General features: G+C 67.2%; 46 protein-coding genes and 8 pseudogenes (1 of these 54 cut by a window edge). 30 read left to right on the forward strand and 24 right to left on the reverse strand.

Translation table 11 applies throughout. From position 1 onward, the window contains the following. The 3 genes from ACZ66S_RS02060 to hrcA form a co-directional block, all read right to left on the reverse strand. A protein-coding gene (locus ACZ66S_RS02060) for a nitronate monooxygenase (protein WP_469898998.1) crosses the window boundary here: on the reverse strand, window positions 1-480 show its beginning. The gene continues 642 nt to the left of window position 1, outside the view; 480 of the gene's 1,122 nt are visible here — the first part of the coding sequence; the start codon lies at window positions 478-480; its stop codon lies beyond the left edge, outside the window. Between the two features lie 75 nt (window positions 481-555). Continuing rightward, window positions 556-1,695 (reverse strand): molecular chaperone DnaJ, encoded by a 1,140-nt coding sequence (gene dnaJ / locus ACZ66S_RS02065; protein ID WP_469898999.1) that lies wholly within the window; start codon window positions 1,693-1,695, stop codon window positions 556-558. Further along, entirely contained in the window at window positions 1,696-2,712 is a 1,017-nt protein-coding gene (hrcA, locus tag ACZ66S_RS02070) for a heat-inducible transcriptional repressor HrcA (protein ID WP_037716999.1), read from the reverse strand. It abuts the gene before it with no gap. A 149-nt stretch (window positions 2,713-2,861) separates the two neighbouring features. Between hrcA and ACZ66S_RS02075 the strand changes: the two genes are divergently transcribed. Beyond that, the gene (locus ACZ66S_RS02075; protein WP_469899000.1) at window positions 2,862-3,593 is read left to right on the forward strand and encodes an MBL fold metallo-hydrolase; all 732 of its coding nucleotides are present in this window, start codon (window positions 2,862-2,864) and stop codon (window positions 3,591-3,593) included. Between the two features lie 31 nt (window positions 3,594-3,624). Beyond that, on the forward strand, window positions 3,625-4,431 hold the full coding sequence (locus tag ACZ66S_RS02080) for a DUF3097 domain-containing protein (protein ID WP_469899001.1): 807 nt from the start codon (window positions 3,625-3,627) through the stop codon (window positions 4,429-4,431). A gap of 146 nt (window positions 4,432-4,577) precedes the next feature. On the opposite strand, the gene hemW is transcribed toward ACZ66S_RS02080, so the two are convergent. Continuing rightward, a complete protein-coding gene (hemW, locus tag ACZ66S_RS02085) occupies window positions 4,578-5,810 on the reverse strand; it encodes a radical SAM family heme chaperone HemW (protein ID WP_469899002.1) in 1,233 nt (410 codons plus the stop codon). A gap of 30 nt (window positions 5,811-5,840) precedes the next feature. After that, window positions 5,841-7,829 (reverse strand): SpoIIE family protein phosphatase, encoded by a 1,989-nt coding sequence (locus ACZ66S_RS02090; RefSeq protein ID WP_469899003.1) that lies wholly within the window; start codon window positions 7,827-7,829, stop codon window positions 5,841-5,843. A 102-nt stretch (window positions 7,830-7,931) separates the two neighbouring features. Here ACZ66S_RS02090 and ACZ66S_RS02095 point away from each other — a divergent pair, with 102 nt between their 5' ends. Together ACZ66S_RS02095 and ACZ66S_RS02100 are read left to right on the forward strand one after the other, a co-directional pair. Beyond that, window positions 7,932-12,062 (forward strand): HAMP domain-containing protein, encoded by a 4,131-nt coding sequence (locus tag ACZ66S_RS02095; RefSeq protein ID WP_469899004.1) that lies wholly within the window; start codon window positions 7,932-7,934, stop codon window positions 12,060-12,062. A gap of 13 nt (window positions 12,063-12,075) precedes the next feature. After that, on the forward strand, window positions 12,076-12,621 hold the full coding sequence (locus tag ACZ66S_RS02100; RefSeq protein ID WP_469899005.1) for a response regulator: 546 nt from the start codon (window positions 12,076-12,078) through the stop codon (window positions 12,619-12,621). Between the two features lie 80 nt (window positions 12,622-12,701). Here the strand turns inward: ACZ66S_RS02100 and ACZ66S_RS02105 are convergent, their stop codons facing one another. Together ACZ66S_RS02105 and lepA are read right to left on the reverse strand one after the other, a co-directional pair. Further along, complete coding sequence (locus tag ACZ66S_RS02105; protein WP_469899006.1) at window positions 12,702-14,576, reverse strand: AMP-dependent synthetase/ligase; 1,875 nt, start codon at window positions 14,574-14,576, stop codon at window positions 12,702-12,704. Window positions 14,577-14,811: 235 nt separating this feature from the next. After that, on the reverse strand, window positions 14,812-16,680 hold the full coding sequence (gene lepA / locus ACZ66S_RS02110) for a translation elongation factor 4 (protein WP_469899007.1): 1,869 nt from the start codon (window positions 16,678-16,680) through the stop codon (window positions 14,812-14,814). 252 nt (window positions 16,681-16,932) lie between these two features. Between lepA and rpsT the strand changes: the two genes are divergently transcribed. Further along, a complete protein-coding gene (rpsT, locus tag ACZ66S_RS02115; RefSeq protein WP_037716979.1) occupies window positions 16,933-17,193 on the forward strand; it encodes a 30S ribosomal protein S20 in 261 nt (86 codons plus the stop codon). 259 nt (window positions 17,194-17,452) lie between these two features. Here rpsT and ACZ66S_RS02120 read toward each other — a convergent pair whose 3' ends face one another. The 5 genes and pseudogenes from ACZ66S_RS02120 to ACZ66S_RS02140 form a co-directional block, all read right to left on the reverse strand. After that, window positions 17,453-17,851: a nuclear transport factor 2 family protein gene (locus tag ACZ66S_RS02120; RefSeq protein ID WP_469899008.1), complete on the reverse strand. Its 399-nt coding sequence runs from the start codon at window positions 17,849-17,851 to the stop codon at window positions 17,453-17,455. A gap of 92 nt (window positions 17,852-17,943) precedes the next feature. Beyond that, window positions 17,944-18,933 carry a DNA polymerase III subunit delta gene (gene holA, locus ACZ66S_RS02125; RefSeq protein WP_469899009.1) on the reverse strand — a complete coding sequence of 330 codons (990 nt, stop codon included), beginning with the start codon at window positions 18,931-18,933 and terminating at the stop codon, window positions 17,944-17,946. Between the two features lie 128 nt (window positions 18,934-19,061). Next, the gene (locus ACZ66S_RS02130) at window positions 19,062-19,307 is read right to left on the reverse strand and encodes a hypothetical protein (protein WP_469899010.1); all 246 of its coding nucleotides are present in this window, start codon (window positions 19,305-19,307) and stop codon (window positions 19,062-19,064) included. Between the two features lie 108 nt (window positions 19,308-19,415). After that, entirely contained in the window at window positions 19,416-20,270 is an 855-nt protein-coding gene (locus ACZ66S_RS02135; protein ID WP_469899011.1) for an arylamine N-acetyltransferase family protein, read from the reverse strand. Beyond that, window positions 20,251-21,057 (reverse strand): annotated as a pseudogene (locus tag ACZ66S_RS02140) (ComEC/Rec2 family competence protein); the annotation flags it as partial. The pseudogene ACZ66S_RS02140 and the gene ACZ66S_RS02135, both read right to left, overlap by 20 nt. A gap of 217 nt (window positions 21,058-21,274) precedes the next feature. Here ACZ66S_RS02140 and ACZ66S_RS02145 point away from each other — a divergent pair. The 5 genes from ACZ66S_RS02145 (at window position 21,275) to ACZ66S_RS02165 (ending at window position 25,748) form a co-directional block, all read left to right on the forward strand. After that, on the forward strand, window positions 21,275-21,430 hold the full coding sequence (locus ACZ66S_RS02145; RefSeq protein WP_469899012.1) for a hypothetical protein: 156 nt from the start codon (window positions 21,275-21,277) through the stop codon (window positions 21,428-21,430). Between the two features lie 185 nt (window positions 21,431-21,615). After that, a complete protein-coding gene (locus ACZ66S_RS02150) occupies window positions 21,616-22,347 on the forward strand; it encodes a sigma-70 family RNA polymerase sigma factor (protein WP_469899013.1) in 732 nt (243 codons plus the stop codon). 272 nt (window positions 22,348-22,619) lie between these two features. After that, window positions 22,620-22,973 (forward strand): hypothetical protein, encoded by a 354-nt coding sequence (locus ACZ66S_RS02155; RefSeq protein ID WP_469899014.1) that lies wholly within the window; start codon window positions 22,620-22,622, stop codon window positions 22,971-22,973. Window positions 22,974-23,197: 224 nt separating this feature from the next. Beyond that, entirely contained in the window at window positions 23,198-24,541 is a 1,344-nt protein-coding gene (locus ACZ66S_RS02160; RefSeq protein ID WP_469899015.1) for a hypothetical protein, read from the forward strand. Then, window positions 24,507-25,748: a hypothetical protein gene (locus tag ACZ66S_RS02165; protein WP_469899017.1), complete on the forward strand. Its 1,242-nt coding sequence runs from the start codon at window positions 24,507-24,509 to the stop codon at window positions 25,746-25,748. The genes ACZ66S_RS02160 and ACZ66S_RS02165 overlap by 35 nt, the downstream gene beginning before the upstream one ends. Window positions 25,749-25,772: 24 nt before the next feature. On the opposite strand, the gene ACZ66S_RS02170 is transcribed toward ACZ66S_RS02165, so the two are convergent. Continuing rightward, window positions 25,773-26,099, reverse strand: a complete 327-nt coding sequence (locus ACZ66S_RS02170) for a helix-turn-helix domain-containing protein (protein ID WP_469899018.1) — start codon at window positions 26,097-26,099, stop codon at window positions 25,773-25,775. Between the two features lie 32 nt (window positions 26,100-26,131). Between ACZ66S_RS02170 and ACZ66S_RS02175 the strand changes: the two genes are divergently transcribed. From ACZ66S_RS02175 to ACZ66S_RS02210, 8 genes and pseudogenes are all read left to right on the forward strand, one after another. Further along, window positions 26,132-27,262 carry a site-specific DNA-methyltransferase gene (locus ACZ66S_RS02175; protein ID WP_469899019.1) on the forward strand — a complete coding sequence of 377 codons (1,131 nt, stop codon included), beginning with the start codon at window positions 26,132-26,134 and terminating at the stop codon, window positions 27,260-27,262. 122 nt (window positions 27,263-27,384) lie between these two features. Beyond that, window positions 27,385-28,509 carry a hypothetical protein gene (locus ACZ66S_RS02180; RefSeq protein WP_469899021.1) on the forward strand — a complete coding sequence of 375 codons (1,125 nt, stop codon included), beginning with the start codon at window positions 27,385-27,387 and terminating at the stop codon, window positions 28,507-28,509. A 44-nt stretch (window positions 28,510-28,553) separates the two neighbouring features. Next, a complete protein-coding gene (locus ACZ66S_RS02185; RefSeq protein ID WP_469899022.1) occupies window positions 28,554-30,770 on the forward strand; it encodes an ATP-binding protein in 2,217 nt (738 codons plus the stop codon). Window positions 30,771-30,799: 29 nt separating this feature from the next. Continuing rightward, window positions 30,800-31,132 (forward strand): winged helix-turn-helix transcriptional regulator, encoded by a 333-nt coding sequence (locus ACZ66S_RS02190; RefSeq protein WP_469899023.1) that lies wholly within the window; start codon window positions 30,800-30,802, stop codon window positions 31,130-31,132. 175 nt (window positions 31,133-31,307) lie between these two features. Then, a pseudogene (locus ACZ66S_RS02195) lies at window positions 31,308-31,791 on the forward strand (transposase family protein); the annotation flags it as partial. Window positions 31,792-31,957: 166 nt separating this feature from the next. After that, window positions 31,958-32,325: pseudogene (locus ACZ66S_RS02200) on the forward strand (transposase); the annotation flags it as partial. Window positions 32,326-32,585: 260 nt separating this feature from the next. Then, entirely contained in the window at window positions 32,586-32,972 is a 387-nt protein-coding gene (locus ACZ66S_RS02205) for an effector-associated constant component EACC1 (protein WP_469899024.1), read from the forward strand. Window positions 32,973-33,005: 33 nt separating this feature from the next. Beyond that, complete coding sequence (locus ACZ66S_RS02210) at window positions 33,006-37,310, forward strand: caspase, EACC1-associated type (RefSeq protein WP_469899025.1); 4,305 nt, start codon at window positions 33,006-33,008, stop codon at window positions 37,308-37,310. 198 nt (window positions 37,311-37,508) lie between these two features. Here the strand turns inward: ACZ66S_RS02210 and ACZ66S_RS02215 are convergent. Next, window positions 37,509-37,769, reverse strand: a pseudogene (locus ACZ66S_RS02215) (transposase); the annotation flags it as partial. Window positions 37,770-37,994: 225 nt separating this feature from the next. Here ACZ66S_RS02215 and ACZ66S_RS02220 point away from each other — a divergent pair. Next, entirely contained in the window at window positions 37,995-38,828 is an 834-nt protein-coding gene (locus ACZ66S_RS02220) for a hypothetical protein (RefSeq protein WP_469899026.1), read from the forward strand. Window positions 38,829-39,262: 434 nt separating this feature from the next. Then, window positions 39,263-39,424 carry a hypothetical protein gene (locus ACZ66S_RS02225; RefSeq protein WP_469899027.1) on the forward strand — a complete coding sequence of 54 codons (162 nt, stop codon included), beginning with the start codon at window positions 39,263-39,265 and terminating at the stop codon, window positions 39,422-39,424. Between the two features lie 472 nt (window positions 39,425-39,896). On the opposite strand, the gene ACZ66S_RS02230 is transcribed toward ACZ66S_RS02225, so the two are convergent. From ACZ66S_RS02230 to ACZ66S_RS02245, 4 genes are all read right to left on the reverse strand, one after another. After that, window positions 39,897-40,394 carry a hypothetical protein gene (locus ACZ66S_RS02230; RefSeq protein ID WP_469899029.1) on the reverse strand — a complete coding sequence of 166 codons (498 nt, stop codon included), beginning with the start codon at window positions 40,392-40,394 and terminating at the stop codon, window positions 39,897-39,899. Between the two features lie 105 nt (window positions 40,395-40,499). Continuing rightward, the gene (locus ACZ66S_RS02235; RefSeq protein WP_398212913.1) at window positions 40,500-41,165 is read right to left on the reverse strand and encodes a hypothetical protein; all 666 of its coding nucleotides are present in this window, start codon (window positions 41,163-41,165) and stop codon (window positions 40,500-40,502) included. Next, window positions 41,155-41,364 (reverse strand): hypothetical protein, encoded by a 210-nt coding sequence (locus ACZ66S_RS02240; protein ID WP_391317838.1) that lies wholly within the window; start codon window positions 41,362-41,364, stop codon window positions 41,155-41,157. Before ACZ66S_RS02240 ends, ACZ66S_RS02235 begins: the two co-directional genes overlap by 11 nt. 155 nt (window positions 41,365-41,519) lie before the next feature. Next, window positions 41,520-42,053 (reverse strand): NUDIX domain-containing protein, encoded by a 534-nt coding sequence (locus ACZ66S_RS02245; RefSeq protein ID WP_469899030.1) that lies wholly within the window; start codon window positions 42,051-42,053, stop codon window positions 41,520-41,522. 78 nt (window positions 42,054-42,131) lie between these two features. On the opposite strand from ACZ66S_RS02245, the gene ACZ66S_RS02250 reads away from it, so the two are divergent. The 4 genes and pseudogenes from ACZ66S_RS02250 to ACZ66S_RS02265 all read left to right on the forward strand — a co-directional run. Beyond that, on the forward strand, window positions 42,132-42,491 hold the full coding sequence (locus ACZ66S_RS02250; protein WP_469899031.1) for a transposase: 360 nt from the start codon (window positions 42,132-42,134) through the stop codon (window positions 42,489-42,491). Next, complete coding sequence (locus ACZ66S_RS02255; protein ID WP_469899032.1) at window positions 42,427-42,945, forward strand: IS3 family transposase; 519 nt, start codon at window positions 42,427-42,429, stop codon at window positions 42,943-42,945. The genes ACZ66S_RS02250 and ACZ66S_RS02255 overlap by 65 nt, the downstream gene beginning before the upstream one ends. Further along, entirely contained in the window at window positions 42,915-43,298 is a 384-nt protein-coding gene (locus ACZ66S_RS02260; protein WP_469899661.1) for a transposase, read from the forward strand. Before ACZ66S_RS02255 ends, ACZ66S_RS02260 begins: the two co-directional genes overlap by 31 nt. A 292-nt stretch (window positions 43,299-43,590) precedes the next feature. Next, window positions 43,591-43,695: pseudogene (locus ACZ66S_RS02265) on the forward strand (IS5/IS1182 family transposase); the annotation flags it as partial. Between the two features lie 2 nt (window positions 43,696-43,697). Here ACZ66S_RS02265 and ACZ66S_RS02270 read toward each other — a convergent pair. Beyond that, window positions 43,698-43,814: pseudogene (locus ACZ66S_RS02270) on the reverse strand (IS5/IS1182 family transposase); the annotation flags it as partial. 102 nt (window positions 43,815-43,916) lie between these two features. Between ACZ66S_RS02270 and ACZ66S_RS02275 the strand changes: the two are divergent. Beyond that, window positions 43,917-44,147 (forward strand): hypothetical protein, encoded by a 231-nt coding sequence (locus ACZ66S_RS02275; protein ID WP_469899034.1) that lies wholly within the window; start codon window positions 43,917-43,919, stop codon window positions 44,145-44,147. A gap of 109 nt (window positions 44,148-44,256) precedes the next feature. On the opposite strand, the gene ACZ66S_RS02280 is transcribed toward ACZ66S_RS02275, so the two are convergent. The 3 genes from ACZ66S_RS02280 to ACZ66S_RS02290 all read right to left on the reverse strand — a co-directional run bounded on the left by ACZ66S_RS02280 (window position 44,257) and on the right by ACZ66S_RS02290 (window position 47,235). Further along, window positions 44,257-45,720, reverse strand: a complete 1,464-nt coding sequence (locus tag ACZ66S_RS02280) for a UvrD-helicase domain-containing protein (protein WP_469899035.1) — start codon at window positions 45,718-45,720, stop codon at window positions 44,257-44,259. Between the two features lie 212 nt (window positions 45,721-45,932). Then, entirely contained in the window at window positions 45,933-46,862 is a 930-nt protein-coding gene (locus ACZ66S_RS02285) for a DUF6083 domain-containing protein (RefSeq protein WP_469899037.1), read from the reverse strand. Window positions 46,863-46,971: 109 nt separating this feature from the next. After that, on the reverse strand, window positions 46,972-47,235 hold the full coding sequence (locus tag ACZ66S_RS02290) for a helix-turn-helix transcriptional regulator (protein WP_469899038.1): 264 nt from the start codon (window positions 47,233-47,235) through the stop codon (window positions 46,972-46,974). A 602-nt stretch (window positions 47,236-47,837) separates the two neighbouring features. Between ACZ66S_RS02290 and ACZ66S_RS02295 the strand changes: the two genes are divergently transcribed. Beyond that, window positions 47,838-48,401 (forward strand): hypothetical protein, encoded by a 564-nt coding sequence (locus ACZ66S_RS02295; protein ID WP_469899040.1) that lies wholly within the window; start codon window positions 47,838-47,840, stop codon window positions 48,399-48,401. Window positions 48,402-48,618: 217 nt separating this feature from the next. Here the strand turns inward: ACZ66S_RS02295 and ACZ66S_RS02300 are convergent, their stop codons facing one another. Further along, a complete protein-coding gene (locus ACZ66S_RS02300) occupies window positions 48,619-50,331 on the reverse strand; it encodes a caspase family protein (protein WP_469899041.1) in 1,713 nt (570 codons plus the stop codon). A 79-nt stretch (window positions 50,332-50,410) separates the two neighbouring features. Between ACZ66S_RS02300 and ACZ66S_RS02305 the strand changes: the two genes are divergently transcribed. Further along, window positions 50,411-50,833, forward strand: coding sequence for an effector-associated constant component EACC1 (locus ACZ66S_RS02305; RefSeq protein ID WP_469899042.1), 423 nt, complete (start codon window positions 50,411-50,413; stop codon window positions 50,831-50,833). Window positions 50,834-52,217: 1,384 nt separating this feature from the next. Here the strand turns inward: ACZ66S_RS02305 and ACZ66S_RS02310 are convergent. Further along, window positions 52,218-52,550, reverse strand: a pseudogene (locus tag ACZ66S_RS02310) (helix-turn-helix domain-containing protein); the annotation flags it as partial. A gap of 151 nt (window positions 52,551-52,701) precedes the next feature. Between ACZ66S_RS02310 and ACZ66S_RS02315 the strand changes: the two are divergent. From ACZ66S_RS02315 to ACZ66S_RS02325, 3 genes and pseudogenes are all read left to right on the forward strand, one after another. Beyond that, a pseudogene (locus tag ACZ66S_RS02315) lies at window positions 52,702-52,830 on the forward strand (IS5/IS1182 family transposase); the annotation flags it as partial. A 228-nt stretch (window positions 52,831-53,058) separates the two neighbouring features. After that, the gene (locus ACZ66S_RS02320; RefSeq protein WP_469899043.1) at window positions 53,059-53,949 is read left to right on the forward strand and encodes an antibiotic ABC transporter ATP-binding protein; all 891 of its coding nucleotides are present in this window, start codon (window positions 53,059-53,061) and stop codon (window positions 53,947-53,949) included. A gap of 2 nt (window positions 53,950-53,951) precedes the next feature. Next, window positions 53,952-57,428 (forward strand): caspase family protein (locus tag ACZ66S_RS02325; RefSeq protein ID WP_469899044.1); only part of this gene is annotated, 3,477 nt, incomplete at its 3' end.

The raw sequence follows: 57,428 nt of genomic DNA on the forward strand, positions 1-57,428 counted from the left end.
GCCGGCCCGGCGCAGTGCCTCCAGGGCGTCGCTGCTCGGGACGCCGAAGTGGAAGGAGACCACCGGCACGGGGTTGTCGAGGAGTACGGCGAGCTTGGCGTCGTACCCGTCGTCACGGCCGCTGTCGGGGTCGCCCAGCTCGGTGTCGTACCAGGTGGCCTCACCGGCGAGCTGGTGGGCGTAGACCTCCACCGCCGCGGCGTTGAGGGGCGCGGCGTTAGCCGCTCCGGTGGAGCCGGTGCTTGCACCGGGGTACTCGGGCTGGGGCAGGAAGAGGTTGACGCCGAAGGGCCGCTGGGTCAGCCCGCGCACCTGCTTGATCTCCTGGTACATCCCGTCGGCCGTCTTGTACCCGGCGGCGAGGAAGCCGAGCCCTCCCGCCTCGGACACGGCGGCGGCGAGCCGCGGCACGGAGACGCCGCCCGCCATGGGGGCCTGCACGATCGGATGAGGGAAGAGATCGGTCAGTGCGGAGGACATGACGGCATGTTGTCACGTCCTCCGGACAAGTCCGAATCCGACCTCGGGACGGCTCAGGTACGCCGGTCCCGACGCTCAGGTACGCCCGTTGAAAGCGTCCTTAAGCCGGGAGAACAACCCCTGCTGCCCAGGCTGGAACTGTCCCGTGGGACGCTCCTCGCCCCGCAGTTTCGCCAGCTCGCGCAGGAGGCGTTCCTGTTCCGGGTCCAGCTTGGTCGGGGTCTGGACCTCGACGTGGACGATGAGGTCGCCCCGGCCGCCGCCGCGCAGGTGCGTGACACCCCGGGCGTGCAGCGGGATCGACTGGCCGGACTGGGTGCCCGGGCGGATGTCGACCTCCTCCATGCCGTCGAGGGTCTCCAGCGGGACCTTGGTGCCGAGGGACGCCGCCGTCATCGGGATCGTCACCGTGCAGTGCAGGTCGTCGCCGCGCCGCTGGAACATCGGGTGCGGGAGTTCGTGGATCTCGACGTAGAGGTCACCGGCGGGACCGCCACCGGGACCGACCTCGCCCTCGCCCGCGAGCTGGATCCGCGTGCCGTTGTCCACACCGGCCGGGATCTTCACGGTCAGCGTGCGGCGCGAGCGGACCCGGCCGTCGCCGGCGCACTCCGGGCACGGGGTCGGGACGACGGTGCCGAAGCCCTGGCACTGCGGGCACGGGCGGGACGTCATGACCTGGCCCAGGAAGGACCGCGTCACCTGCGACACCTCACCGCGTCCGCGGCACATGTCGCACGTCTGGGCGGAGGTCCCGGGCGCCGCGCCCTCGCCGTTGCAGGTGGAGCAGACGATCGCCGTGTCGACCTGGATGTCCTTCGTGGTGCCGAAGGCCGCCTCGTCGAGCTCGATCTCCAGGCGGATCATCGCGTCCTGGCCGCGCCGGGTCCGCGAGCGCGGCCCCCGCTGCGAGGCCGTACCGAAGAACGCGTCCATGATGTCCGAGAAGTTCCCGAACCCGCCGGCCCCGAAGCCGCCCGCGCCACCGCCGCCGGCCTGCGAGAGCGGGTCGCCGCCGAGGTCGTAGACCTGCTTCTTCTGCGGGTCCGACAGCACCTCGTAAGCGGCGTTGATCTCCTTGAACCGCTCCTGGGTCTTCGGATCCGGGTTGACGTCCGGGTGCAGCTCGCGCGCGAGCCGACGGAACGCCTTCTTGATCTCATCCTGCGACGCGTCGCGGCGCACGCCGAGAACGGCGTAGTAGTCCGTGGCCACTTACGACTCCGCCAGGATCTGTCCGACGTACCGTGCCACTGCGCGTACCGCTCCCATCGTTCCCGGGTAATCCATGCGGGTCGGTCCGACCACGCCGAGCTTGGCGACTGCCTCGCCGCCCGAACCGTAGCCGACCGAGACCACGGAAGTGGAGTTGAGTCCCTCGTAGGCGTTCTCATGACCGATACGGACGGTCATGCCCGAATCCCCGGCCTCACCAAGGAGCTTGAGGAGGACGACCTGTTCCTCCAGGGCCTCCAGGACGGGCCGGATGGTGAGGGGAAAGTCATGTCCGAAGCGGGTGAGATTGGCGGTGCCGCCGATCATGAGCCGCTCCTCGTTCTCCTCGACGAGCGTCTCCAGGAGAGTGGAGAGCACTGTCGTGACCGTACCCCGGTCCTCGACGTCGAAGCCTTCGGGCAGGTCCTCGACGAGCCGCGGCACATCGGCGAACCGCCGCCCGGCGACCCGGCTGTTGAGCCGCGCCCGCAGATCGGCCAGCGAGGCCTCCCCGAAGGGGGCCGGGCAGTCGACCATGCGCTGCTCGACCCGGCCGGTGTCGGTGATCAGCACGAGCATCACGCGCGCGGGGGCCAGCGAGAGCAGCTCCACGTGCCGCACGGTCGAGCGGGTGAGGGAGGGGTACTGCACGACGGCGACCTGCCGGGTGAGCTGCGCGAGCAGCCGCACGGTCCGCGCCACGACGTCGTCGAGGTCCACGGCGCCGTCGAGGAAGTTCTGGATCGCGCGCCGCTCGGGCGCGGTCATCGGCTTGACGCCCGCCAGCTTGTCGACGAACAGCCGGTAGCCCTTGTCGGTCGGGATGCGCCCGGCGCTGGTGTGCGGCTGGGCGATGAAGCCCTCGTCCTCCAGGACCGCCATGTCGTTGCGGACGGTCGCCGGGGAGACGCCGAGGTTGTGCCGCTCGGTCAGGGCCTTCGACCCGACGGGCTCCTCGGTGCCGACGTAGTCCTGGACGATCGCGCGCAACACCTGAAGCCTGCGTTCACTCAGCATCGCGCACACCTCCAGAGGTCGTTCCCTTGGCACCTCGCCTGGCACTCTGTCCGTCCGAGTGCCAACGCTCCCGGGCCAGTGTACGGCGGTGGGGTGCTCCCAGGGCAAGGCTGGTCCTCGCACGACGGTCGTACGGCTAGCGTCGCGGTATGACGGTGACTTGGGAAGAGCTCGGGTGGGAGCGGGTCGCGACCGGGGTGGGGCGGTGCCGGCTGCCCACCTGGGACTGCACGGCGGGCCTGGTGATCGGCGAGGGCACGGCCCTCTTGGTCGACGCGGGCTCCGGCCTCGCGGAGGGCGCCCGGCTGCGCGCGCAGGCCGAGGAACTGGCCGGCCACCGTGTGACCCATCTCGCGCTCACCCACCCCCACTTCGACCATGTCTTCGGTGCGGCGGCGTTCCCGGGGGTGGAGGTGTTCGGCGCGGTGGGCGCGGAGACGGTGCTGGCGGGGCGGCTGGGCCGCGCGGAGCTGCGGGCGGACGCGGTGCGCAACGGACTGGACGCGGCGGTGGCCGACGAGGCGGTGGACGCCCTCGTCTCCCCCCGGCACCACGTCTCGGGCGAGTGGACGCTCGACCTCGGCGGCGGCCGCCAGGTCCTGCTGGCGAACGTCGGCCCGGGCCACACGGCCCACGACCTCGCCGTCCTCGTGCCCGGCGCCCCGGAGGTCGTCTTCTGCGGCGACCTGGTCGAGGAGTCCGGCGAACCGCAGGCGGGCCCCGACGCCATACCGCAGCACTGGCCGGCCGCGCTCGACCGGCTGCTGGAGCTGGGCGGCGAGGACGCGCTGTACGTGCCCGGTCACGGAGCGGTGGTGGACGCAGCCTTCGTACGGGCGCAGCGGGACGCGCTGGCGGAGCGTTTCGGCGTGTCGTGGTGATCCCCCGCGTGGTTCTCCTATCGTCATCCGAATGCGCCAGTACTCCGCCGACCTGACCCCTCCGTGGAAGAAGCCCAAGCCGGTGCCGGAGGTGCCCGCCGAGCCCGGCCTGGTGGTCGAGGAGCCCGGGACCGGCTTCTGCGGCGCGGTGATCCGCTGCGAGGCGGGCACGGTGACCCTGGAGGACCGCTTCGGCAAGCACCGGGCGTTCCCGCTGGAGCCCCGCGGTTTCCTCCTGGAGGGCCGGGTGGTGACCCTGGTCCGGCCTGCGGCCGCGTCTCCCGTACGGCCCTCCCGTACCGCGTCCGGCTCGGTGGCCGTCCCCGGCGCACGCGCACGCGTGGCCCGCGCCGGCCGCATCTACGTCGAGGGGCGGCACGACGCGGAACTGGTGGAGAAGGTCTGGGGCGACGACCTGCGCATCGAGGGCGTCGTCGTCGAGTACCTGGAGGGCGTGGACGACCTGCCGTCGATCGTGACCGAGTTCGCGCCGGGACCGGACGCCCGGCTCGGCGTCCTGGTCGACCACCTGCTGCCCGGCACGAAGGAGTGGCGCATCGCTCAGGAGATGACGAGCGAGCACGCGCTGGTCGTCGGCCACCCGTACATCGACATCTGGGAGGCGGTGAAGCCGTCCTCCCTGGGCATCGAGGCGTGGCCCCGGGTGCCGCACGGCCAGGACTGGAAGACCGGCGTGTGCAAGGCCCTGGGCTGGCCGTCGGAGAACACCGGCGCGGTGTGGCAGGCGATCCTGAAGCGGGTGGGGTCGTACAGGGACCTGGAGCCGGAACTGCTCGGCCGGGTGGAGGAACTGATCGACTTCGTCACGGCGCCTTAGCGGACGGGCGCCGGGCCCCTGAGGGCGACTGGCAGGGTATGCAAGCGACGGCCACCGCAACCCACCCAGGGGCGCGGGGAACTGCGCGACCAGCCAAGAGGCACCCGCAGCCGCCGGACAACACGGCCCCCACCCCAAGTGGGCGCTCAGTCCACCAGGTCCCGCACCACCGCGTCCGCCAGCAACCGCCCCCGAAGCGTCAACACGGCCCGCCCCTCCTCATAGGGCCGGGCCTCCAGCAGCCCCTCCCCCAGCGCCCGGCGAGAAGCGCTCAGCCCCTCCGCCCGCAGCAGCGACAACGGCACCCCCTCCCGCAGCCGCAGCTCCAGCAGGATCCGCTCCACCCGCCGGTCCTCGTCCGAGAGCAGCTCACGCCCGGCGCCCGGGGACCTCCCCGCGGCCAGCGCCGCCGCGTACGCCCCGGGATGCTTCACGTTCCACCACCGCACCCCGCCCACGTGCGAGTGCGCTCCCGGACCCGCTCCCCACCAGTCGGCGCCCCGCCAGTACAGCTCGTTGTGCAGACACCGGCCGGCCTCCGAGGTGGCCCAGTTGGAGACCTCGTACCAGTCGAACCCGGCCTCCGCGAACACCGAGTCCGCGATCAGATACCGGTCCGCGTGCACGTCGTCGTCGGTCATCGGGACCTCGCCCCGGCGGATGCGACGGGCGAGCTGCGTGCCCTCCTCGACGATCAGCGCGTACGCCGACACATGGTCCGGGCCGGCCCCGATCGCTGCCTCCAGGGACGCCCGCCAGTCGTCGTCGGACTCCCCGGGCGTGCCGTAGATCAGGTCCAGGTTGACGTGCGCGAACCCGGCCGCCCGGGCCTCCGCCACGCACGCCTCCGGCCGCCCCGGGGTGTGCGTGCGGTCCAGCACCTTCAGCACGTGCTGCCGCGCGCTCTGCATCCCGAAGGACACCCGGTTGAAGCCGCCCTCCCGCAGGGCGGACAGGTACGCCGGGTCGACGGACTCCGGGTTCGCCTCGGTGGTGACCTCCGCGTCCTGCGCCAGTCCGAACTCGTCACGGATCGCCGCGAGCATCCGGACGAGGTCACCGGCGGCCAGCAGGGTCGGGGTACCGCCCCCGACGAACACCGTGCGCACCGGGCGCGGGTCGTCGCCGAGCACCTTGCGGGCCAGGCGGATCTCGTCGACCAGCGTGTCCGCGTAGTTGTCGCGGGAGGCCAGCACCCCGCCCGAACCGCGCAGCTCGGTCGCCGTGTAGGTGTTGAAGTCGCAGTAGCCGCAGCGGGTCGCGCAGTACGGGACGTGCAGGTAGAAGCCGAGCGGGCGGTCGGCGGACCCGGCGAGCGCGGACGCGGGGAGCGAGCCGTCGTCGGGGACGGGTTCGCCGTCGGGGAGTGCGGAAGGCATGTCCTCCATTGTCCAGCACCCCGCGGACACCTACTCCGCCTGCAGCACCAGCAGCGCCAGGTCGTCCTCCGGCGGCCGCGCCCCGAACTCGTGCACCAGTCGTTTGATCCGCTCCGCGATCAGCTCGGCGTCCAGTCCCGCGCACCCGGCGAGCGCCTCGGCGAGCCCGTCCTCGTCGTCGAACTGCCGGGGCCCGCTGCGCCGCTCGGTCACCCCGTCGGTGACGCACAGCAGGCTGTCGCCGGGCCGCAGCTCGAAGGTCTCGCTGGTGTACGTCTCGTCCTCGACGACCCCGAGCAGGGTCTGCGGCCGCGCGGCCGTACGGACCTCGCCGCCCGCCCCGAGCAGCAGCGGCAGCGGATGTCCGGCGGAGGCGAGGGTGCAGCGCACTCCGCCGTCGAAGGGCGCCAGCTCGCCGTACAGGAGGGACAGGAAGCGGGTCTGCGGGCCGTCGCCGGGGTGCGTGGGGCGTCCGCCCGCGGCCGCCAGGGCGCGCGCGGCGGCGTCCGCGGCCTCCGTCGCGTCGTCGAGGAGCAGTTGGTTGAGGCGGTCCAGGACGTCGGCGACGCGGTAGCCCTCACGGGCCAGCAGCCGCAGCCAGGGCCGCGCCAGCCCGATGACCACGGCGGCCTCGGGCCCCTTGCCCTGGACGTCGCCGACGGCGAAGCACCAGCGGCCGTCACCGGCCGGGAACAGGTCGTAGAAGTCGCCGCTGGGTCCGCCCTTGTCGCACGGCTCGTACACCAGGGCGCTGCGCACCCCGGGGATCTCGGCGACCGCGCCGGGCAGCAGCCCGCGCTGGAGCACCGCGCTGATGGTGGCCTGGCGGGCGTACTGGCGGGCCGCGCCGACGGCGAGGGCGACCCGGCGGCTGAGGTCCTCGACGAGCCCGGTGATCTCGTCGGGGAAGGAGATCAGCCCGGCCCGGCCGATGACCAGGGTGCCCAGCGGGCGGCCGCCGGCGGTGAGGCGGTAGGCGAGCGCGGAGCCGTGCGTGCCGTGCGGGCCCAGCGCCTCGCCGGGCCAGGGGAACGGCACGGGCCCGGGGTGCTCCCGCCCCGGCGGGTCCGGCGGCTCCTTCTCCAGCGCCTGCCGCAGGTCCTCGATCCGGTTCTCGGAGCAGTGCCACACCCGGGCCAGCCGGGGTCCGGAGGCACCGGCCTCGCCCCGGCCCGGCCGGCTCCCGCTCTCACCCGGACGAGGGGATCCCCAGCGGCCGGCGACCTCGTCCTCCAGCCACACCGCGCACCAGTCGGCCAGGCGCGGCACGATGAGCTGTCCGGCGAGCGCGGCGACCAGGTTCTCGTCGAGCTGCCCGGCGAGCAGGTCGGAGGCCTCGGCGAGGAAGGACAGGGCACCGCGGTTGAGCCAGTCCCGGTCCGGCTCGCCCTGGGGAGGGGCCGGGGCGGGTGTCTGGGACGGGGGCGGCTCGGGGGCGAGTATCCCGGCGACCCGCAGCCCCCGCTCGCGTGCCTTCTCCCCCGCGTACGCCTGGATCCCGTCGAGGGTGTCCTTGCCGCCGGCCGGGAGCTGCGCCCACACCGTCTTGGCGCCGGTGCGGTAGGTGACGCCCCAGGTCTCGGCGAGGGCGGCGACCAGGCGCAGCCCGCGTCCGTACTCCGGTGTGCCGAACGCGGGTTCGGAGTCCCCGTCGCGGGGGGCGCGTGAGGGGTGGTGGTCGAGGACCTCGACGACGAGGGCGCCGGTGTGCGCCTCCAGGCGGCAGTCCAGCTCGATGTCGGTGCCCGCGTGCACGACGGCGTTGGTGACCAGCTCGCTGACCACGACCACGGCGTCGTCGGCCTGCCGGTCGGTGAGGAACTCGCTGCCGGGCACGGCGAGTTCGGCCCACTCGGCGACGGCTTCCCGCACCAGGGCCCGGGCAGAGCCCGGGGCGAGCGGACCGCCGGGGAGGGTGACGTGGGTGTGCGCCGGTGCGTGCGGGAGCGCACCACAAGCGCACGCGGGCGGATCGGACGCACGGGCAGCGGACTCCCGTTGCGCAGGAATGGCCCCCATGTCCGTCTCCCCGAGCAGTTCGGACGAATACACCTCAGTCGATGCGGACAGAGTGACAGACTGGCCACGCCCATAAGCGCCGAGTTACCGAAGTGGGCCGCCATGAGTGAGAACAGTGGTACGCCTGTGCTCGAAGAAGGACAGAACGCCGACCGGATTCGAGCATCGGATCTGCGTCCCCTGCTCGCCGCGATGACCGCTGCTCGGGACGGCGACTTCCGCCGGATGCCGGAGTCCGGGGACGGCATCGTGGCCGAACTCTCGGCGATCTTCAACCAACTGGTGGACCGCAACGTCCACTTCACCGGCGAGGTCAACCGGGTGAAGCGGGAGCTGGTGCGGCACGGGCGGCTCGACGAGCGGCTCTCCCCCAGCCCGGGCCAGGGCACGTGGACCTCCCGGGTCGACGACGTGAACCAGCTCCTCGACGCCCTGGTGGCCCCGGCCGCCAACGCGACCCGGGTCCTGGACGCGGTGGCCGGCGGCGATCTGACCCAGCGGGTCGACCTGCACGACGGCAACCGCCAACTGCGCGGTGATCTGCGGCGGCTGGGCCGGGCCGTGAACAAGATGGTCGACCAGCTCTCCCTGTTCACCGGCGAGGTCACCCGGGTGGCCCGCGAGGTGGGCACCGAGGGCCGGCTCGGCGGGCGGGCCAAGGTGACCGGTCTTTCGGGCAGTTGGCGTGACGTGACCGAGGCGGTCAACACCATGGCCTCCCGGCTCACCGCCCAGGTCCGGGACATCGCGCTGGTGACGACGGCGGTGGCCCGCGGCGACCTGACCCGCACGGTCACGGTCGAGGCGACCGGCGAGCTCCTCGAACTGAAGCTGACCGTGAACACGATGGTCGACCAGCTCTCCGCCTTCGCCGACGAGGTCACCCGCGTGGCCCGCGAGGTCGGCACCGAGGGGCAGTTGGGCGGCCGGGCCCAGGTGCGCGGGGTGTCGGGCGTCTGGAAGGACCTCACCGACAACGTCAACTTCATGGCGTCGAACCTGACGTCCCAGGTGCGCAACATCGCCCAGGTGACGACGGCCGTGGCCAACGGCGACCTGTCGCAGAAGATCACCGTGGACGCGCAGGGCGAGATCCTGGAGCTGAAGTCGACCATCAACACCATGGTCGACCAGCTCTCCGCCTTCGCCGACGAGGTCACCCGCGTGGCCCGCGAGGTCGGCACCGAGGGAAACCTCGGCGGCCGGGCCCAGGTGCGGGGCGTGTCCGGCGTCTGGAAGGACCTCACCGACAACGTCAACTTCATGGCGGACAACCTCACTTCGCAGGTCCGCAACATCGCCCTGGTCTCCACCGCGGTGGCCCAGGGCGACCTCGGGAAGAAGATCACGGTGGAGGCGAAGGGCGAGATCCTGGAGCTGAAGTCCACCATCAACACCATGGTCGACCAGCTCTCCGCCTTCGCCGACGAGGTCACCCGCGTCGCCCGCGAGGTCGGCACCGAAGGAAACCTCGGCGGGCAGGCGCAGGTGCGGGGCGTCTCCGGCGTCTGGAAGGACCTCACCGACAACGTCAACTTCATGGCCCTGAACCTGACCTCCCAGGTCCGCAACATCGCGCAGGTGACGACCGCTGTCGCCAACGGCGACCTGTCGAAGAAGATCACGGTCGACGCCCGCGGCGAGATCCTCGAACTGAAGGACACCGTCAACACGATGGTGGAGCAGCTACGCGCCTTCGCCGACGAGGTCACCCGGGTGGCCCGCGAGGTCGGCACCGACGGCCGGCTCGGTGGCCGGGCCCAGGTGCTGGGGGTCTCCGGCGTCTGGCGGGACCTGACCGACAACGTCAACTACATGGCCGACAACCTGACTTCACAGGTCCGCAACATCGCCCAGGTGACGACCGCCGTGGCCAACGGCGATCTCTCCAAGAAGATCGACGTCGACGCGCGCGGCGAGATCCTGGAGCTGAAGACTGCCATCAACACCATGGTCGACACCCTCTCCTCCTTCTCCTCCGAGGTCACCCGGGTCGCCCGCGAGGTGGGCAGCGAGGGCCAACTCGGCGGCCAGGCGCGGGTGGAAGGCGTGTACGGCACCTGGAAGCGCCTGACGACCAACGTGAACGAACTGGCGTCGAACCTGACCACCCAGGTCCGCGCGATCGCCGAGGTGGCCTCCGCGGTGGCCCAGGGCGACATGTCCCGCTCGATCACCGTGGAGACGCAAGGCGAGGTCGCCGAGCTCAAGGACAACATCAACCTGATGGTGGCCAACCTCCGCGAGACGACCCGGGCCAAGGACTGGCTGGAGTCGAACCTCGCCCGCCTGGCCGCCCTGATGCAGGGCCACCGGGACCTGATGGAGGTCGCCGACCTGATCCTGCGCGAGCTGACCCCGCTGGTGAACGCGCAGTACGGGGCGTTCTTCCTGGCCGACCCGGACGAGGACGGCGCCTCGCTGCACACGACCGTCCCGGCGAAGGGACTGGCGTTCATCGCCGGCTACGGCTCGGCGCAGGGCGCCACCGTCGACACCGGCGGCATGCCGGTGCACGGTCTGGTCCGGCAGGCGGCCCGGGAGAAGAAGCGGATCCTGGTGGAGGAGGCCCCGCCGGACTACATCAAGATCAACAGCGGTCTGGGCGAGGCCGCCCCCGCCAGTGTCGTGATCATCCCGATCCTCTTCGAGGACAAGCTCCTCGGGGTCATCGAGCTCGCCTCCTTCTCCCGCTTCTCCGACGTCCACCTGGCGTTCTTCGACCAGTTCGTGAACACCATCGGCGTCGCCATCAACACCATCATCGCCAACTCCCGCACCGAGTCCCTGCTCGGCGAGTCCCAGCGCCTGGCGATGCAGCTCCAGGAGCGTTCGGACGAACTCCAGATGCAGCAGGCGGAGTTGCAGCGCTCCAACGCCGAACTGGAGGAGAAGGCGGCCCTGCTGGCCACCAGCTCCCAGTACAAGTCGGAGTTCCTGGCGAACATGTCCCACGAGCTGCGCACCCCGCTGAACTCCCTGCTGATCCTGGCGAGGCTCCTCTCCGACAACCCGGACGGCCATCTCTCCGACCAGGAGGTGCAGTTCGCGACGACGATCCACCGCTCCGGGTCCGACCTGCTGCAACTGATCAACGACATCCTGGACCTGTCGAAGATCGAGGCCGGCCGGATGGACGTACGCCCCAAGAAGCTGCCGCTCATCAAGCTGCTCGACTACGTCCACGCCACCTTCCGTCCGCTCACCCTGGACCGGGGACTCGCCTTCGAGGTGGCGGTCGGCGAGGACGTACCGCGGGAGATGTACTCGGACGAGCAGCGCCTCCAGCAGATCCTGCGCAACCTGCTCTCCAACGCGATCAAGTTCACCGCCACGGGCCGGGTCGAGCTGCGGGTGAACCGCGTGAAGGACCCCGAGCACAGGTACGTCCGGGACAGCGACGACGTGGTCGCCTTCGCCGTCTCCGACACCGGCATCGGCATCGCGCGGGAGAAACTCCCGGTGATCTTCGAGGCGTTCCAGCAGGCCGACGGCACGACCAACCGCAAGTACGGCGGCACCGGGCTCGGCCTGTCCATCAGCCGGGAGATCGCGGGCCTGCTGGGCGGCCGGATCGTCGCCGAGAGCGAGCCCGGCAAAGGCTCCACCTTCACGCTCTACGTCCCCGTCGTCAGCCCCGGCCACACCGCGACCGGCCCGACCGCCGAGGACCACCCCCTGCCCACCCCGGAGGACCTGTCCACCGAGCCCTACCCGACCGCCCACGACGCCGAGGACTCGTGGCCGGCGCCCACCAGGCTGGAGGCGTGGAAGTCGGGCCGGGCGGGCCAGGTGCTGTCCGGCAGGCGGGTCCTGATCGTCGACGACGACATCCGCAACGTCTTCGCCCTCACCCATGTGCTGGGCCGGGTCGGCATGCCGGTCCTGTACGCGGAGAACGGCCGCGAGGGCATCGAGACCCTGGAGCGCAACCCGGACGTCGAACTCGTCCTGATGGACATCATGATGCCGGAGATGGACGGCTACGAGACCATCGCCGCCATCCGCCGCACCCCGCGCTGGACCGGCCTGCCCATCGTCGCGCTCACCGCGAAGGCGATGCCGGGAGACCGGGAGAAGTCGATCGCGCGCGGCGCCAACGACTACGTACCCAAGCCGGTGGACGTCGACCAGCTCCTGACCGTCGTGTGCGCGCTCCTCGACCCCGAGGGCGCCCCGACGCTGGAGCGGACCGACGCCGAGGAGGCGGTGGTACCGCCCACCGACGACTGAATGAGGCAGTCACATGAACGCTGAGGCGAGGACCGACGAGAGTGCCGGCATCCTCCTGGTCGACGACATGGAGGACAACCTGATCGCACTGGAGGCGGTCCTGGGGTCCCTCAACGAACCGCTGATCCGCGCCCGTTCGGGCGAGGAGGCGATGAAGGCCCTGCTCCGCCGCCGCTTCGCGCTGGTGCTCCTGGACGTCCGCATGCCCGGCATGGACGGCTTCGAGACGGCGGCCAACATCAAACGCCTGGACCAGACGAAGGACGTCCCGATCATCTTCCTGACGGGCACGGACGACGACTCGGGCTACGCCTTCCGCGGCTACGCGACGGGCGCGGCGGACTATCTGACGAAGCCGTTCGACCCGTGGGTGCTACGCGCGAAGGTGAGCGTGTTCCTGGAACTGCACAGGAAGAACCAGCAGTTGGAGCGCCTGCTGGCACGACAACGTGCTGACTACAAGGAGGTCGGCAGGCAACTGGCAGCGCTGGAGGACGAGTTGACGGAGTCCCAGCGCATCCGGGTGAAGGAACTCCGGCACCTCCTGGAGAAGCGGTGAGTTTGTTCTTTTAAGGGGCGCGGGGAACTGTGCGACCAGCCACAACGCACCGCCGGCCGCACACGCCCCCCAGCCACCCCCTACGCCTCCCGAGACCCCGCGTACATCTCCTCGATCAGCGCCTTGTACTCCCGCTCCACAACCGGCCGCTTCAACTTCAGGCTCGGCGTGATCTCACCGTGCTCCACGTCGAGATCCCGCGGCAGCAACCGGAACTTCTTGATCGTCTGCCACCGCTGAAGCCCCTCGTTGAGCTGCTTCACGTACCCCTCCACCATGGACACGGTGGCGGGCGCGGCGACGACCTCCGCGTACGACTTCCCTTCGAGGCCGTTCTCCTTGGCCCAGTCCAGGATCGAGACCTCGTCCAGCGCGATCAGCGCCGTGCAGAAGTTGCGGTCGGCGCCGTGCACCAGGATGTTCGACACGTACGGGCACACCGCCTTGAACTGCCCCTCGACCTCGGCGGGCGCGATGTACTTGCCGCCCGAGGTCTTGATCAGGTCCTTCTTGCGGTCGGTGATCCGCAGGTAGCCGTCGGGCGAGAGCTCACCGATGTCACCGGTGTGGAACCACCCGTCGGCCTCCAGGACCTCGGCGGTCTTCTCGGGCAGCCCGTGGTAGCCCTCCATGATCCCGGGGCCCCGCAGCAGGATCTCCCCGTCGTCCGCGATACGGACCTCCGTGCCGGGCAGCGGCTTGCCGACCGTGCCCGTGCGGTACGCCTCGCCGGGGTTCACGAAGGAGGCCGCGGAGGACTCGGTCAGGCCGTAGCCCTCCAGGATGTGGATGCCGGCGCCGGCGAAGAAGTAGCCGATCTCGGGCGCGAGCGCGGCGGAGCCGGAGACACAGGCCCGCAGGTTCCCGCCGAACGCCTCCCGGATCTTCGCGAAGACCAGCGTGTCGGCCACCTTGTGCTTGGCACTCAGGCCGAAGGGCGCGGAGGCGACCCCGGTGCGCCGGAAGTTGTCCTGGGTGGCCTTGGCGTACTCGCGGCCCACCTCGGCGGCCCACTGGAAGATCTTGTACTTGGCGCCGCCGCCCGCCCGGGCCTTCGCCGCGACCCCGTTGTAGACCTTCTCGAAGATGCGCGGGACGGCCGCCATGTACGTCGGCTGCACGACCGGCAGATTCTCGATGATCTTGTCGACGCGGCCGTCGACGGCGGTGACGTGGCCGACCTCGATCTGCCCGGAGGTGAGCACCTTGCCGAAGACGTGCGCCAGCGGCAGCCACAGGTACTGCACGTCGTCGGGGCCGACCAGCCCGGTCGCGGCGATCGCCTTCGCCATGTACGCCCAGTTGTCGTGCGGCAGCCGTACGCCCTTGGGACGGCCGGTGGTGCCGGAGGTGTAGATGAGCGTCGCGAGCTGGTCCCGGGTGATCGCGCCGACCCGCTCCCTGATCAGCTCGGGGTCCTTCTCCAGGCGGGCGGCGCCACGCGCCTCCAGCTCGGCGAGGGTGAGCACGAAGTCGCTGGTCTCGACGCCGGCCGGGTCGATCACCACGACGTTCGTCAGCTCGGGCAGCTCACCGCGCTTCTCGACCGCCTTGGCGAGCTGGGCCGCATCCTCCGCGATCAGCACCCGGCTCTCGGAGTCGGAGAGGATGAACGCCGACTCGTCGGCGTTGGTCTGCGGATAGACCGTGGTCGTGGCGGCACCGGCGCACATGATGCCGAGGTCCGCGAGGATCCAGTCCAGTCGGGTCGAGGAGGCGAGGGCGACCCGCTGCTCGGGCTGCACCCCCAGCTCGATCAGCCCGGCCGCGATGGCGTGCACCCGCTCCGCGGCCTGCGCCCAGCTCAGCGACTTCCACTCGTCCGGTCCCTGCCCGGAGGCAGCCGGTACCGGGTAGCGGTACGCCTCGGCGTCCGGTGTGCTCGCAACGCGCTCCAGGAAGAGGGTCGCCACACTCGGCGGGCGGTTCTCGATCAGTGTCTGTGTGTCGCTCACGACATCCTCCGGGCCCGCGACAGTGCGGCTGGCTCTCAGGTTTGCGGCTGTTGTTTAACTCGCGAGTAACTATCGAGCAGAGATCAGAGTAAAGCGCGACCGACCCGTTCGTAAGGGGCGGCGGCCTGTCACTTCCTACAGAGCGCGACGTTACGCACGCGTAGGGGCCCGTCGCACTTTCGCACGACGAGCCCCATTCCATCCGATTCAACAGGTAACCGGCTGTAACCCGCGGTTACTTCTTGCCCTTGCCCGATCCCGCGCTGTCATCGCTGGAGAGCACCGCGATGAAGGCCTCCTGCGGAACCTCCACGGAACCCACCATCTTCATCCGCTTCTTGCCTTCCTTCTGCTTCTCGAGCAGCTTCCGCTTACGGGAGATGTCACCGCCGTAGCACTTGGCGAGGACGTCCTTGCGGATGGCGCGGATGGTCTCGCGGGCGATGACCCGGGAGCCGATGGCGGCCTGGATGGGCACCTCGAAGGCCTGGCGCGGGATGAGCTCGCGCAGCTTGGCGACGAGCCGCACACCGTAGGCGTAGGCCGCGTCCTTGTGGGTGATCGCGGAGAAGGCGTCCACCTTGTCGCCGTGCAGCAGGATGTCCACCTTGACCAGGGAGGACGTCTGCTCGCCGGTGGGCTCGTAGTCCAGCGAGGCGTACCCGCGCGTCTTCGACTTCAACTGGTCGAAGAAGTCGAAGACGATCTCCGCGAGCGGCAGCGTGTAGCGGATCTCGACCCGGTCCTCGGACAGGTAGTCCATGCCGAGCAGGGTGCCGCGCCGGGTCTGGCACAGCTCCATGATCGAGCCGATGAACTCGGTCGGGGCGAGGATCGTGGCGCGTACGACGGGCTCGTACACCTCGTTGATCTTGCCCTCGGGGAACTCGCTCGGGTTGGTGACGATGTGCTCGGTGCCGTCCTCCATCACGACCCGGTAGACCACGTTCGGCGCGGTCGCGATCAGGTCGAGCCCGAACTCGCGCTCCAGGCGCTCGCGGATCACGTCGAGGTGGAGCAGGCCGAGGAAGCCGACGCGGAAACCGAAGCCGAGCGCGGCGGAGGTCTCCGGCTCGTAGACGAGCGCGGCGTCGTTGAGCTGGAGCTTGTCGAGGGCCTCGCGCAGCTCGGGGTAGTCGGAGCCGTCCAGCGGATACAGGCCCGAGAAGACCATCGGCTTCGGGTCCTTGTACCCGCCGAGCGCCTCCGTGGCCCCCTTCTGCTGGCTGGTGACGGTGTCACCGACCTTCGACTGGCGGACGTCCTTCACACCGGTGATGAGGTAGCCCACCTCACCGACGCCGAGGCCGTCGGCGCTCAGCATCTCGGGCGAGTTGGTGCCGATCTCCAGCAGCTCGTGGGTGGCGCCGGTCGACATCATCTTGATGCGCTCGCGCTTGTTGAGCTGGCCGTCGATCACACGCACGTACGTCACGACACCGCGGTAGGAGTCGTAGACCGAGTCAAAGATCATCGCGCGGGCGGGGGCGTCGGCGACCCCGACCGGGGCCGGGACCTCCTTGACGACCCGGTCGAGGAGCGCGTCGACGCCGAGCCCGGTCTTGGCGGAGACCTTGAGGACGTCGGACGGGTCGCAGCCGACGAGGTTCGCGAGCTCCTCGGCGAACTTCTCGGGCTGCGCGGCCGGCAGGTCGATCTTGTTCAGCACCGGGATGATCGTGAGGTCGTTCTCCATCGCCAGGTACAGGTTGGCGAGAGTCTGGGCCTCGATGCCCTGGGCGGCGTCCACGAGGAGGACGGTGCCCTCGCACGCGGCGAGCGACCGCGAGACCTCGTAGGTGAAGTCGACGTGCCCCGGGGTGTCGATCATGTTGAGGATGTGCGTGTTGCTCTTGTCGCCGGTGGGTGCCCACGGCAGACGCACCGCCTGCGACTTGATCGTGATTCCGCGCTCACGCTCGATGTCCATGCGGTCGAGGTACTGAGCACGCATCTGGCGCTGCTCGACCACGCCGGTGAGCTGGAGCATCCGGTCGGCGAGCGTGGACTTGCCGTGGTCGATGTGCGCGATGATGCAGAAGTTGCGGATCAGAGCCGGGTCGGTACGGCTCGGCTCGGGCACGTGGCTGGGGATCGCGGGCACGCAGGGTCCTGATTCTTGAGGCGTCCGCAGTGTCTGCGGTCTCGGGTCGGATCGATACGTAGCCTCCATGGTCCCACGGGCGGGGACCGGCGACCGGTTTGGGCCACTCGCGGGGCCGCTGGTAGCCTGGGTGGCTGTGTCTCATGCCCTCTCAGCGCGAGGCACACCTTCAAGAAATCACCCGGTGCGGACCGGGGACCTCCCTATCCGGAATTCCCCTGGCCCCGTGCCTGAACCTGTAGAGGCTCATTCGTGGCGAACATCAAGTCCCAGATCAAGCGGATCAAGACCAACGAGAAGGCCCGGCTGCGCAACAAGGCCGTCAAGTCCTCCCTGAAGACCGCGATCCGCAAGGCCCGCGAGGCCGCTGCCGCGGGTGACGCCGAGAAGGCCACCGAGTACCAGCGCGCTGCTGCGCGTGCGCTCGACAAGGCCGTCTCCAAGGGCGTCATCCACAAGAACCAGGCCGCCAACAAGAAGTCGGCGCTTGCTTCGAAGGTCGCGGGCCTCTAAGCCTGACTTTCTCTGATCTGACCGGTCCCGGGTCACGGGGCCGAACCGCCGGAAGGACCCAGAGCGGGCCCTCTCTCATCCGCTCCCGACCGGCACCCAGGAGCCACGCGCGGCCTGCGTTCGCCACGCGGGCGTGACTCCGACCAGCTTGGAACCGAGGACCCCGGAACCCTTGCCCTTCCCCAGGGCGGGGGTCCGGGGTCCTCGTCTTGCTGCTTCAGTCGGCGGGTCTTCGTCCTGATGCTTCAGCCGGCGGGTCTCAGTCCGCCCAGAACTCGTTGCTCTTGTCGATGTCCTCGACGCACTCGTCGAGATCGGTGACCTTGTCCCCCACGATCCGGAAGACGATGCATCCGGTGTCGTCCAGGCGACGGCCCTTGCGCTCGGCGGTGACCCGGCACATCCCGACGGCGTGCCCCCGCCCGTCGACGGCGATCCCCAGCATCTCGAGCCGCATCGACCCCTGGGTCTCCTGGCCGAGCCGCTGGTACATGTCGATGATCGCGTCCTGCCCCTTGAAGTCCCCGGAGAGCGGGTGACTACCGGGTATGTGATGCGTCGCGTCCTTCGCGATCAGTTCCCGCAGCGTGTCGAGATCCCCGTGGGTGAACGCCTCGAACCCCTTGCGGACGAGCACTGCGTGCGGATGCTCAGCCATGACGACCGCCACCTCTCCGTTGTCCGGCGATGTTCGGCTGACGTGTCCGATTCTCCTCGGGGCCCCGGGCAGGGTCCAGCCAGACGGCGCTCCTAGCTCCGCCCCCGGGACCGGGCCGCCCGGGCGATCGCCACCACGGCCTTCTCCAGGGCGTACTCGGGATCGTCCCCGCCGCCCTTCACCCCCGCGTCCGCCTCGGCCACCGCCCGCAACGCGAAGGCGACCCCGTCCGGCGTCCATCCCCGCATCTGCTGGCGCACCCGATCGATCTTCCACGGCGGCATCCCCAGCTCACGGGCCAGATCAGCGGGCCGCCCGCCCCGAGCCGACGACAGCTTCCCGATCGCCCGCACGCCCTGCGCCAGCGCGCTGGTGATCATCACCGGCGCGACCCCCGTCGCCAGCGACCACCGCAACGCCTCCAAGGCCTCCGCGGCCCGCCCCTCCACGGCCCGGTCCGCGACGGTGAAGCTGGAGGCCTCGGCCCGCCCGGTGTAGTACCGCCCCACGACGGCCTCGTCGATCGTCCCCTCGACGTCGGCGACCAACTGGGACACGGCCGACGCCAGCTCCCGCAGATCGCTCCCGATCGCGTCGACCAGCGCCTGGCACGCCTCGGGCGTGGCGGACCGCCCGGTCGCCCGGAACTCCTGCCGCACGAACGCCAGCCGGTCCGCCGGCTTGGTCATCTTCGGGCAGGCGACCTCTCGCGCCCCCGCCTTCCGGGCGGCGTCGAGCAGCGCCTTGCCCTTCGCTCCCCCCGCGTGCAGCAGCACCAGGGTGATCTCCTCGGCAGGCGCCCCGAGATACCCCTTCACGTCCTTGACGGTGTCGGCGGACAGGTCCTGCGCGTTGCGCACGACCACGACCTTGCGCTCCGCGAACAACGACGGGCTGGTCAGCTCCGCGAGCGTCCCCGGCTGCAACTGGTCCGAGGTCAGGTCCCGCACGTCCGTGTCCGCGTCAGCGGCCCGAGCGGCGGCGACCACCTCCTGCACGGCCCGGTCGAGCAGCAATTCCTCCTGTCCCACGGCAAGGGTCACGGAGGCGAGGAGGTCGTCATGAGCAGTCTTCTTGGCCATCGCGTACAGCATGGCACGGGGCACTGACAGCGTCGTGACCACGGGCGCCGACGAGACTGGTCACGCGGTCCCGCCGTCCCTCCCTCCGCCCTCGCCGGTCGTCGGTCGTCGGTCGTCCGCGAGGAGCGTCACGGCTCCTCGCGCCACCCGTCCCACTCCGCCACGAACTCCTCCAGCTCCCCGGCGTCCAACCGCCCCGCCTCGTCCCGCAGCACCACCAGCCACTGCGCGTCCTCGGCGTCGTCCTCCCCCGCCAGCGCGTCCCGCACGAGCTGCGGCTCCTCGTTCACCCCGAACCGCTCCGAGAGCGCCTCGACGACCTCCTCCGCGGCATCCCGATCAGGCAGCACCAGTACGTGTCTCACATCGCTCACGGCACCATTTTCCCGTCCGGACACTCCGTGCCGCGCACGGTGCCCCCTCCCCGCACCGGACCCCGACTCGGGACCTGGCCCGGACCCCGCCCCGCACTCCGGACCGGATCAGCCGTTACGGCCGCCGTCTCGTACCGTCGGCACCCGGTCGAGCTCGACACCGAACCTCTCCCGGTACACCCCCAGCACCTCCTCGTCCGTGTCCAACTCCCGTTCCTCCCGCGCCCCGTCGGCGGCCGTCGTCTTGAGGACCCGTCCGCTGAGCGTGATCCGCCCGCCGTCCTCCGTCACCCTCGAACACACCAGGGACTGGGTGAAGTGCGAGGCCGGCGAGGTGCTGTGCCACCAGGCCCCAGCCGCGAAGTCACCGAGCACCCGGGGCCGCACCTCCAGCCGGTACTGACTCCTGCCGCCCACGACGACGTCCAGGTCCACGGCGTCACCCCCTCCCTTCGTCACCGAACCGTCCCCGCCCCGCACCCCCGCCGCGTCGGGCCCCGCCTCCACGATCCGGAAGGCGCCCCCGGGATCCTCCTGCTCGCCCCGGGCCCCGAAGGCCAGCGGATAGTGGCTGTGCGCCCCGAACCCGACATCGGCCAGCCACTCGCCCCCGTCCACCGAACGCACCCGCAGCGCGAGATGGTCGTACGGGATCCCGAGCCGCCCCTCCTCCCCGTACACCCGGCCCGCGAGCAGCGTGACGTCGAAGCCGAGCGCGGCCAGCAACGCCCCGAACGCCCCGTTCAGCTCGTAACAGAACCCTCCCCTGCGGGCCCCCACCACCTTCTCCACCAGCCGCTCCTCCTCCAGCACGATCTCCTCGCCGAGGTGGACCGACAGGTTCTCGAAGGGCACGGTCTGCAGATGGCGCAGATGCAGCTCGCGCAGGACCTCCACGGTGGGCCACGCCGGATGCTGGACTCCCAGCCGGCGGAGATACGCGTCAACCTGTGTGGGCTTCATGCCCCCAGTCTCGCGCCACCCACAGATCCCCACCGCCCCTGCCCCCGCCGCTTCCGTCTCCGCCCTCGCCGCCCGTCCCGGCGACCGCCAGTGCCCCGTCCCGGTCCGTCCGCAGCACGACCGCGCCCCCGGCCCGCAGCGCGGCGACCGTGGCCGGTGCCGGGTGGCCGTACGTGTTGTCGGCACCGACGGAGATGAGCGCGAGCCGCGGGGCGGCCCGGCGTATCAGCTCCGGATCCTGGTACGCCGAACCGTGGTGAGCGACCTTCAGCACGTCCACCCCGGCCAGCCGCGCACCCGCCGGCGATCTCAACAGCTCCTGCTGGGCGGGCGGTTCGAGATCCCCGAGCAGGAGGAAGCGCAGCCCGGCGGTGCGGACGAGCATCGTGACGCTGGCGTCGTTGGGCCCGTCCGTCGCGACCGCCGCCGGATCCGCCGGCGGCCACAGCACCTCCCAGGTCAGGGCCCCCGTACGCCGTTCCTCCCCGGCCACGGCACGCGTCACCGGAATGCGCCGGGCAGCGGCCTCCCGCCGTACCGACTCGGCCTGGTCGACCGGCTCCTCCAGTCCCGTCGTCTCGATCGCCCCCACCGACCGCCCCCGCAACACCCCGGCCAGCCCCGCCACATGGTCGGCGTGGAAGTGGGTCAGCACCACGAGCGGCACCCTGGTGATGCCGAGTGTGCGCAGACAGCCGTCCACGAGTCCGGGATCGGGGCCGGCGTCCACGACCACACCCGCTCCCTCACCCGCCGCCAGCACCATCGCGTCCCCCTGGCCCACGTCTTCCCTGTCAAGTTCAGCGTGTTGATGAGAACCAGCTGACGGACGTGTCGGCAATGGAATCGGTGCCCGACAGGAGCCGGGGGACAACTGCTGCCCGTTTCCCCCCGATCGACAGACACCAGCGACTCACACCTACAAGAGAGCAGTTGGGGAGCCGCGAAGCGTGAGCAAACCTCCTCCCGCTCTCGTTAAAGACCATCTGAGACGTGGAGTCCGAATGAGCAAGAAGCGCAAGGTCGCGATCATCCTTCTGGTCGCACTGGTGTTCGTGGTTGTGACTCTCGTCGCGCTCGGCAACCCGGCACTGGGGGTCGCCATCAGCGCAGGCGTCGCGGTGGCAACGCTCGCTTGGAAGATGTTGAACTCCAAGTAGTGACCTGATCGCCCAGGGAGGCCTTCAGCCGCTCGTCGGGCTGAAGGCCTCCCTGCTGTCGCCGGCCGACCGCCACACGACACACGCCCTCCAAAAAAAGTTTCTGAGAATCCCCCGCATCTGGCTCATGGCGCCCGACTCCCCCTGTAACAGGGCCACCGCCGCACAGAGAAGAGCCAAAACCAATGACAGGACCCAGCGAGCGCGGGATGGGTGACACGTCGCCCCCCAAGGGAGTCGCTCTGCCGGTCACGGAGACCTCCGGATCTGAGGACGCGAGTTCGGAAGCGTCTACCGACGGGAATCCGGAGGCATCGTCCGGCAAGGCGATCATCCCGGCCCAGGCGACCCCCTCCGAGGCCGACGAGCCCGCGGATGCGGACGTGGCCTTGCAGGTGCCCACCCGCGAGGAGGTGAGTGCTGAGCTCGCGGAGACACACGTCCCCCTGGGGCGACGTATCGCCAGCGATGGATACGACGAACACGACGTCCATGAGCTCAGGGTGGAGACCCAGGTCAAGTACTTCAAGGCCAGGATGAAGGGGGTGCCCCTCCGGCACGGCAGGCCATGGCCGTTCCTGATCCACTGCTACAAGTGGATCCGCCTGGACTTCCACAAGAAGAACCCCCAGAACCATGAGCGCCCGGGGGACGTCGAGAGCCTGGACCTACTTGACCCTGCTCCGTGCGCCATGGACCAGGTCGCTCTCAAGGAGGCCATCGAGTCCTTCCTTGAGCGCCACCTCCCCGATGCGCGTGAGCGACAGGTATGGCTCATGACTCATCGCGATCACATGGGGCGCACCGAGATCGCCAACAACCTGCGCATCGATCGGGGCACTGTCTCGGCTCGACTGGCCCGGGCCGAGGAGCGACTGCGGTCCCTACCGCCGGACGAGCTCAACCACCTCCTCTGAGACGGGCCGCCTCCCTTGGCCACGGAGCTCCTAGGCCCTGAACTCCGTGGCCCTTAGAGGGGGCCCGCCTCCAGAGACTCGCAGAGGCTTGGAAACCTCTGCAGCGTCACCGTCGAAGATGCCGGTGGCGATCGGAAAGGAAAATGACAAGGGAAAGGATGGCGAACGTGGCATCTAATGCTCACGACGCCCTCATCGAGCTGCTGCGCGAGCCCGCTCGCGCGAACGGCGCCGAGGGACAGCCGCCCACTACAAGTCAGTGGGCTACGTACATGGACAGCATTGCAGCGCGGGCTGAGGCCGACACCGACGATGACAGCGACATCTACCTGTACGACGAAAACGCAGCTGACGACGAAGACGACCCGGCGCCAGCTGCCCTCCCGCGCGCGGGCGGATCCCACCGGATCGCAGTCCTAGTGGGCGGCCTGTTCTTCGCGGCCTTCGCGATCACGGGGATCTTGGTGACTGACATCTCCTCGTCCGGCATGGTCGTCTCGACTGCCGGTGTGGGTTTCATCGCTGTCTTCGCGGCAGCACTCCTCATGTGGGCGCGCCTGACTGGACATCGCAGGCGAGCACGTGACGGGGCCACTCACCACCGGCCATGGCTGCTACAGCGGTGACCGGTGACGTCCTGAAATAGCTGTTCTGCGCGGGCATTGCGCTGAGCGGCGACCAACTACAGGTCCCGGCCCGGATGTTCTGGGCCGGGACTTTTGGATGGATGGGGCTCACCTCTAGGAAGCTCGTCCGCCTGGCCTCATCGACGGGGCTCCAGAAGTAACCAAGCGCAACAGGTCATGGGTTTATGATGACAAGTCACATTGGTGATCTAGGGACAGGTGCCATGGTGGGGACTGGCCAGGACGGTTCCGACGCCGCCGAGCGTCGACTTGGAAGAGCCGTCATTTTTCTTCTGCAGCAGGCGCCGATGGTGACGAACAACGTCGTCCGGGCCGATATTGCAACACTGCTTCGTGCCGGTCAGGCCATGGATTTCGCATCGCGCCTTCACGGATTCAGCAACGTATCCAATCCTGATCTAATTCGGCAATTTGCCAGGCAGGCCGGAATTGCCGACATGGATCTGGTCCCGCAGATCCTCCCGGTCCTCAAACAAGCAGACGTTATCGACTACTCACTGGCCTCCGACGGCACCATTGCACATGTCGAAGAGTTCATCGGAGTTTCGGGAACCGTTATCCAGCAGGCATTCAAGGTCTTGGGGAAACTGGGTCCTTCCGAGAACGAGCTTGCGCTCCTTCATAGCATCGAGATCGCTTCTTGGGCCCCACTCACCAAGACCCAGCATCTTGATCAGATCGTCAAGCGAGGGATCAGTGACGGCGCGGCCGCGAAGGGACTGGGCTATTCTCTCGCAACTTCGGTTAATCGCCGGGTCTTTTCCAGCGATCTGAACGAAGATGTCATCTTCAACCCGAATGTCTGGGGAACCGGACAGGTCCAGATCGCATCCTTCCTCCAGACCCTCCCTCCGAACGAACGGGATGCCCTGCTCGCCATCTGCGAGAAAGCAACCGCCCGCCCTGGCTCCACTCTGGATGTCATGGGGGGCAACCCGGCCATCATTCGGAGTGCCCGCAAGGTCGGCCTGATCCAGGCCGCAACTGTGAAATCAAATGCCCACGGTCAGCCTCTGTCACAGACCTATGTCTTCTCCCCACTGGTTCAAACCTCGGATGATCAGTCGACGACGACAGAGGCGCTGCACCTGCGCAAGCTGTTCCTCGCTCATATCCTCTTCGGGCAGGAAAAGGCCCAAGCCGGCTTGGGTAGGATCAGCGATCCAGTCGTCCTCGTCTCAAGGCTTCTGAACTCCGGATCCGTCGGTCCGGCCACCAATATCGGGACGGACTACCATCTGCTGGAGTCCGCTGGAGTCGTACGAGTCGAGCAGCTTCCCAATGGAAGAGCCTTCCTGAAATTGATCAAGGAGGAAATCGTTCGGGATGGCCTCGACTGGCTTGAGGCAAGCGTCGGGAATATTCCCGGCGGCGGATCTTCTTCACTGAAGATGGGAAACATCCCCGGCTCGTTCATGACACCGGAAGAAGACCGGTCCATGATGCCCGACGACGCAGCCAGCGATGAGATCACGACAGCCGCAATTCTCGAACTGAGGAAGGAAGCCCAGCGTGCAGTCAGGCACGAGAGCCCGTTCGGGCGGTAGAGGGAGTCCCACCCCGAAGTCACCTCCACTCGGTGAACAGCTAGAAGCCCGGGTTGCTCAACTCTGGTTCTGGGAAGGGTTCTATGCCCGATATGGCGTCAACCTCCAGCGCTACTTCCAAGAACCGATCCTTGTCACAGATCTGGATCTCTTCGCATTCGACTTCAGCCCCCACCTCTCCCTGATCAAACACATCGGTGAAGTAAAATCCGGGACCGGCAAGAGCACGGAAAAGCCGCTGGATAGGCTCGTATGGCTCCGTGGGCTGTGTGAACTCGTCGGTGCCGATGGGGCGGAACTAACGATGGCCAAAGGCATCACCAGCCGCATCCGCGACCTGGGCCGAAGCCTGGACGTCTCGGCCCAGAGCGTCCAGGATTTCGAGCGCAGGGAAGCCAACGCCGTTGGCGAGATGGCAGATCTCGGCTCCCATGGCGTAGGCGCACTGCGTCTGGAAAAAGAGGTCCGGGAAACCTGTAAGAGTGTGGCTGACCTGGAGCGAGCGTTCTGGTTCCTGCGCGGCGAAGTCCTCTTTCTTGACCATTTCCTGGCGATCAAGCAATTGATCGATCTACTCCAAGGAATCAGCAAGTACTGGACCCCTCGGCTCCACGACGCAGAGGCTCGGGCAGTCAGGTGGCTGGCATCGGAAGCCGTCAGTATCCTCACCCTGAAGTTGGTTGCGGCCTCGTCGACGGCCGTCACGCTCAACAGAAGCGACTGGGACGCTCTCGTTTCGGAAAGGCTCGCAGAGGGCGCCGTCCCGATGCACCAGATGCGGAAGATCTCAGACTCGGTCGATAAATTCGTCGCCGGTATCCTGTCCGCAGCGAAAGTTGCCGCTGAGATTCGCACCGAGGCGATCGGCGCTTTCCTTCCCGAGCCTCCCGATTATGCAGCTTCCCTGGCGGAACTCTGCTGGAGATTGAAAAGTGATGCGCCAGTCGCGCGTGTTCTTCCTCGCCAAATGGACATCTTCATCTTTGAGCGGCTGACGCATCAAAGGTATATCGATGCCTCGGTTGTTGGACGTCTCGGTCTGCAACGGGATGGTTTTGGACGCTCTCGGCGCCTGATCTCTGCCTTCCTCCGAGGGTGCGGGGCCAGTTTTGATGAACTGGATCAGGCGCTGGTGGGACATGCTATGCCTGGGGGCGGAGTCACCGTCGAGATTCACACGGTCGAGGCAGACCCATCAGGGGCGTGATGGTGGTCGGGGTGATTGGAGATTTCAGGCGCCAGGAGGTAGATCAGCCGGTCTGGAGGAGTCGGCGCTAGGGTCACTCGGCGAATGAAGATCACTGTGGGTGGGGCGACGGATGCCGGCGTACAGCTCGTCGAGGGACAGCCCTAGCTCTACGGCCAGGGCGGCGACGGTGAAAAATTCCGGCGTAAACGTGCGGCCCTTTTCAATGCTGCGTACGGTCTCGACGGAGATCCCCGCACTGCGGGCGACAGCCTCGGCTGAGCGTCCGGAGGTGCGACGGGCCTGCGTAAGGCGGGAGGCGAGCTCCTGCCCGCGGCGTTGGGCGGCTGGATCAAGCCTCCTTCGCGTCATGGGGTGTAACTATACCTGTATAGTTACACCCCATGACGGTGACCGCAGCGGCCCCTTCCCCCAGTCGGCCTGAAGATGTGCTCCGGCTGAACGCCGTCTGCCCGTACTACACGATGTTTCCGCTGGACTTCCCTCTCGAGCAGCTTGCCGCACGTCCCCATGCCACTCGTGTACTGGACCCGTTCTGCGGGCGGGGAACGACCCTGTATGCCGCACGTCTGGCCGGGCTGCCATCGGTAGGCATCGACATCAACCCAGTGGCCGCAGCCATCGCCGAGGCCAAACTCGTCCAGGTCACACCCGGTGCTGTGGTTCGTCTCGCACGGCAGATCCTCGACGGCAGTACGCGAGACAAGATGCCCGAGGGCGAGTTCTGGCAGTGGTGCTTCGAACGCGAGACGCTTCGCGAGCTGGTGGCGCTGCGTGAGGCCCTACTGGGGATGACCACGCCAACAGCTGCCATGCTGCGGGCGGTCCTGCTGGGCATCTTGCACGGCCCGCGTAACAAGAACCTTCCGTCGTATCTGTCGAACCAGATGCCGCGCACGTACGCCTCCAAGCCGGCATACGCGGTGAAGTTCTGGAAGAAGCGTGACATGGAGCCGGTGCGTGTTCCGGCTCTGGAGGTCATAGAGCGACGAGCCAAGCGGCTACTGAACGCGGCCCCACTCGCTCGGGGTGGCCGGGTCTACCTCGGCGACTCCGTCGAGACTCTCAGCGGCCTGCGGCAGAAGTTCGACCTGGTTGTTACCTCGCCCCCGTACTACGGCATGCGTACCTATGTGGCCGACCAGTGGTTGCGCTCATGGTTCCTTGGAGGTCCCCCCGAGGTTCCCTACGGGACGCACGGCCAGATCGCCCGCCAGCCGAACCAGGAAGCCTTCATCCAGGCCCTGGCCGAGGTGTGGGCCGCAACCGCCAGCCGCTGTCATCAGGGCGCCCGTCTTGCGATCCGCTTTGGTGCTCTGCCCTCGGCCCGCACCGACCCGGAGCAAATGCTGCTGGCCTCCGTGAGAGAGGCGAAGGCCGGGTGGGTTGTCAAGGAAGTCCGGCCCGCCGGCACACCCCGGAAGGGCAACCGGCAGGCCGATCAGTTCGGCAAGGCGGGCTCCGCCATCGACGAAATTGACCTCATCACTGAGCTGACCGGACTGTCCCGCTGATCGGGTAACCCGGTTACTTCCCACAACTCCGTGACGGATTGTCAGCACCCCATGTCATGCTGTGTAGACCAGGCGAGTGAATCCCTCGCCCGTGGCAGCACACGCGCGGTGTGGGGAGATGCATGTTCGACGCGGACCAGATCAAGCAGCTCAAGCAGTTGATCGGCGATCAAGTCGAAGCCGGCCGTGCAGAGCTGGACAAGCTGGTCGAGCAGGCCCAGGCCATCCGCTCCCAGGTCAAGGTGATCAGGCCGCGGTCAGCGACATCGGTGGCGCTGATGGCATCCGACGGCGGCAACAACAAGGTCGCCTTCAACCCCTTCTACCTTCAGGTCGTCCGCGTCGTGGACTCCAACGGCAAGGAGCTGTGCATGGAGGTGGTCTCCCCGATCGCTGACATCAACGGCCTGAGCTCCCGTCAGTTCAACGAAGACGGCAGTCCGCGCACTGCGCTGGGCAGGATGATGCACGGGCTGGGCGTCGAAAGACTCCAGGACCTGTCGCCGATGATGTCCGGCAAGTCACCCAGTTGGGTGCAAGTTTTCCGGGACCTCTGCGAGTGGGCGACGCTGTACGACCTGATCTGTCACCGTGACTATGCCGTCGACACCCTGATCGTCCGTGACGGCCTGCTGCGCAGCAAGATCTTCCAGGGCGAGCTGTTCGTGAAGATGGGCGAGCAGATCTACGAGGCCATCGAGCGGATCTGGCGCCAGGACCGTCGCAAAGTGTGGCTGGTCGGACTGGCCAAGAAGACCCAAGTCCTGGAGTACTACCGGTTGGCGATCTCGCTGTCGAGTGTCTTCGACAACGGCTCTGCGTGCTTCGCCAAGGTTCCCGCCGAGATGCTGGAGAAGGCATACCTGTGGGACGAATACACCCGTGATGTCAGGGACGACTCTTCGGGTGAGAAGCCAAAGTTCAACATCGGCTCCATGTACTTCGTGCGATTCGGCCCGTACTCCGGCGACCCCATCTGGACGGTGGACATCATGTCTCGTCAGGATAGGGAAGCCCAGGCAATCTTCGGCTATCTGCAGGCCGATGCGGTGGCAGGCTTCCCCATTCCGCTCTACCCCAACTGCATCCAGCAAGCCGATAGTTACTCCCGCGTCGCCGACCTGGATATGGACATCATTGAAGACCAGCTCGTCGACGCAGTTCGCGACCAGGTCGGTGATGACAAGGCCCACATCATCGATGCCCTGCGGTTGGCCTCCGATGTGGCTGCTAACCGCTACGAATAGCACTCCTCACTGTCCGCACCGCATCCTGTGGAGCAACAACCGTCATGAGCCTGTTCGAGCGTGACAAAGTCGTCGGCACCTTCCGCGGTTTCTCCGAGGGTGGCATGGAGTTCCACGCCGACCTCGTGCTACCGCACCATGACGGCTTCCAGACCATGGCCATGCACGGCCAGTTCGTCCTCGTGCAGCTCGAGCACGAACGGGAGGCTATCCTCGGGCGGATCACCACCATCGCCTCCCAGGGCCGCCTGGTGTCTCCCATCGGTGAGGACTACGCCACTCGCGCGGTGCGCGACCAGCGACCCATTCCCGATGAGCTGCGCGAACGCTACTTGAAGTACAAGGTCGATATCCGCATCCTCGGCGTCCTACGTGCGGAGGGCGACAAGCACATCTTCGTCCCAAGCCACCGGCGCCTACCGCATGTCGGTGCCCAGGTGGCGCTCTTGGGTGACGACCTTCTTGCCGAGGTCGTCAACGCGAAGGACACCGACGATGGCGCGGTGCCCATCGGCTACCTCGCTTTCGGTGAATTCGTCTACGCCGGAACCGACAAGCGCGTCGGTGACACCTCCTGGATGCAGCTCCAGGAGCCCACGATCATGCCGACCTTCCAGATTGACAAGCTTGTGGCTCGCCGCAGCTTCGTCTTCGCCCGCGCTGGCTTCGGTAAATCGAATCTGGTCAAGCTGCTCTTCTCCGCCCTGTACAAAGGCCAGCCCACTGTCCCGCGCCGTTCCGGCGAAGCCCCCGTCGGAACGATCGTCTTCGACCCAGACGGCGAGTACTTCTGGCCCGACTTCAAGGGCCGGCCTGCCCTTTGCGATGTACCGCACCTGCGCGACAAGCTGGTCGTCTTCACCAACCGCAAGGGCCCCAGCGAGTTCTACCAGTCCTTCGTCGTCAACGGCGTCAAGCTGAACATCAAGGAACTGCAGGCATCGCGCGTGCTGGGTATCGCGTTGCCACCGGAGAAGCAGGACCAGCAGAACGTTGTCAAGCTGAAGTCTCTCGATGGCCCCAGGTGGAACCGGCTTGTGGACTTGATCCACCGGGACAAGTACGGCGCTGACCGCTCACAGGTCCAGGAAATTCTGAACCTCGATGCCGGCCAGGAGGCTGAGACGAACGCTGCGGTCAGTAATATGACCCGTGTCGTCAACGCATTGCACGACCCGGACAGCCAGCTCCTGAGCAGCCTGAAGGACTGCCTTTCCCAGGGCAAGCTCTGTGTGGTGGACATCTCGCAGATGCGCGGCTCCCAGGGACTCCAACTCGCCGGCGTGATCCTCGGTGACATCTTCGAGCACAACCAGAACCAGTTCACCGAGGCCGACCCGAAGTCCATCCCCACCATCGCTGTCATCGAAGAGGCGCAGTCCGTACTCGGTGGCTCCAGCCAAAGGGAAGACGGCCCCTTCATCTCGTGGGTGAAGGAAGGCCGCAAATACGATCTCGGCGCCCTGTTGATCACCCAGCAACCAGGCAGCCTGCCGCAGGAACTCCTCAGCCAGGGTGACAACTTCTTCGTCTTCCACCTGCTCTCCCAAGGTGACCTGATGTCCCTGAAGAAAGCCAACGCCCACTTCTCCGAAGACCTGCTGGCCACCCTGCTCAACGAGCCGCTCGTCGGCAACGGCATTTACTGGTCCAGCGCCCCCGGCACCGACCGCCACGCCCGCCCCTACCCCATCTCCGTGCGCGTCCTCAGCTTCGAGGACTCCTACAAGATGGCTGACCCCGACTACTCCCTCCCAGCCCCTGACAACTTCGCCACCCAGTCCCGGGTCGTCGTCGAGGAACGACGCACTGAAGCCCGGGCGGCTTCCGCCAGCCTCGCGGCTAACAATCCCCAAGGTGTCGCCGCCCTGCCTGACGGGGAAGACGTCTCGGTGGACGACAGTGCGATCGCGATCGTCCACCTGCGGGACAACAAGCCCGAGTTCCACAAGCTGATCAACAGCAGCCGCGGTATCAAGTGGGGACACATCGCCCACATGCTGGGCGAGAGAGCGCCCGAGTACGCCAAGCGCTCCGACGCCACCTTCGACTGGGGCCTGAACCTGGTCAAACAGGCACTCGACGAGCTGTATCCGGGGAAATGGACCACCGAGACCCGCGAGGACGACAGGAACCCGGGCAAATTCCCCAGGTACGTCATGCTCAAGGAGCACGCCTCAGGGAAGAAGCCGGAAACTGGCGGAAACATGAGCGGCGCGTTGTTCGACGCTGTACAAACCGAAGAGACGCCTCCCTTCTAGGCCTGTGCCGCCGTCAGGGAAGGAGTGCTATGACAGCTGGCAGCCGCGGTTCCGCGTTGACTCAGGCTGAGAGCGACCTCCTTGAGACCCTCTCGCCCCGCTGGACGATACACATCCTGCTGATCCTTAATACCTCTGACGGTGCATGGCGATTCCGTGAGATCCAGGAAACCGTCTCCGGGATCTCCAGCCGCGTGCTCTCAGGCCGTCTCGCCGGGCTGGAGAGCGGCGGCCTGGTGTCCCGAATCGTCACTGCAACCCGACCAGTCACCATCACCTACCGGCTCACCACCCAAGGGCGTCGAGTCGCTGGAGCCCTTTCTTGTCTACGCGAGGTAGCCAAGGACCGCCTGGACGGGTGATGTACCCACACCTGGCCTGGTCCCGCATGTGGACGCTCGGAAGATGAAGAGCAAAGCCGCCGGTGTGCCAGGGCTCCGCGTCGAATTCTCCGGGTAACTTCCCTTTCATGGACGCAGGAGACTGGATCGCACTAAAGGGTGTTGCATAAGGCTATGACCTGGGCATCCCCGTTGTATGGGCGGGGTTTTACGTGCTGAGCGGGTGTGGGTGGAGACGTTCACGGGACTGCGGTTGACGCAGTTCTCGGGTCTGTTGAAGGTGGTGCGGGAGCGGGGTGGCAATGGCACGCTCCGAGGCCGGCCGTGGTCACCGCCGTTGGCCGAGCGGGTGCTGATCGTTGCCGTGTACTACTGGACGAAACCTGACGATGCGGCAACTGGGGCCAGTGTTCGGCGTCTCTTCCTCCACCGTGTGCCAGGTCATCCAGCGGCTCGGTCCACTGCTGACGGTTGACCCCGTCTCCCGCCCCACCAATGCGGCGGAGAGGTTGTGGATCGTGGACGGCACCCTGGTCCCGGTCCGTGACCGGACTGTCGGTTCCTCGTCACGCAACTGCGGGATGGTCGTGCCGCACCGCAAACGACCCCATCGCCCCTTGCTGCCGGGCGAAGAAGAGGACAACGCCGCCCACCGGAAGGTGCGTGGGAGATCTGTTCACGCGCGATGTCGCCCGGTAGATGCCGGATAGGTCGGGGCCCCACCCCTCGCGACGGGTTGATCAGTCCGGCACCACGTTCGCCGCGGTCACATTCTCGATCACGCGGCCGAGTTTGGTCTTGGCCCGGGTCAGGTCCTGGATGCGTGCGGCGATGCGGTCGCGTTGACAGGCTGCCGCAGACCACCCCGGCCTGCGCAAGGCCTGGGTCGACGGTGGCTACCGCAAGCACTTCGTCGAGCACGCAGCGACCCTCGGCATCGACCTCGAAATCGTCCAACGCGCCCCTGGAAGCAGGGGATTACCCCGATCCCGAAACGGTGGGCGGTGGGCGGTGGGCGGTGGGCGGTGGAGCGGACCTACGGCTGGCTCATGCTGCACCGCGGCCTGGCCCGCGACTACGAAACCCATCCCCACCGTTCCGAAGCCATGATCCACCTTGCGATGACCGACCTGATGGCTCGCCGTCTCACCGGAGAGAACACCATCTCCTGTCGAGACCCGACGCCAGCACATCAAAGCGGCATACAGGGATGAAACAACAGGATGAAACGACCGCTCAAGCTAGCGGGCCGCACGGGACGCGCACGCCATTGCCACCAGGCATGAGTCACGCGACATGCATGTCGGGGTGATCAAGGGAGCGATGTGTGTGCGCCTTCCGCCTCATTGAGATAGAGGGCACCTGTCTACGTCATGTGGCGGGCCTCTAGACCGGGAGGGCAGATCGGCATGCATAACTCCCGGGTCGGGCACGATGATGCTGCGCATCGGTATCGAGTCTGGGGGAGTTCTTAGTGATCGTGCTGGTATCAACATCTGACGCTGAAGCGGCTGACGAACTGCGTGTCTTGCGGGACGAATTTCTTGATGATGCGGACTGGCGCGGAAGAGTCGAGTTGATGGAGAACCCGCCGGAGCCAGGGACGCTTGGCCCAGTGGCGGAGGCGCTGCAGCTGGTGCTGGACCCCGCGAACGTGGCTGCTCTACTGGGCACGGTGGTGGCGTGGCTGCGTTATCGGACGAGCGATGTGAAGCTGACGGTGCGGCGCACTGACAAGCAGACCGAGATCACCCTGTCGAGCGTGCGCGTGAAGCAGTTGGACACGCCCGCTCTGGCTGCGGAGATCGACAAACTCACGGAACGCCTCAATGTCGGAGACCGAGACGACAGCGAAAGCTGAGGGCTTTACGTGCTGGCATTGTCCTCGCAAGGCGTGAAGGTCGTGCTGGTCGGCACAGGCAATCATGGGAGCGATTCCGCCCTTCCCAACGTAGACGCGGTTCGGACCTCAGTCACCGATCTCGCGCGTTGTCTCATGGAGCGTTGTGGTCTGTCACGGCAGAACCTGACGACGTTGGTCGATCCGGCGAATCCAGAGGTTCTGCACGCTGCGATCCGGGAGGCGGCAGCGCAGGCTGAGGACGCTCTAGTCCTCTACTACGTCGGACACGGCGTGCGGTCGCCCAGCGGCGAGCTTCATCTGGCAACCCAAGCGACGAAAGACCTCGCCAGAGGACGTGCCGCCACCCAAGCCCTGGCCGTATCCGAGATCAACGATGTGTTGCGGGGCTCGTGTCGTGCACGCAGGATTCTCGTCATCCTCGATTGTTGTTTCTCCGGCCTCGCACGGCTCCAGGCAGATGGCGACACCCTCCTGCTCACCTCCGCCACACGTTCCACCGTCGCGCTGGCTCCAGAGGGCGCCCGGCATACGCTGTTCACCGGGGCGCTGATTCAACTCCTGGATGAAGGCGACCCCCAGGGGCCGCCCCGCCTGACACTCGGGCGGGTGACCGAGCTCCTGCACCAGCGGCTGGCCGCTGCCGGGCAACCCCCGGTCATCCGCTACGAAGGCCTCGCCGGCCGAATGGCGTTGACTGTCAATCGCGCCTACAGCGCTCCCCCCGCCGCCCCCGTGGACGAACCTGCCGACGGGGACGAACAAGCAAGCCCGTACCTGGGACTATACGCGTACACAATCAACGACGAGGGCCTGTACTTCGGCCGTGAGCATCTCTCCCAGGAGCTGGTGCAGCTCGCCAGGACCCGCATGTCCCGGCGCGGTCCTGTGGTCGTAACCGGGGCTTCCGGCGCTGGAAAATCATCGCTGATCCATGCTGGGCTGCTACCCCGTATCGCCCGAGGTGAGCTCGGTGTCGCACGTGCGGCGACCTGGTCGCACATTTCCATCACACCAGGCGCAGATCCGTTGGGCGCACTTGCCCTCGGCGTCGCCAAGGGCGCACCCGAAGACGCCGAGGTAGCCCATGCGCTGCTTCGGAGCGACGACCCCAGCCGAGCACTTGATCAGCTCCCCCCGGGACGAGCGGTAGTGATCGTGGACCAGTTCGAGGAGCTCTTCAGACAGAACCCCGACCCCGACGTCCATGCCGCCTTCGCTAGGACACTCCTGGCGCTCGCGGTCTCCGGCAAGGCGCTGGTTCTCGTCGGGGTACGGTCGGACTTCTATGGACCATGTTTCGATCTGCCATCGCTCAAGGAAGCCGCCTCAGAGGCGCTGTTCGTCCATCCGATGACTCCCGACCAACTGCGTGCCGTCATCACCAAGCCTGCCGAGGCCTCCGGCCTGGTCGTCGACTCGGAACTGACCGATGTGATCCTGCGCGACTTGGACGCCCACCGTGTCGCCAGCCGCTCCACTGCAGCGTTGCCGCTGCTTTCCCACGCGTTGCTGGCCACGTGGCAGCGCCGCACCGGACGACGCCTGACGGTGGCTCACTACTTGGACGTCGGCCGCGTCGAAGGAGCCATCGCTACATCCGCGGAAGACCTCTACATTCGTCTGGACGAGAAGGGCCAGAGCGAGGCCCGGCGAATTCTGCTCGACCTGATCAACGTCACTGACGATATGCCGGGTGTCACCCGGCGCACGGCCGCGAGGGCCGATCTAACTCTTGACGGGCATGCGGCCACGGTGCTGGACGAGTTGACTAAGGCGCGACTGGTTACCACTGGACTGGAGACCGTGGCTGGCAAGGACACCGTCCAGCTCTCGCACGAAGCCCTGCTGGAGGCCTGGCCCCGCCTCGTCCAGTGGATCGACGAAGACCGTGAGGACCTTGTCCTCCGCCAGGGCCTACGGCGCAGTGCGGCCGCATGGATGACGGGCGAGCGGCGGGACGACTTCCTGCTTTATCAGGGGCCGCGCCTGGAAGCCGCGCAATCCTATGCCCTAAGGGGACTGCTCTCTGCTGATGAGCAAGCGTTTCTCGGCGCCAGCCGACGCAAGCAGCACCGAACCACGAGACTGCGCCGATCAGTCATCGCGGTACTGTCCGTACTTGTCCTGATCGCTTCTGGAACAGCTGTCGTCGCTCTCCAGCAGCGGGCCGCCGCGCGCGCCGAGCGTGATACAGCGATCTTCAACCGGTTTGAGGCCGAAGCCGACAAGTATCGGGGCGCGGACGTCTCGCTCGCCGCCCAACTCGATCTCGCTGCCTACCGCATGCGGCAAACCCCGGAGCTTCGCTCACGACTGATCATCGCAGCGAACGGCGTCCTGTCAAAGCCCCTATGGGGGCATAAGGGAAGCGTTTACTCGGTCGCCTACAGCCCTGACGGGCGCACCCTGGCCACTGCGGGCGAGGACTGGACGGTCCGGCTGTGGAATCTCAGCGATCCCGGTCGCCCCCAACCACTGGGGCCGCCGCTCACCGGACACCGCGGATGGATCCAGTCGCTGGCTTTCAGCCCGGACGGACGCACCCTAGCCAGCGCCAGCCTCGACAAGACGGTTCGGTTATGGAGCGTCGGCAATCCGGCTCATCCGACCCTCAGGGGGCAGCCCCTGGCCCTGGCCGACCGCACCGGTCCCGCGCTGGCTGTGGCCTTCAGTCCGGACGGACGCACCCTGGCCAGCGCCGGCCTCGACAAGACGGTTCAGCTGTGGAATGTCACCGATCCCGACCACACGACCCCGCTGGGCCGGCCGCTCGTAGGACACACCAAGGGCGTGTTCGCAGTGGCTTTCAGCCCAGACGGACGCACCCTAGCCAGTGCAGGAGGCGACTCGACGGTGCGCCTGTGGCGCGTCACCGCCCAGGCCCAGGCACAGGCGCTTGGACGGCCGTTGACGGGTCACAAGATGGCGGTGTACACGGTGGCGTTCAGCCCTGACGGGCGGACCCTGGCCAGCGCTGGCATCGACCAAACCATCCATCTGTGGGACCTCCATGATCCCGCCCACCCCACCCCGATGGGAGCACAGCTGGTCGGCCACACCGGTACCGTGCACGCAGTTGCCTTTAGCGGAGACGGGCACCTGCTGGCCAGCGCCGGGATGGACAATACGGTGCGACTGTGGAACATCACCGACCGCGCCAACCCCTCGGCGCTCGAGCATCCCCTGGGCGGCCACACCGGTATGGTCATGGCTGTGGCGTTCAGCCCTGACGGGCGCACCCTGGCCAGCGGCGGACGCGATGGCAGTGCACGGGTGTGGAATCGCCCGGGCACACTCCTGACTGGCCACAGCGGAATCGCCTTCTCCGTCGCCTTCAGTCCTGACGGACGCATGCTTGCCAGTGCAGGAGGCGACAAGACGGTACGGCTGTGGAACGTCACCGATCCGGACCGGCCCCTTCCGTTGGAGCCGCCTTTGGCTAGCGCCGACGGATTGGTCTTCTCCGTCGCCTTCAGTCCTGACGGACGCATGCTTGCCAGCGCGGGAGACGACAAGACGGTACGGCTGTGGAACGTCACCGATCCGTACCGACCCCTTCCGTTTGGGGCACCTCTGACGGGCCATACAGGCGCGGTGAGCGAACTGGCTTTCACACCGAATGGCCGGGTCCTGGCCAGCGGGGGAGAGGACCATGCAGTGCGATTGTGGGACGTAACCGACCCTGTGCACCCAACTACGCTGGGCGGTCCCCTGCGGCCCGACTCCTCACCAATCAACCACGTGGCGTTCAGTCCCGACGGACGCATCTTGGCGACTGCCAGCGAGAGGGTGATTCGCCTGTGGAACGTCAGGGATCCGGCTCGTCCGAGACCTTTGGGGTCCCCGCTGACCGGCCACGTCCAAACGGTCTCCACGGTGTTGTTCAGCCCCGACGGGCGCACCCTGGCCAGCACGGGGGCCGACCAGACGGTGCGATTGTGGGACCTCACGGATCCGGCCCGGGCCACAGCGCTGGGGCAGCCGCTGTTCCCTGGTCATATCGGTCCGATCCACACCATGGCGTTCAGCCCTGACGGGCGCACCCTCGCCAGCGGAGGAGCGGACGCCTCGGTGAGGCTGTGGAATGTCAGCGACCGCAACCACCCAGCACCCTGGGGGCGCCCCCTGGCAGGCCACACCCGCACCGTCAAGTCCATTCAGTTCAGCCCTGACAGCAAGACGCTTATCAGCGCGAGCCTTGACGGGACAATCAAGGCATGGCCACTCAGCACCGAGAAGGCCGTGGAACGCATCTGTGCGACTACGCAGACACTCAATCCTTCCCAATGGGAGTTCTACCTCCCTGAAGTCCCGTACCGTGCCCCTTGCCCCTGACCGACTGTTACGCCGCACGGCGTGATGGCCCGTGGCCCTCTTGGAATCTGGCTCTGGCCGTAGCTCCGTGAATTCCCAGGTCAGCAGCACGAACGCTGGATCGTTTCGGCAGCATACTTCCTGCCGTGGCGAGCAAGACGGTTGAGGATGTGCTGTTTCCCGGGATCGATGTGCGGGTGGAGGGGGTGAGCGACTCCTCTGGCAGCCGATCAGAGCTACGGCTATGCCGACGAAGGCTAGGAAGTGCTCGGCTTTGCGTTCGTAGCGTCGGTGCAGGCGTCTGCAGCCGGCTAGCCAGGACACGGTCCGCTCGACCACCCAGCGGTGATGGCCCAAACGCGTATAGGACTCGATGCCTTTGCGAGCGATGCGGTGGCGGATGCCCCGCTGGCTGAGCCTTCGGCGCAGGTGGTCGTAGTCGTAGCCCTTGTCGGCGTGGAGTTTGGCCGGGCGCCGGCGGCGCGGAACGGCGTCTTAAGGTCGTCAGTTGACCTTGTGTGCCGCCGCTGCAGGGGCGGGTATGCTGCCGCCAGGCGGCCACGACCGCCAACCGCTGAAGGGGTCTTCCGCTCACGCCGGGGTCCTCGTTGGTAGGCCAAGCCGTCCTTCGACGCATCGTGCACCTGAACCTGCCTGCCTTCAGAGCGGCGTGTGCGTGGGACGCGCCGCTGTACGGAGTCAGACATGCCTACGACCGGTCCCAGGAAGTCGCGGAAGCGCACGCGGGAGATCCGAGAGCAGAGCCGGGTCACCGGCACGCGGTTCACCGAGGCGATGCGGGCGAACGACCGTACCCGAGCTGACGGCCAGCAGTTGCCCCAGCGCGTTACCCTCACCCGCACCCTGCTGCTGCCACTCCCGCAGGACGCCCTCGCCGGCCTGTTTGAACTGGCCGGGCTGCTCCTGAGGCTCCGAAACGTCCTGGTCCTGGACCATGATGGGGAGCTAATGGATGTCATGGGACTCGAAGGGGTGCCGATCCCCAGCGCGCCGATCGAGGACGTCGAAGACGCGTACTACCGAGTGCGCGACGCGCTGCCCGAGGGGACGGAGGAGTTCGCAGAAGGCAGGGTGGAGGAGTACCCACCCACGCCCAACGTGCTGCTGCTGATCGGGCCCGACGGTGGGAACGTGGTGCACCTGACCACTATTGAGGTGGCGGAAGCGGACCTCGCACTCCTCGCCGAGTTCGCCGACGCACTCGACCGCGCGGCCGGCCCGCGTCCCGGCGGGGAGTTCGAAGCGCTCACGCAGGCGCTGGGCGAGATCGGGCGAGTGCCCTACTACCCGTGGATGCCCGAGGGGGACGAGGCCACCGTCGCCCGCTGGGCGCGGCAGTCACTGTCGCCGGTCCTGCACTCTCCCTTCGAGGGCCCGCGCGGCGCCGCCGACTACGAGGCGCTGTCCAACGTGCTGCGGTACGCCGAGGGCTGGGAGAGTGTCGAAGTGGACCAGGACGAGGAACAGGCGGCCGAGCGCGTGGCGTGGAACATGGTGCGCGCGGCGCTGGGAATCTGACGGGTCGTCTAGGCCAGGAGTGCGAGTCGCTACGGCGTCCTTCGCCGCGTCCTCAAGCTGGCGCTAGTCGGCCTTGCTGGGGAAGGTGAGCAGGGGTCCGAAGTCAACGCCCCGGGCCGGTTGGGTGTTCTCCGCCGGGTGGGGCACTGGCCAGACTCCAAACGTCGCCCTTGTGTGGCCCGAGCTGGTCGTTGAGATCGGCGTCGACGTCGCCCGCAACCGGCAGCCCTCGACCCGCCGAACGAGAAGGTGTCCGACGAGGAGGTAGAGCGCGCACTCGCCCTCATGGAGTCGATGAGCCGCGACGACCTCGACAGCCCGAGTTCAAGGACACCTACACCGACGCCCTCGCGAAAATCATCGAGGCCAAGCGGGAAGACCGCGAGCTCCCCGAGGCGCCGGGGCCCGAGAAACCAGCCCAGGTCCTCGACCTCATGGCCGCGCTCAACGAGTCGGTCGAGAAGGCCGCCAGGACCTCTCGAGGTGAAGACGCCGACGTATACGCATTGCCGAAGAAGGCCGCGGCCAAGAAGGCGGCGAGGAAGCAGCCGGCCAAGAAGACTGGGGCGAAGAAGGCGTCGGGGCGTAGACAGTAGGTCGGTCGGTGGCACCGATCCAGGCTCCCGTCGCTGTGCAGCCGGAGGCCTCGCCGTCCTCGCGCACGAGGGAAGGCGTGGCCGCTGGGGCGATAGACCGTCTGATCCTCGGTGTCCTCCCCGTGGGAGTGGATCCATGCACCGATTAGACGGTCCGCCAAACCGGTCACGTCGGGTCGGTCCAGAAGGCGCCGTCGAAAGTTCGCCGTGCCTGATCCCGCGCCGTGGTCTGCTCGTCGCCTCTGGTCTTTTAGTCACCCTCGCCGTACTCGCCGGCCTTGCCATCGGCTGCCGCACCATCCTCGCCTGCTGGCTCGGCCTCACCGCCATCCGCACCGCACGCCCCGAAGACCTCACCAGCGTCCTCAAAGCCCTCGCCCAACTCGTCACCGCAACCATCCGACTCTGGCGATAGGCAAGCCCCGCACCGGAATTTCCCGGTGCGGGGCCTCGTTGCATACCCGAGCACGCGTCACCCAGAAGAGAGTTCGCTAATGCGGTCGCTGACCGCAGTCAGGTGACGGATGCCGATGTCCATCTCGGACGCCATCAGATCGAAGTCGTCCTGACTGTCGCTCACAGCGCCATTCGAGCAAGCCGTGGCAGACGCGGCGAAGTGCTTGAGGGCGAGCTTCCAGCTGTTGTTAGCCGTCTCATCAGGGATGGGATCTTGAAGCTCCGCGGTTTCGACATGCGCAGCGAGGTCAGCGCACGACTCACGAAGACCAACAAGGTCAACAGGATGCGAAGCCTTATCGACGGCGGCCAGATCCTTGGAGAGGGTGTCGAGAGTTTCACTGCCGCCACTGTCACGCCATTCGATCAACTGATCGGTCACACCTGAAGTAGCGCTGGCGGACTCGCTGCTCGCTGCTGGCGTGGGCTTGGCCTTGGTGTCGGTCTCGCCGCCGCAGCCGGCGACAGCCAGGCAGGCAGCGGTGAACAGGACGGTGATGGCGGCGTGACGCATGATCCCCCTGAGGAAGTTCGTGCGCCGGATCGTAACCGCCAACATCGCGACGGCGGGACCGAACAGGGCAGACCCCGCCCGCTTGGGTGGGGTCTTCTACCCTGCTCACGTGCCTGCGTCTTCGAGACTCTTCAGGTACTCCTTCACGACGTCAGGGTTGCGCCGCATCATCGCCAGTAGTTGGCTGCGCCGATAGCGCTGGCGGCCCTCCTCGACGCGCTCTTCCCATCCGTCGCGGCCGTCAGCCAGCCGCTCGGTGATCAGGAACTCAATGGCGTCCTCGATGCAGGGCCGGAACCGTTTGCCGCCCACAGGAATGTGCAGCTTGTCCAGCGATCGCTTCTGGTCGCTGTTCTTGTTGAGCGCCTCCAGCGCAGGCGAGAAGCCGTAGACCTGCACGTGAGCGCTCGTGTAGTGCTCCTTCTCGCGCTCATAGTCCCAATGAAGCAGGCAGGTCTCCAGCGACTCATCAGCGAAGATCCCGCAATACGAGGAGTGCACCGTCAGGAACTCGCCCTCATCGTCCAGGCGGACCTGAAACGACAGGTTCATCCACGACCGCGGCTTCTTGTTGTCGATGCGGAGCGGGAACGCGATCGGCTGCGTGGGATTCGTGGCGGACAGGCCGTGGCCAAGGGTGAAGACGGGACCGACAGCGGAACGCGGGCGCAGCACGGCCGCAATGCGGACATGCTGAGTGATCGTCCCGTTGAGGGTGTCCTGTAACTCTTTGGCGAATCTTCTGGCCTGACCTGCAAGGTCAGAGGTCAACCGTGCCGCCGATCGACACCCACAGAGCATGAGCCTTCGATGAAGTGAAGTCGCCCCGTTCGGCCTGCTCGCGCAGCTCGGCATAGCTGATGCCGAGTTCGTCGAGCGATCGCTGTGCCGCGGCCTTGTAGTCGTCGTCGGACACGACGATCACGTAGTCGTCCTCGTGATCGGAAAGTGCCCTCTCGTCGATCGTCACACTCATCGTCTACCCCCCAGACGGTTGTTGCCCGCTGCGTGACACCCGCAGCATTGCGTACTCAACCGATTGCCGATAGCTACATGCCCCGGATGGCTGATCTTTTACCAACCTGCCAGCGAGCCATCGCAAACAAGTCCGAAACAGAACACGTATCACGCCAATGTGACGTTCACGCAAACCCGCAAGAGGACGTGGGCACGGGTCGCAGTCAAGGCCGGGCCAGAAGCCCACCCAGCCACCCCTGCACTGGCCCGTACAGCCCGCCCGGGATCAGCCCCGGGATCTCCGCAGCAACCGCCCAGCGCACCTCCGCAACCTCCCGCAGGCTGGCCGCATGCGCCGTACCGTCCAGCAGTCGGCACGCCACGTAGACAACCCGCCAGCCCCGGCGCCGGATGCATCCGCGAGCCGAGGGCGACCGGCGGCGCCACCCGGACACCCGCCTCTTCGTAGGCCTCCCGGGCCGCGGCCTCCGACGTGGACTCGCCCCGGTCGGCCTTGCCGCTCGGGAGCGTCCACAACAGGGCGCCCTCCGGCGAGGCGCGGCGGATCAGGAGGAGACGGCCGGCATGGACGATCGCTGCGCCGGCGACCAACCCATTTCCCACCGTCGCAGCCTCAACTCCACCTCTGAAATCGGGAATCGCCGCATGCCACGAAGACTGCACGGACATCATGCCGAGCATGAACCCTGGGCTTGATCCGCTTTGACGGACATCCGAGATCAGAGGTTCTGCCCCGGGAGGATGTCCATCATGGAGAGCATGGGGAAGAAGAAGCCACGCCCTCGCCGCTCGTTCACGCCGGAGTTCAAGGCCGAGATCGTCGAGCTGTGCTGGCGCGGTGACCGCTCGGTCGGCCAGATCGCCAGGGACTTCGACCTGACCGAGACGGCGGTGCGGCTGTGGGTCAGCCAGGCCGAAGTCGACGCAGACGAACGCGACGGACTGACCAGCAGCGAACGCGAGGAACTGGCCGCACTGCGGCGGGAAGACCGCCGGCCGCGCGAGTTCGTCGAGTTCTCAAGCGAGCGACGGCTTTCTTCGCAAAGGAGACCCGGTGACGGTTCACCCGTTCATCGAGGCGGAAAAGCATGGCGGTCACAGCGTCAAGCGTGCGTGTGAACTGCTGCAGGTCTCCCGAACCGCCTTCTACGCCCGCCGCACCGCCAAGCCGGGGCCGCGGGCGGTCCGGGACACCGAGCGGACCGAGAAGATCAGGGAAGTCCATGAGCGGTCCCGTGGAACCTACGGGGTCCCGCGGGTCCACGCCGCCCTGCAACGACAGGGCGAGGACTGTGGACGGCGCCGCATCGCCAGACTGATGCGCGACGCCGGGCTGCAAGGCCACCACCGCAGGCGACGGCGGCTGACGACCATCCCTGACCCGCGGGCCGCCGCCCGGCCCGACCTCGTCGCCCGCAACTTCGCTCCCGACCTGGACGGCCTCGACACCCGCTGGTGCGGTGACATCACCTACGTTGCCACCGACGAGGGCTGGCTCTATCTGGCCACCGTCATCGACATCGCCTCCCGCCGCGTGGTCGGCTGGGCGACGGCCGACCACTTGCGGACCTAACTGGTCGCCGACGCCCTCACGCGGCCTGCCGCGAGCGTCGCCCCGCGCGGCCGGTGATCTTTCACTCCGATCGCGGCTGTCAGTACACCAGTCAGCAATTCGCCACGCTGGCAAGGGAGTTCGGCGTCCGTCTGTCCGTCGGCCGCACCGGGCAGTGCTGGGACAACGCGCTCGCCGAGTCGTTCTTCGCCACCATCAAACGGGAGTTGCTCGACACGAGACCCTGGCCCAGCCGGGCCGCGGCCCGCACCGCATTCTTCGACTTCATCGAAGGCTGGTACAACTTGCACCGACTGCACAGCAGCCTCGGCTACCGCAGTCCCGCCGAATACGAGACCGCGCTCGCAGCCTGACCACCACACCGATGATGTCCGTCAAAGCGGAACAAGCTCACCCCGCAAGCTTCGTCGACTGGATCGAGTCACGCGACCTGCCCCGCCACCGCACTCACAGTCGCGACTGCCGGCCTCATTGCCGTCCTCGCCTGGGGCTGCCTGGACCGGACCAAGCCCGACGCGGCTAACGAGGACGCAGTCAAAGCCCACACCAGGCGCCGCCGCATCCGCTTCACTGTGGCCGGGACAGCCGGCACGATCGCCTTCATCGTGCTCCTCGTCTGGGGCCCCTGGTGGATCGAAGGCCACGGGCCTACTCGTCCCGCAGGTCGACCGCAGCGTGGCCGCCTCTAGCAGGAACTATGGCTACTCGACGAACCTGCAGGTCGTCATCGACGCCAACAGTCGCCTGGTGTGGGTGGGCACCAGGGTGCCGTCGACGATGCAGACGGTGTCTTTGCGCTGTCGGCGGGCCAGCGAGATAGCCAGCAAGGGCGCCAGGTGAGCGAGGATGCGGTCGGCCGCGCGCTTGGCGGCTGTGCCGGTTCCGCCGAGGGGTTATCCACAGGCCCGCCCACGTCTGACCGTCGGCCCCTACGGTGTTGGCTTCGCTGATCACGAACACGGGGGTGCGCAATGCCGTACGACGTGGACCTGGCGGTCCGAGTGCAGGACGCGCTGGATGAGCTGCCGCCGGAAGGGCGGAAGGAGGTGATGGAGACGATCGCCGCAGCACTCGCGCGGCCATGCGCGTGGCCGGAACCCGGCGGGTGGCACGCGGCGGTTGCCTTCGGACCACACTCCTGGGTGTGGTTCACCGCGTTTCTCGGCGGCATCGAGGTGATCGATGTGGGCTGGGCGGGGTGACAACGGCCGTGCTCCGCAGAGGTGAGCGGTCCCGACCGCCGCCTGTCGGGGTTGGCCGCGCCATGTGCGCACGGTCCGGGCACGGCTTGCCGGTAGCAGACCACAGGAGTCATCCGCTCGCCATCGGTCGGTCCGCTTCGCTCCAGGCCAGACTGCCGAGATCGAGCCGGTGACGAGCACGGGTGACGGCGACGTAGGCGAGCCGGGCGTTCGCGTCGCTCACCTTCTCTGGTGCCAGCGCGGCGCCTGCGTCGGACGGGCCTTCTTTCGGCGAAAAGAAATCGCTTCCGATCCTGACGGTTGGCCATTCGCGGCCTTTGGCCTTGTGGGCAGTGGAGACGGTGACGTCGGCGTGCGTCTCGTCGGTGAGTTCCGCCACGGCAGCGAGGATGGCGTCAGGACCGTGGGTGTCGACGAGGTCGATAAAGGGCTGCAAGTCGGCGCCGCCCGGGTCGTAGGCCGCGTAGTCCTGCAGGGCGCCCCAGGACGGGAAGAGAACGAGCTCGGGGTGATGGGTGCGGCGGCCTTCCTTGAGGTCGCGAGCAGCGTAGGCGAGTTGGGCCAGCTGCTGCCCTCCCCGGGTGAGAGCGACGTGGTGCCCGTCGCCGAGTAGGCGCATGACCTCTGTCATCGCACCGATATTGGTCCGGCACAGCACGGCATCAGGGCGGTCAACACCGCCGACCTCGGCGGGAATGCTGGTGGTACCGGTCAGGCGGATGGGGGCGTCGGCAAGAGCAAGCCATCGGTTGGCCTCTTCGGCGATCTGCGGGCCAAACCGGAACGAACGGGTGAGGGTCAGCTGCTCGGCGTCGAAGTCGGTCATCACGTCCCTCGCACCCCGCCATCCGTAGATGGCCTGGGCCGAGTCCCCGACCATGACGAGCTGTGCGTGGTCGCGTTGCGCGGTGAACACCTGTTCCAGAACCGGGTTGGTGTCCTGGGCCTCGTCTAGGAAGAGGAAGTCGGCTTCGAGGCGTGGTCCGCTCAGCGCCCACATCTTGAGGTAGTGGTCGTGCTCGAATCGGACCACGCCGTGATCGGTGCTCTGCAGGTCTGCCCAGGCCTTGGCCGCGAAGGGAAGCACAAGGGCAGCGAACTGCTGGTGATCGGCGGGCGAGTCGAGGCCGCGAAGGCGCGGCACGTGATGGCGTGCCAGCGCATCGTCGGCGGAGTGGCAGAAGCGGGTGACAGTGCGCAGTACGTTGTGCGACAGGGTCCTTTGACTGATCTCGTGGTCGGCGATCCGTACGGGCCGGAGAAGTCCGAGGGCCTGGCCCGTTCTCCATGCTGGCTGGCGGGGGCTATTGAGACGGCTGGTGTATCGGTGGCCGATCGCAGCGAAGGCGGTGGCATGAGCGGTGCGGCACTGCACCGTGGACGGGAAGCGGGCCGCGGCATCGCGCGCGATGTCTTTGTTGAAGGCCAGGTAGCGGCCATGGCGGTTCGTGCCATTGGCAAGTAGGCACAGCGTGCTGGTCTTCCCGGTGCCGGCTCCGGCCTGCAGCGCGAGGTGCTGGCCGGAGCGGAAAGAGTCTGCCGCATGGGTCTGTTCGTGAGTGGGCGTGTGCAACAGGGGCTCCGTAGACGAAGGCGGCACAAAGGAGGTACAGCTGCCTCCTGACTGTCGGGGCAATGACGGTCCGTTGAGTAAGGCGGACGCCCCCGCAGAAGGCGGCCAGCCACGCAGGCCAGAGCCTCCAATGGAGCGGTCTCTGAGAAAGGGCTGCGGCTGCGTACCTAGAGGGTCATGTCGTTCGCAGATATCCACCGCGTAGTGACGCATCACTGCAGGGTCCGCCTTGGTGCGTGAGCGCCATGTCCGGGGCGACGTCTGTGAATGGGCAAGCGGGCGTAAATGTGCTCGTGGTGACGGAGCGGGTCGAAGGGCTCCCAGTCGGGGACGGCGAGATCACCAGCCGTGGGGGCGGCGGCGTGCTGTGGACAGCGCTGAGCACGCCAACGCAACTGCTCCTGATACGAGAGCGCGGACAGGCTGTAGATCACCATGACGTCGGAGGGCAGGGCGAGTTGGCCGTGCGCTGCGCCGACAGGCATCAAAGCCCAGGTGCCGCTAGGAGTGTCTGGGTTGAGCAGAGTGGCGGTGCAGCGGTGACGTCGCCGGGTCTGGGCGACGCACCGGATTTCGTCGACAGGATGGGACGCCAGATAGCGGACGTATAGCAGTTGCACGATGGGGCGGGCTGGGCGGCAGTCATTTGCTGGCGGAGCGGCAGGCGGGGCCAGAACTCCGGCATTTAGCAGTCGACGCGTGCGAACAGCGAGGGATCGGCGCAGCCCCGCCAGCTGGGGTGCCAAGGCCGGCGCCGGGCGAGCCGGGCACAGCACGGCGTGCGGCAGCCGGCACCAGCCACTGCCGTCACCTGCCGGATGAGCGACGCCTGAACTGACGTGCCAGCGGTAGTCCTCCGGCACGTAAGCCACGGGCAACTCTCGCGGATGGAGCCGGATCAGGCGCTCGTTGCCGCGCACGTACCACTCGACCGCATTGCCGCACTCGCGGCAGGAGTCGTTCTGAGCACAGCGCAGAAGTCGGCTGACACCAGCGGGGTCGACGTGCAGAAACCGTCGCTGAAAGCGCTGAGGGGCATTCACGTAGCTGCCGTCCCAGCGCCGCGCAGAAGGATGAGGTGAGGGGCGCATGCACGGGAAGGTGCCAGCCAACACGCCGCCCGGGTAGCGTCCGGGCCGCATGTTCCCCCAGTCAGCCCCTACCAGGGCGACAGCAGTGCGAACAGTTGATCATGCATTCGAGCGACGTTACCGGTTCGAGTGATTCGCGACAGCTGCACCAGGGCCGGTATCAGCGGTCAAAATTCCCGGGCAGGTCGTGCTCGCGGCACAGCGTGCTGAAGAGCTCATCCAACCGTGCGTCCAGGGCATGAGCGAGGGCGTGCCATGTCTTCAAGGACCCGATGGTGCGCCCCTGCTCGATCTCAATCACGGTGCGCCTGGCCAGGCCGCTGCGGGCCGCGAGCTCGTCATAGCTCCACCCGCGGGCCGCCCGCAGACGCGCCAACTCCAGGCGCAGCGCGTTGAGGTCCGGATCGGGCGGCAAGATCGTCACCCAACCATCCGACGGTGCAGATACCTGCCCTGTCAGTGCAGACCTCTGCCCTATTTTTCGAGGTGACCATGGCAGCGAAAGGGCAGAGGTCTGCACTACGGTGTCGGCCGTCCCGCCGTACGGCGCGGTATCAGGAAGGAGGACACGCGCCCATGAGGCTGCGCATAATGTGCCCTGCGTCGCCCCGGGCCTGGACGGTGGAACTTAGGCACCAGACCGGCGCGCTCGTCCTCGTCTGCCAGCAGTGCCCTCAAGGCGGTCGCCAGGTAACGGCAACGGCCGCGCGATCGGCGGCCCTTGCCCACCTCGCCCGCCATGCCCGTGGTGATCTTCGAGCGCCTCACCTAAGGACCTGCCAGTGCCAGGAGCGCGGATGCCGCTGGCACCCCCGTCACCGCGGATGCGCCGGGCCCGTCCGCCTGCTCCTGGCCTGCGAGCGTGGCGGCCGGGTATGGCGCCTCGCCGACGCCTGCAGCGCCTGCGCTGCAGCAACGAGCCAGGCGGCCGTCGTGCCGGACACCCTACTGGCCAGGCAGCCCTACCCGCCTTCTCTGCGGCCGCGCCGCACCCGGTCACCCAAGGGACCGGGCGAGCACATCCGCGTGGGCGAAATCCTCAGCTACCTAGCTGTGGCCCTGCCCGCTGCCACCTCTGCCGAGGCGCGGCTGCTCGCCCTTCAGTGCGCGCTGCGGATGAACGCGCAAATGCAGATCGCGTTCCCCGCAGGCATGCTGAGCAGTCTCTGCATCGACACAGCTCAGGCTTGCCGCGAGCTGGAACGGGCTCGATGGCTGAGCGTTGTCGACAGCCCCGGAGCTGCCGGAATCACCGCAGAACTTCGCGATGCCGCCCTGCTTACCCAGGCGCCCGCGCGGCCCGATCGACGACGCGCGGCCGACTGGGCACTGCGCCACGGGTGCCCCGCCCGGATGGGGGCTGCGGAGCCCCAGCTGCAGCTACTGGGCGTCTACCTCTGTGCCCACAGCGATCCGTCCTCAGGGTACGGACTGCGCGAATGCGACCGGGTTATGCGTGACTGCGGCATGCTCGATCAAGGGCTTTCCGCTGCCCTGAACCGCCTGGCGGAGAGCGGCGTTCTCCAGGGATGGCAGATCTGCCCGGGTTTGGAGGAGGTGCACTGGACTCTTACGCAGGGGCAACGATGAGGGTTCCGACCCGTACGGCCCGAGACCGCGAGACGTCTCCGAGGACAAGGGCTGGGCGAGCGCATCGCTGTGCCGAGGTGGTCCGACACGATAGAAGCGCCGGCGAGCTCGGTATGCCTTGATCAACCTGACGTGTCCGGCTTTCTTACCGATGTACTGGGATGGCGAACCTGGGCACCTCGGTCTGCTTCAAGAACGAGTGCGGCCGGGCGACGTTTCAGCGCGATGAAACGGCCTGCCGGAAGAGGCGTATCGGGCCGATCGTCCCACTGCCCAGTCGACCTATGGGCGCTCCCAGGGGAAGAACAACACCATCACCGAGTGCACAGCCGAATAGGGCCAGTCCTATCCCTAGTGCGCTGACGCCAGGCAGAATTCCCGCCTGCAGCGAGAAGATTAAAATCGGCAGGAGATTGGAGAGTGCGGCCAAGGTGAGGCTCCTGCGTGAAAGTCTGAAGAACCACGTGAAAAGCATCACCACAAAGGAAATCATCTGCAAGGCGATCACGACGCTGAAGTCGTTCGCGCTGCCGTATCCGAGCTCCGCTCGTGGAGTGAAGACACCAGCCAGGACGAGTGCTGAGGCCGCGAGGTATGATGCGTCACCGTAACCGATTCTGCTGATGCAGACTGTTCCGAAGATCGCTCCGCAGAGAGAAATTGCCAGCGAGTACGGAATGATCGGCAAATCCTCACTGATAAGAGCGACGAAGACCGGCACGGCGAACAGGAAGGCGATTATGTCGCGCGCGCCGCGTACGCGGCGAGCATACGGACGGCTGAGCATTTCGATAAATTCTCTGCGAGACTCCGCCCGCCGGGCATACTTCCCTGCGACGACGAGCTCCATTATGGACGCCATAGCCAGTATTGTAGAAAATGTAAGCAGCACTGCACAATACAGCAGGAATAGATCCGGATCCATGAGTGCTTCTTTATACACGAGTTCGTATTCGTCGTAATTCGGATAGAGCAGGCTCTCCTCGCTGACAGCCATCCCCACTGCCAACAACGCGATCACCACGGACAGAACGAGGTGCATCAGACCCAGGCTGATGTCTCCGTAGGAGTAGTCCTTCCGGTGTCGTGCGGTGAGATTAGCCAGGTGGGCGCCAAGGGTGAGTCGTTCCGCATCCGGTTTTCCCGGGATGGTTGCAACCGTGCGGTCTACCTGCTGCCCCTTTGGGTCCAAGTACTGCTGGCTTGCCTGCACGGGGCGAGCACGCTTCGAGATGGCCAAGTCGCCGGATCCGTCGAACTTGTACTTCGGAAGGGGGTGCCGACCCGAAAGTCGGGTGTTCATGTGCCCAACCACCTCGGCCAGGCTGACGTCCCCCAAACCGTCGGAGCCGCCTGACCCCGCCTCAAGCGCGTCCGCCAGGGCCTGTGTGAAGGGGCTGGCTGTTCCTGGAGATTCCGCGTCGGCAGCCACGTCGACCGCACCGGATGCGGTGATGACGTATCTCCCCTTCCCCGCGAGGGAATCTGGGCTGACCTGAGCCCTACCTTTGAAAGCCCCGCTGTGACAGCAGTCGAGAACAACGACGACCGTGCTGGCCCGCGTCTTCTTCATGATCTTACTTAGCAAGTCCGTCGAAACCCCGGTGGAGACCATCCTGTTCTGTACCGAGTCCCTGCCGCAGAGAAAAAGTTCCTGCTGCTCTCGGATCCCGTGCCCGCTGTAGTAGAAGAGCAGAGTGTCCCCCGCGTTCCCCTTGGCGAAAAAGTCGTCGGCCAGCTCCATGATTTCTTTTGAGGAACGTTCGAAAAATACATCCACGTCTTCGGAGCGGAATTTTCCTGTTCGTGAATTTGTGAGCGATGACCAGAGGATCAACCCGTCTTTCCGCGGTCCCTCCAGTCGGGGAAAGCGGGACGGGTCATCAGGGAAGACAGAGTTGCAGATCACCAATGCGCGGTACACCGCCACCCCCGTTCCGCTATGTTGCCCTCAGGCAACGTGTAGATCGCCCGTATCGTACTCGGCGATCTACTTAGGGGAGGTTGGGATGACGGAATCGGTGAAGATCAGAATCCTGACGGAGGTCGTCGGGCTGGCAGCGGACCATCCGGTCACGCAGGAGGCGCTCGACGAGTTCGCGAGCGACGCCCAGGAGGTGCCGGGCCTCTCCGTGCAGGAGGGAGGCGTACCCGCCTCGGGCGAGAAGGGTGGTGTCTCGGAACTCATCCTGGCACCTGGAGCGCCGTCTGCTGCCTGGGCCGTGGTCAAACTCATCGAACTCTGGCTGCGGCGCGACCGCTCGCGCTCCATGACCATCACAATCCAGCGTGAAGACGGCGACCCGCTCACGGTGAACGTCTCAGGTGAACACATCTCGACTCAGGCACTGGAGACGGGCATCGCCAAAGCCTTCGGGGACGCCGAGGACGCACCAAAGGCCACAGAGGCCGACGAAGCGGCCGAGACGTAGACAAGCCCAGCGACACAGAGGCGGCGGGGGTTTGCAGCGTCGGCCACCCTCGCGGGTGACGATGGGCATCGTGACCCCATTACTGTAACGCTGTGCCTCGGGTGGGATGGGCGTGCCCCTGACGGCATCGGTGCACAGGTTGAGGGTTCAGCCAGCAGCCCAAGATCATTCTTGCCCAATTGGGCAACCCGTGCGGATGAGATCTGGGCACGCGCGGCCGCTTTCCGATCGCCCAGAACGCGCATGGGTCACCGTGAGTCAAAGCCTGTCTTCCAACTGCCGTCATCCGTGCAAAGCGGGGCGCAGCGGCGAGCGTGCCGAACGGAGGGGAGCAGGCGGGATGCTGAGACGGGCTCTCGCGGTGCCGCTGCCGCTCTCTTTCAGTGCGCGGCTGTTGCGCTCTAACCTCAGCCCATGAATTGGTTGGCAGCCTGTGGTCTGGGCGTGGCAGGCGGAGCAACGATGGAGGCACTCGCTGTCATCAAGTCTGTCAAGTGGCATCAGCAGATGCCGTGGAACGTTCCGCCGGAGGGCGAGCGCCCGCTGCCACCCAGGGCTGAGGTCGCCCCGGGCGAAGAGCGGACGCCACCTCCGGGGTGGCGGGCGTACTGCGTCGCCAGCGCACTCACCCTCTTGGTTAGCGGGGCGCTGCCCGCCGTCATCGTGGCGAGTTACCCAGAAGCCATATCCCCGATCGTGGCCTACTTCCTTGGTATCGGCGCGCTCTCAGTTGTGGAGCAAGTGACCGCGTTCATTCCCTTGGCCGTGACAAACGCCGTTGGCGCCGCATTGGGGGCAGTCCCGGGGGCGAGCGGGAATCCGTCAGGCGGAGCCAGCGTTGACACTCAGCAGGAGACCAATCCATCGGGGAGCGCGTCATGATCGCCGCAGAGTCGTTCCTGGGACGGGTGTTGGCTGTGGTTTCCAAACGTGCCCCCGGCTTCAGACCCCCCTATCCAGCCGCCCACCCCTATCCTGAGGGTGAGGGAGCAGGCACCCGCGGTGTGGCGGAGCTGAAACGGGCACGTGGCACAACGCATCCGTCCGTTGGGACGGACGCACCTGCCCCGGGCGTTCGGCGAGGGGCGGTTGGAGCGCGGCGACGCTGCCCATCGTGCGGCCAAATGCAGCAGTTCCGGCCCCTGACGAGCAGCGAGAGCGACTACTTGCGCGGCCAAGGCGTGAGAGACGCGAGCGCCTACATGCGCTGCACGTCTCCAGGATGCCTAGCCTTCGGCACCGCGATGCAAACGCGACCAGCAGGCCCAAGCTCGCTGCCACCGCCCCCCTCCTGATCGGTAGCGCCGGCCCTTCCTCTTCGTTCACGAGAAGAGGAGGACGGCTGTCCTTGGCGGAGGGAGGAATCATCCAGGTCGGACAACTTCCGGGCGATCAGCACCCTGATCCGGGCCAGGGTCCACCGCTGGTCCTCCCAGCCATGCACGGCGGGCCCCAACGCCAACTCTTGCTCCAACTCGACGAACTGCCCGTCGGACAGCTTGGGCAGTTTCGGCGGTCCCGCGGACGCCAGCGCGTCCAAACCGCCCTCCCGCCAGGCACGACGCCAGCGCTCCACCGACCGCTCACTGACCCGCAGATCCCTCGCGATCACCGCAGTTCTCTCACCACGAGCGAACCGCTCGCCCGCCTCGTACCGGATCCGCTCCCGAAACCGCCGCCGCTCCGCGGTCAGCCCACCACCCTGCGCGTACCGCATACCACCGGCCTACCGCAGGGATCACCACCCGTCACCACCCCCAAAAGGTCAGTAGTTAGGCCGTGCGGCAGGTCGAGTGCTGCCGGATAGGCGACCAACCAGGCTTGGTTTCGTAGTCGCGGGCCAGGCGCCGGTGCAGCATGAGCCAGCCGTGGACCGCGGCAAGCCGGATTCCAAGATGCACATCTTGTCGGACGCGAACGGACTGCCCCTCCTCGTCGGCGTCTCGGCTGGCAACACGCACGACAGCGAAGGGCGGAAGCCCATGGTCGGGGGTCACTAAACGAGACACGACCCCGATCGCGGCCGGTTCTTCAGGCCCCAGCGGCTGCATGCGGCGCTCCACTGGCCACCTCGGTTGCCTTGCCCGCATGCCAGCAGAGAAACACGGTAGGTACTGGAACCCGGCAGCTCGTCGAATGTAGCGGTGAGGCGTTGATTCGCCTGCGATGGGCTGAATGCGCGGTTAGCCTGGATGGCTCGGGGATCGCGTTCGGGGGTGAGTGGCATGGCGCGAGTCGTGCTAGTGCACGGGATCGGCCAGCAGTACGAGGGACCGGAGTTGCTCTCACTGCGGCTGGGGACCGCGCTGCGTGACGGTGTGCGCCTGGCGTCGGGGATACGGCTGACGCAGGACGATGTGACGTGTGCTTTCTACGGGGACGTGTTTGTCGAGCCTGGTACGCGATCTGACGAGCTGCCGCCCTGGAATGAGCACGATGTTGAGAAGGGGCTTGAAGCGGACCTTCTTGGCGCGTGGTGGCAGCAGGCTGCGGCGATCGATGAAGGTGTTCCTCCCGTCGAGGAGGAAGACACGCGCGGGGCGGTGGGGTTCGGTGCCTCGCGGCTGCTGTTGTCGCAGCGAGTGCGGGCAGCCTTGGACGCGCTGTCCAGCGCACGGTTCTTCAAGCCGGTGACGGAGCGGATGTTGATCGGTGAGTTGAAGCAGGTGCGCCGCTATCTGGACGAGCCGCCTGTCTGGCAGGCGGCTCGCGCCGCGGTGGCAGCGGATATTCAGGCTGATACCAGGGTCGTAGTGGCGCATTCGCTGGGGTCCGTGGTTGCGTACGAGACGCTGTGTGAGCACCCTGAGTGGCCGGTGACGGACCTGGTGACGGTGGGCTCGCCGCTGGGCCTGCCGGTGATCTTCCGCCGTCTTAGCCCTCTGCCAGCAGAGGGCCGTGGCGCGTGGCCGGGGAGCGTAGTGCGGTGGACGAACATCGCGGACCCCGGCGACATCGTCGCCCTCGTGAAAACCCTGGCACCTTGCTTCGCGCCCGGGCCTGCCGGAGCGGTTGCCGACCGGACGATTACCAACGGGGTGCAGATGCATGATCTCCAGCGGTACCTGACGGCGCCAAAGACCGCGTCGGCGATTGCCGTGGGACTGCAGGGGTAGCGATGGTGTCTACACCGCAGCCGTCCCAGTCTCACCATCTGGGCCGGGGGGAGGGGCGACGCTTCCTGATCACTGCCGGGGTGGAGACACACCAACACCCGGGAATCACTGATTTGGCTGGTGCGGGGCGGGACGCCGAGCGGATGCGCGAGCTGCTGGAGCCCATGGGCTACACCCATGTGCTTCCCGGCCTCGTCCTCAACCCGACACGGGCCATGCTCGCCGAGGGTATCGAGAACTGGGCGGAAGAAGCGCTGCTGGGCCCACAGGACATCGTGGTGGTGTACTTCGCCGGCCACGGCTTCCGAGCCGCTGACCGTCATTACCTCCAGTGCACCGACAGCCAGCCCGGCCGCCGTGCACGGGCCCTAGCTGCTGAAGACCTGGCGCGCCCGCTGGTGATGAGCGAGGTCGGGCACTTGCTGGTCATGCTGGATACCTGCTACGCCGCGGCCGGCACGCAGGACATCAACAGGCTGGCCGGTGAACTCGCCCACCTCCACCGGGAGCGGGCGAACCGCTGGCACTTGGCGGCCGCACGAGCCAAGGATCGCGCCAAGGACAATGCATTCGTGGATGCGCTCACCGATGCGTTCACCAACCCCCGGCACGGCGTCACCCAGCAGTTCATGAGCGTGCGGGAAGTCACCGAACGCGTCAACGAGTATTTCGCCCAGCACCGGCGGCTCCAGCAGGCCCGTCTGACCACGTCAGAGACCGACGGCCAGGACCCCTTCTTTCCCAGCCGCATCTTCATCCCTGGCCTGCCCACCGACGGCATCGACCTCGCCGCCCTGGCCCAATTGCGCCGCCGTCACGCGGGGTTCTTCGGTCCACGCAGCCGGGGCGTGGAGCATGTTGGCGAGCGCGGCGACTACTTCATAGGCCGTACACGCGCGCTGCAGGAACTTACGGCCTTCCTCACCACAGCCGACGCTGAGCACGACCGCAAGGCCCGCGTTGTCACCGGAAAGCCCGGCTCAGGCAAGTCGGCCTTGCTGGGGCGTCTGCTGACGTGCAGCGACCATACCCAGCCTGAACCAACAGCGTCCCTCTCTGCCGGGCTGCACAGCGCATCATCAGCGACCGCAGGCCGTCCTCCGCTGCCGGTGATTCCCCTGCATGCGCGCCGCGTGCCATTGGAAGATCTGGTGGCCGACCTTGCCGCGGCTCTGGGCCTGCCCGCCGAAGCAGGGCGGGACGACATCCTGACCGCCTTGGCAGCACGGACCGACCCGGTGGCTGTCGTAGTCGATTCTCTGGATGAGGCCGGGATCGCCGGCGATGCCGGTGAGAGCCTGCGCGTCGCCCGTGAACTCCTCCAGCCCTTGTCCGTAATGCCGTCCGTACGGCTCGTGATCGGTACCCGATCCCCTCAAATTCGAGCCCTCGGCCACGCCGTCCTGGTCATCGACCTAGACGAGCCGGTCTACCTCACCGCCGGTGACATCGTCGCCTATGCCCAAGCCCTCCTTGAAGACGCCGAGGATCCCCACTCCCGCTCTCCGTACCGGGGCCTGCAAGACCTGGCGGCCACTGTTGCCGCCGGCATCGCCCGGCGCGCAGGTTCGTCCTTCCTGGTGGCCCGGATGACCGCACGCGCTCTCGTCCACGGCCAGATCCGCATCGACACCAGCCGGTCCGGCTGGCGCGAACGCCTGCCCAGTGACGCCGGGGAGGCGTTCGCAGCCTACCTCGACCGCTTCGGCACGCAGCGCCCCAAAGTTGAACGGCTCCTGCGCCCGCTCGCATACGCCCAGGGCACCGGTCTGCCCTGGTCCACTCTCTGGGCGCCACTCGCCGAAGCCCTCTCGGGCGTGCCCTGTTCCAACGACGATCTCGACTGGCTCCACGCCCATGCCGGCGCCTACATCACTGAAACCTGCTCACCGCACGGATCCACCTACCGGCTCTTCCACGAGACAATGGCCGAACACTTGCGCCGCCCCGCTCGAGCAGCCGACGACCAAGCCCTCATCGCCCTCACACTCGCTCGCCTGGTCTCTACCGATCCAGTAACCGAACTCACCGACTGGCCCGCGGCTCACCCCTACATCCGCCACCACGTCGCCACCCACGCCGCCGCCGGCGACATTCTCAACGGCTTCGTGCGTGACGCCGAGTACCTCGTCCACGCTCACCCCCCACATCTCCTAAACGCGTTCGCCTTGCACACTCCGGCCATGCAAACGGCGGATTCCCGCCTTGCCGCCGCGGTCTACCGCGCCTCAGCCAACATCCACATCACGCTCCCCCCCGACCAGCGCCGCGACATCCTCGCGATCGATGCCGCCCGCTACCAACAACCTCACCTTGCCTCCCGCTTGTCCCGCACCCGCCCCTGGACGCCCCGCTGGGCAACCGGCACCCTCGTTAACCCCGCTCACCACGCCACCCTCACCGGCCACACCGACTGGGTGGGTGCGGTGGCGATAACGCAGATCGAGGACCGCCCGCACGCCGTCACCACCAGCTCCGACCACACGGTGCGGGTGTGGGACCTGGAAGCGGGCACCAATAGGGCCACCCTCACCGGCCACACCGACCAGGTGAATGCGGTAGCGATAGCACAGATCGAGGACCGCCCGCACGCCGTCACCACCAGCTCCGACCACACGGTGCGGGTGTGGGACCTGGAGGCTGGGACTGAACGCGCCGTTCTCACCGGCCACACCGACCAATTGAATGCGGTAGCGATAGCACAGATCGAGGACCGCCCGCACGCCGTCACCACCAGCTCCGACCACACGGTGCGGGTGTGGGACCTGGAAGCGGGCACCAATAGGGCCACCCTCACCGGCCACACCGACCAGGTGAATGCGGTAGCGATAGCACAGATCGAAGGCCGCCCGCATGCCATCACGAGAGGCCTCGAGAGCAGGGTGCGAGTGTGGGACCTGGAGGCTGGGACCGAACGGGCCACCCTCACCGGCCATACCAGCCTGGTATTCGCGATTGCTATAACGCAGATCGAGGGCCGCCCGCATGCTGTCACCACCAGCAACGACCGCACGGTGCGGGTGTGGGACCTGGAGGCTGGGACTGAACGTGCCACTCTCACCGGCCACACCGACCAGGTGATTAGGCTGGCGGTGACGCAGATCGAGGGCCGCCCGCATGCTGTCACCACCAGCCACGACCACACGGTGCGGGTGTGGGACCTGGAGGCTGGGACCAAACGCTCCACCCTCACCGGCAACATCGGCCAGGTGAATGCGGTGGCGATAACGCAGATAGAGGGCCGCCCGCATGCCCTCATCGGCGTCGACCACACGGTGCGGGTGTGGGACTGGGAGGCTGGGACTGAACGCGCCGCTCTCACCGGTCACACCGGCCAGGTGAATGCGGTGGCGATAACGCAGATCGAAGGCCGCCCGCATGCTGTCACCACCAGCTCCGACCACACGGTGCGGGTGTGGGACTTGGAGGCTGGGACAGAACGAGCCGCCCCCACCGGGCACATCGACTGGGTGAATGCG

Source organism: Streptomyces sp. NPDC107471 (assembly GCF_055582845.1).

Bases quoted from the DNA above. Each gene is read 5' to 3' on its own strand.
- ACZ66S_RS02180 (WP_469899021.1), top strand. From the start codon at position 27,385: ATGTTCGACGCGGACCAGATCAAGCAGCTCAAGCAGTTGATCGGCGAT.
- ACZ66S_RS02120 (WP_469899008.1), bottom strand. From the start codon at position 17,851: ATGGCTGAGCATCCGCACGCAGTGCTCGTCCGCAAGGGGTTCGAGGCG.
- ACZ66S_RS02080 (WP_469899001.1), top strand. From the start codon at position 3,625: ATGCGCCAGTACTCCGCCGACCTGACCCCTCCGTGGAAGAAGCCCAAG.
- ACZ66S_RS02185 (WP_469899022.1), top strand. From the start codon at position 28,554: ATGAGCCTGTTCGAGCGTGACAAAGTCGTCGGCACCTTCCGCGGTTTC.
- ACZ66S_RS02245 (WP_469899030.1), bottom strand. From the start codon at position 42,053: ATGCTCGGCATGATGTCCGTGCAGTCTTCGTGGCATGCGGCGATTCCC.
- ACZ66S_RS02175 (WP_469899019.1), top strand. From the start codon at position 26,132: ATGACGGTGACCGCAGCGGCCCCTTCCCCCAGTCGGCCTGAAGATGTG.
- ACZ66S_RS02155 (WP_469899014.1), top strand. From the start codon at position 22,620: ATGGACAGCATTGCAGCGCGGGCTGAGGCCGACACCGACGATGACAGC.
- ACZ66S_RS02250 (WP_469899031.1), top strand. From the start codon at position 42,132: ATGGGGAAGAAGAAGCCACGCCCTCGCCGCTCGTTCACGCCGGAGTTC.
- ACZ66S_RS02170 (WP_469899018.1), bottom strand. From the start codon at position 26,099: ATGACGCGAAGGAGGCTTGATCCAGCCGCCCAACGCCGCGGGCAGGAG.
- ACZ66S_RS02225 (WP_469899027.1), top strand. From the start codon at position 39,263: ATGGCCGCGCTCAACGAGTCGGTCGAGAAGGCCGCCAGGACCTCTCGA.
- ACZ66S_RS02160 (WP_469899015.1), top strand. From the start codon at position 23,198: ATGGTGGGGACTGGCCAGGACGGTTCCGACGCCGCCGAGCGTCGACTT.
- ACZ66S_RS02075 (WP_469899000.1), top strand. From the start codon at position 2,862: ATGACGGTGACTTGGGAAGAGCTCGGGTGGGAGCGGGTCGCGACCGGG.
- ACZ66S_RS02230 (WP_469899029.1), bottom strand. From the start codon at position 40,394: ATGCGTCACGCCGCCATCACCGTCCTGTTCACCGCTGCCTGCCTGGCT.
- ACZ66S_RS02100 (WP_469899005.1), top strand. From the start codon at position 12,076: ATGAACGCTGAGGCGAGGACCGACGAGAGTGCCGGCATCCTCCTGGTC.
- hrcA (WP_037716999.1), bottom strand. From the start codon at position 2,712: ATGCTGAGTGAACGCAGGCTTCAGGTGTTGCGCGCGATCGTCCAGGAC.
- ACZ66S_RS02285 (WP_469899037.1), bottom strand. From the start codon at position 46,862: ATGCGGCCCGGACGCTACCCGGGCGGCGTGTTGGCTGGCACCTTCCCG.
- ACZ66S_RS02145 (WP_469899012.1), top strand. From the start codon at position 21,275: ATGAGCAAGAAGCGCAAGGTCGCGATCATCCTTCTGGTCGCACTGGTG.
- ACZ66S_RS02320 (WP_469899043.1), top strand. From the start codon at position 53,059: ATGGCGCGAGTCGTGCTAGTGCACGGGATCGGCCAGCAGTACGAGGGA.
- holA (WP_469899009.1), bottom strand. From the start codon at position 18,933: ATGGCCAAGAAGACTGCTCATGACGACCTCCTCGCCTCCGTGACCCTT.
- hemW (WP_469899002.1), bottom strand. From the start codon at position 5,810: ATGCCTTCCGCACTCCCCGACGGCGAACCCGTCCCCGACGACGGCTCG.
- ACZ66S_RS02135 (WP_469899011.1), bottom strand. From the start codon at position 20,270: ATGAAGCCCACACAGGTTGACGCGTATCTCCGCCGGCTGGGAGTCCAG.
- ACZ66S_RS02095 (WP_469899004.1), top strand. From the start codon at position 7,932: ATGAGTGAGAACAGTGGTACGCCTGTGCTCGAAGAAGGACAGAACGCC.
- ACZ66S_RS02150 (WP_469899013.1), top strand. From the start codon at position 21,616: ATGACAGGACCCAGCGAGCGCGGGATGGGTGACACGTCGCCCCCCAAG.
- ACZ66S_RS02305 (WP_469899042.1), top strand. From the start codon at position 50,411: ATGACGGAATCGGTGAAGATCAGAATCCTGACGGAGGTCGTCGGGCTG.
- ACZ66S_RS02090 (WP_469899003.1), bottom strand. From the start codon at position 7,829: ATGGGGGCCATTCCTGCGCAACGGGAGTCCGCTGCCCGTGCGTCCGAT.
- ACZ66S_RS02190 (WP_469899023.1), top strand. From the start codon at position 30,800: ATGACAGCTGGCAGCCGCGGTTCCGCGTTGACTCAGGCTGAGAGCGAC.
- ACZ66S_RS02275 (WP_469899034.1), top strand. From the start codon at position 43,917: ATGCCGTACGACGTGGACCTGGCGGTCCGAGTGCAGGACGCGCTGGAT.
- ACZ66S_RS02220 (WP_469899026.1), top strand. From the start codon at position 37,995: ATGCCTACGACCGGTCCCAGGAAGTCGCGGAAGCGCACGCGGGAGATC.